Genomic DNA, 56937 nt, shown 5'->3' with positions numbered 1-56937 from the left:
CGGCCGCATCGCCTATCGCACCACCTATCCGGCCGCGATGTTGGGCGGCGCAGGGATCGACGACTGCACCAAATGGTGGGGCGAGGACCGCCACATCGTGATCTACTACGTCAAGCCGGACCGCAGCGAAGTCTATCTCGTCACCAGCCAGCCAGAGCCGGATTTCCGCATCGAGTCCTGGTCGGCGAAGGGCGACGTGCGCGACCTGCGCGCATCGTTCGAGGGCTTTCATCCGCAGGTCGGACGGGTGCTGGCGGCGTGCCCCGACGTGCACAAATGGGCGATCATGGACCGCGATGCGCTGGAGCGCTGGACCAACGGCAAGGTGACGCTGCTCGGCGATGCCTGCCACCCCATGACGCCCTACATGGCGCAACGCGCGGCCATGGCGATCGAGGACGCCGCCGTGCTGTCGCGCTGTCTCGACGGTGTCGATCGAGACGGGGTCGCGGATGCATTCCGCCGCTTCGAGGCGACGCGCAAGCAGCGCACGACGAAGGTGCAGGAGACCTCTCGCGCAAATATCTGGCTGAAGGAGCGGACCGATACCAGCTGGGTCTACGGCTACGACGCCTGGTCGGCGCCGCTGGCGGCCTGAGCGCCCTGGTCCCGCTTGCGCTCACGATCCTCGGCCTCGGCAAGCGCGCGTCGTGCGGCGGGTGGCAGCGGCTTCGGGTCCGGCGGAACCTCGACGATGTCAGGCTTGCCCAGCTGTCTCGTGCGATCGATCGTCTCGGAGAGATCGAATACGAAATCGACGAATTCGAAGACGGTGTTCAAGAGAGGGGCGGCCATGGCTCGTCCGGGGAATGTCCAGACCTGTGGTCGCTCCTGTCCCCGGTCCGGTTCAAGACGCCATGAACTTGGATGGCCGCCGTCGCGACCAAGGCCTATGAACCAGGTCATGACCGCGTCAACGCCCCTCAATTTCCGCAAGATCGCTGCACTCATCGCGGCAACCGGCACGCTGTTCTGGCTCTACACCTTCCATTACATCGCGAATGTCCCGCCCGGGGACGGCAGCGGCTTTCAATGGCTCGCGGTGTTTCCGTTGGGCATGGTCTTCGGGGCGTTCTTCCTGCCGGCCTGGCTGCTGGTTGGTATCGGCCGTTTGCCGCGCTTTACCACCGCTGTCGGCCTTTGCGGCCTGATCGCCTTCGCCATCATCTGGGCGCAGCTCCTCAACGAGTTTCCGAAATCGTAAAATCGCTAGGACTCATCGAGGGCCGCCAGCCGCTCGGCCTCGGCGACGTCCTCGACCGTGTTGGCATTGAAAAACGGATCGAGCGGCTCGGTCGGCCATGTCACCGTCGCGAGCGGATAGCGCGCGGTCCAGCGGTCGATCTTGCGGAGGTCCTCGACGACCAGCGCGTGGCGCAGCTCGTTGCGCAAGGCGACTTGCCACAGGCCGATAACCGGATGCGACTGATCGCCCGATGCAGCGACTGCGAGCTCCGCGTTCTCGCGCTCCCGTGCATCGTGCAGGCGAGCGACGAGATCGCGCGGCAGGAACGGGCAGTCGCCGGCGGCGCTGAGCACCCACGCGATCTCCGGCCGGTTCGCTGCAGTCCAGTCGAGCGCAGCCAAAATGCCGGCGAGCGGTCCGGGAAAGCCGGGCACGTCATCGGCGACGACCTGCAAGCCGAACGGGGCGAAACGTGCGGGATCGCCGTTGGCATTGAGGATCAGCCCGCTGCACTGGGGCGCAAGGCGCGCGATCACGCGCGCCAGGATGGTGCGACCGCCGATGGTGCGCATCGGCTTGTCGCCGCCGCCCATGCGCCGTGCGAGACCGCCGGCAAGCAGCACGCCAAGAGTCGACGGAACACTCGTTGCCGGAAAACTAGTCGTCACCACCTTCACCCTTGCGCTTGTGCTTGGCCGATTCCTCCTCGACGTAGGCGAGGTCCTGGTCGTAGACGATGCGCTCCTCGCCCGCGAGCGCGATGAAACGCTTGCCACGGGTGCGGCCGACCAGCGTCAGGCCAACCTGCCTTGCGAGATCGACGCCCCAGGCGGTGAAGCCGGAGCGCGACACCAGGATCGGAATGCCCATGCGCACGGTCTTGATCACCATCTCCGAGGTGAGGCGCCCCGTGGTGTAGAGGATCTTGTCGGAGGCATCGACGCCGTGGCGGTACATCCAGCCCGCGATCTTGTCGACGGCGTTGTGGCGGCCGACATCCTCGGTGTAGCACAGTGGGGCGCCCTCCTTGCACAGCACGCAGCCATGGATCGCGCCGGCCTCGAGATACAGCGAGGGCATGGTGTTGATGGTCTGCGTCATCTGGTAGAGCCAGGAGGTGCGCAGCTCCGCCTTCGGCAGCGCGACGCTCTCGACAGCCTCCAGCAGGTCGCCGAAGGCGGTGCCCTGCGCGCAGCCCGAGGTCTGCGTGCGCTTCTTCAGCTTGGCCTCGAAATTGGTGTGGTGCGAGGTGCGTACGACCACGACCTGGAGGTCGTCGTCGTATTCGACCTCGGTGACCACGTCATTATATTTCAGCATGTTCTGGTTCAGCAGATAGCCAAGTGCCAGATATTCCGGATAGTCGCCGATCGTCATCATGGTGACGATCTCCTGCGAATTCAGGTAGAGCGTCAGCGGCCGCTCCATCGGGACCTTGATCTCGACCCTGGCACCGGTCTGGTCGGTCCCGGCCACGCTCTGGGTCAGGCGCGGGTCGTCCGTGTCAGGGAGAATCAGGGGCGCCAAGGTTTTGTCGGTCTTCATCATGGCCGCGAGGTTAGCATGACATTCGGGTCAAGCCGATATAAGCATGGCGGGGAATGGGCAAAATGCCTCCGCTCGTCGTTGCGAGCGCAGCGAAGCAATCCAGAATCTTTCCGCGGAGACAGCCTGGATTGCTTCGCTGCGCTCGCAATGACGGGGACAGACCGGAGGTTCCATCGGCTGGCGAGCTGTTGGCGGAGATCGAACGGTTATGAAAGTCATCGGCCTTGCAGGCTGGAGCGGTGCGGGCAAGACCACGCTGTTGACGCGGCTGATCCCGCATTTCAACGCGCAGGGGCTGCGCGTCTCCGTCATCAAGCATGCGCATCACCGGTTCGACGTCGACGTGCCCGGCAAGGATTCCTGGCGGCATCGCGAGGCCGGCGCGGCCGAAGTGCTGATCTCCTCGGCGAACCGCTGGGCCCTGATGCATGAGCTGCGTGGCGCCGCGGAGCCGCGGTTGCCGGAACTCTTGAGCAAGCTGTCCGCGGTCGATCTCGTCGTGGTCGAGGGCTTCAAGCGCGAGCCGCACCGCAAGATCGAGGTGCATCGCGCCGCCAACGGCAAGCCGCTGCTGTTTCCCGACGATCCCGGAATTGCCGGCATTGCGGCCGACGTCGCGGTTGACACAAGGCTGCCGACTGTCCATCTCGACGATATCCCGGGCGCCGCGGCACTGTTGCTGCGCGAGGCGATGCCGGTCGAGGAAGCGGTGGCAAAAAGCGCTGCGCTGCGCTGACGAGGCACCATGGCGCAACTGTCGGACGATTGCTTTGCCTTCGGCGGCCCGATGATGTCGGTCGACGAGGCCGTTGGCCTGATCACGACGCGCGTCAACGCGATTGCGGATCTCGAAACGGTAGCGCTCGTCGATGCCGACGGCCGCGTGCTGGCGCGCAACGTTGCTGCGCCGCTGCCGCTGCCGCCGTTCACCAACTCCGCCGTCGATGGCTACGCCGTGCGCAACGCGGATCTTCCTGATAGGGCGGAGCAGGCGCTTCCGCTCGACGGCCGTATTCAGGCCGGTGGTCTCGCGCAGGCACCGATCAAGCCCGGCCACACCGCGCGCATCTTCACGGGCGCGCCGATGCCACCGGGCGCCGAAGCCGTCTTCATGCAGGAAGATGTCCGCATCGACGTATCAGGCAGAATCGTGCTGCCGCCGGGGCTGAAGCCGGGCGCCAATGTCCGCCCCGCAGGCGAGGACATTCCCGAAGGACATATCGTGTTGCGCGCCGGCCAGCGCTTGCTGCCGCAGCATGTCGCCCTTGCCGCAGCATTCGGCTTGACGCAGCTCGAAATGATCAGGCGCATCCGCGTCGCGGTGTTCTCGACCGGCGACGAACTGGCATCGCCCGGCGAGCCGCGCGCGGCCTCACAGCTGTTCGATTCCAACCGTTTCATGCTAATGGCGATGCTGCGCCGGCTCGGCTGCGAGGTCAGCGATCTCGGCATCTTGCGTGACGAGCGAACCTCGCTCGCCAATGGCTTGAAGCAGGTTGCAGGTCGCCATGATCTGATCCTCACCACCGGTGGTGTTTCGACCGGCGAGGAGGATCACGTCAAGGCGGCAGTCGAGAGCGTCGGCTCGCTGGTGTTGTGGCGGATGGCGATCAAGCCGGGGCGGCCGGTGGCGATGGGCATCATCGACGGCACGCCGCTGATCGGGTTGCCCGGCAATCCCGTCGCGAGCTTCGTCACTTTCGTCCATGTGGTGCGGCCGACGGTGCTGGCCCTGGCGGGTGCCCTGCCGGAGCCACTCTTGCCGATCCCTGTGCGCGCCGCGTTCACCTACAAGAAGAAGGCGGGCCGGCGCGAATATGTTCGCGTCTTCCTGCGCAAGGGGCAGGACGGTGGGCTCGAGGTAACCAAGTTTCCGCGCGAGGGCGCGGGGCTGTTGTCGTCCCTGGTCGAGACCTCCGGCCTGGTCGAGCTCGGAGAATCCATCACGGGAGTCGAGCCCGGGCAGAGCGTCGGCTTCCTGTCCTACGCCAGCCTGATCTGATGCCTCGTGCGTTGACGCCACCGCTCCGCCCCGCCATGGTGCGGCGATGACCAGGACGACACTCGATCTCACCGGGCTGAAGTGCCCGCTACCGGCGCTCAAGACGCGCAAGGCGCTTAAACCGCTCAGGGCGGGGGACCAGCTCGAAGTTCACTGCACCGATCCCCTCTCGGTGATCGATATCCCCAATCTGATCCGCGAAACCGGCGACAAGGTCGAGATCACCGAGCGCAACGATGCGCGCATCGTGTTCCTGGTCGAAAAGAGCGACGCCCCGTAGAAAGGCGAATATTCACGGCGGCGACGTTTGACTATGCTGCGCCTGTGTGGGAAGCGGCTGGAACTTCGCTGCAATGCGAAAAGCGCCGATTATTGCGGTGGATGATCTCAAACCTAAGACATCGGGGATGACTTTCTCAACATCGAGGGCAAGTGCAGCCGCAAGTCCCGCGGTGGGCCGCGAGCCTGCCGTCAAGCTCGGCAAGGCCACGGCGGGGCCCGAGTTCAGCGCGCTGGCGCAGGCCTCCATCCTCATCGTCGACGACGAGCCGGGCATGCGCAATTTCCTGGTGCGCACGCTTGCGCCGCGCTGCAAGCTGGTGGATGAGGCTGCCGATACCGACCAGGCCTCGCGCAAGCTCGATTCCAACCGCTACGACGTCGTCATTCTTGATAACATCATGCCGGGCAAGAATGGCGTCGATTGGCTCGCTGAGCAGCGCGCCGTCGGCTTTTTCGCCGACGCCATCCTGATCACCGCCTATGCCGATCTCGACACCGCGATCCAGGCCCTGCGCGCCGGCGCGGCCGATTTCGTGCTCAAGCCGTTTCGCTCCAACCAGATCCTCAACGCGGTGGCGCGATGCCTCGACCGCGTCCGCCTCCAGCGCGAGAATTATGTGCTGCGCTATGCTTTGCGTGCCTCGTCCGACCGCACCTTTCTGCGCGACAATCTGATCGGACAGTCGGCAGCGACGCTGCGCGTGCGCGAGACCATCGCGCGCGTTGCGGGTCTGCCGACGTCGGTCCTCCTCACCGGCGAGTCCGGCACCGGCAAGGAAGTGGCGGCGCGCTCGATCCACTCGCTGTCCGACCGTGCCGACAAGCCCTTCGTGCCCGTGAATTGCGCGGCGATCCCGCCCGAGATGATCGAGGCCGAGCTGTTCGGACACATCAAGGGCGCCTTCACCGGCGCCGATTCGGGGCGCGAGGGCTTATTCCTGTATGCGCATGGCGGCACGCTGTTCCTCGACGAGATCGGAGAGTTGCCGCTGCCGATGCAGAGCAAGCTGCTCCGCGTGCTCGAAGACCGTCGGGTCCGTCCGGTTGGCTCCGAGCGTGAAGTTCCGGTCGACCTGCGCTTCATCTTCGCAACCAATGCCGAGCTTCAGAAGGAGGTCGAGAGGGGGCGTTTCCGAGCTGATCTGTACTACCGGCTCAACGTGATGCAGATCCGCCTGCCGCTCCTGAAGGATCGCGGCGACGACGTGCAGGAGCTTGCCGCCATGTTCATGAGCAAGCTGTCGGTTCAGCTCGGCATGCCGCCGGTGCCGATCGACGCCTCGGTGCGGACGGCGCTCGCAAGCTATGACTGGCCGGGCAATGTGCGCGAGCTGCGCAATTTGATCGAGCGCACGCTGATCCTCGGTGCCTTCCCCGACGATTTCGCCGGTCCGCGCAACGACGGTCAGTCGGCGCCTGCCGACAGTCTCGCGGAGCTCGAGCGCCGTCACATTCTCGGTGTGCTGAAAGAGGTCAACGGTAATCGCGAGGAGGCGGCTCGACGCCTCGGTATCTCGCGCAAGACCATCGACCGCAAATGCGCGTTGTGGGATGTCTGATGCTGCCGGCCGCAGCGGCGAGTTCGTGCGGGGACGCTCTGTCCGCTTCCGGCTGCTCGCGATCGCGCTGCTGCCGATGCTGGTCATCCTGCCGCTGCTGCTCGGCGTTGCGATCTACCGCTGGAATGCGAAATTCGACGCAACGCTGATCTCCAAGGTCAACGGCGATCTCACCATCGCCCACCAATATCTCGCCCGCATCCTGGAGAAGACCGGCGTCCAGCTCCGGGCGCTCGGCCTGTCGGCGCGCTTCCAGGAGGTGCTGGCGCCGGATGCGCGCGACTCCTTACGGGATCTGCTCGAGGAGACCCGCAAGGAGATCGGTCTCGATTTCCTGTATCTGACCAACGGTCGCGGCGATGTCCTGGCCTCATCGCCGCCGCTGCAGCATCAACCGAGAAGCGACTGGCCGATCATCATGTCGGCGCTGTCGGGCCAGGTTCCTGCAACGGGCGTCGACATTTTCGGAAATGACGAGCTTGCCGCAATTTCGCCGGCGCTGGCCGAGCGCGCGCGACTGGACCTCGTGCCGACGCCGAACGCGGTGCCGACCGACCGCAGCACGGAGACGCGCGGCATGGTCGTGCATGCGGCGAGCCGGGCGATGCTGCCGGACGGTGGCGCGGCTGCGTTGGTCGGCGGCACGCTGCTCAACCAGAATCTCGAGTTCATCGACACGATCAACGATCTCGTCTATCGCGCGGCGAGCCTGCCGGAAGGCAGCCAGGGCACCGCGACGCTGTTCCTGGACGACGTGCGGATATCGACCAACGTCCGTCTGTTCGAGGGACGACGCGCGCTTGGCACGCGCGTGTCGGCGGCGGTGCGCTCGGCCGTGCTGGGCGAGGGGCGCACCTGGCTCGACAGCGCCTTCGTGGTCAATGATTGGTACATCTCCGCCTACGAACCGCTGGTCGACAGTTATGGCAAGCGGGTCGGCATGCTCTATGTCGGCTTTCTGGAGAAGCCGTTCAGCGAGGCCAAATACCAGACATTGGTGATCATCATCGCTGCGTTCATCGCGATCACGGCCGCGACCGTGCCGATCTTCTTGCGCTGGGCAAGCTCCATCTTCATGCCGCTGGAGCTTGTCACGGCGACGATCAGCGAGGTGGAGCGCGGGAATCTTTCCGCCCGCACCAAGATGCCGGTGTCGGGTGACGAGATCGGCCGCGTCGCGGTTCATCTCGACAGCCTGCTCGACCAGATCCAGGAACGCGACCGACAGCTCCGGGAATGGAACGAGGAACTGAACGTTCGCGTGCGGGAGCGCACCCGAGACCTCGAACACGCCAATCTCAAGCTCGAGGCAACCACCAAGCAGCTCATCATGTCCGAGAAGCTGGCCGCGATCGGCGAGATCACCGCCGGCGTTGCACACGAGATCAACAATCCGATCGCGGTGATGCAGGGCAATCTCGACGTCATCCGCAGCGTGTTCGGGGCCGATGCCGACAAGGCGAAGGTCGAGTTCCGCCTGCTTGACGAGCAGATCCACCGCATCAGCCAGATCGTGACCAAGCTGCTGCAGTTTGCACGGCCGGAGGAATATGCCGGCTATGTCGAGCGCCATGCGCCGACAAGCATCATCTCCGACTGTCTGCCGCTGGTGCAGCATCTCCTGAACAAGACCGAGATCGCCGTGGTCAGGGACGACCGCGCCAACCGGCTCGTGCTGATGAACCGCAATGAGCTTCACCAGGTCTTGGTCAATCTCATCGTCAACGCCATCCACGCCATGCCGGACGGCGGAACCCTGACGCTCCGCTCCTACGATGTCGAGCGCGACGGCCGGCAAGGCGTCGCCATCGAGGTCACTGATACCGGCATCGGCATGAGCGCCGAGGTGATCGAAAAGATATTCGACGCCTTCTACACCACGAAACGGCGGCAAGGCACCGGGTTGGGGCTCTCCATCAGCCAGACGCTGGTCAAGCGTCAGGGCGGGCAGATCACGGCCGAGAGCCGCGTCGGTTCGGGGAGTACATTCACGGTGTGGCTGCCGGAAGCAACCTGATTGGACATTTTGTCCGAGGATTTCAGGACATTCTGTCCGGTGCGGCGCATTGCACTGCGGGAAGTCGTTGAATCATCACGATGCGGCTTCTGGCACGCGCGTTGCTCATATCAAAACAGGGTGTTGAGGGGGGATGAGGGCGCGATAGCCGTCACTGCAACGCTGCTTGCGAGGTGAAGGGACATCACTCGCGATCAGCTGCTTGCTCGGCGCACATGACGCGATGCGCACCAGACCATTCCACTTCGACATGAAGTCCGGCCTGTCATGCGCGGCTGTCAAGCACGCACGACCGGTCTCAACCGATGTGCCGGCAAGGCCGCGCTTGGGAGGTAATGCTTATGTCGACTGCCGATACCGTTCTTGCACCGGTTGGTGCTTCCGGCTTTCTCGATCGTGAACGCACGATCGCGACGGCCGGTTTCAATCGCTGGCTGGTGCCGCCGGCGGCGCTGTGCATCCATCTGTGCATCGGCATGGCCTACGGCTTCTCGGTGTTCTGGCTGCCGTTGTCACGCGCGATCGGCATGTCCGCGCCGAAGGCCTGCCCGGACATGTCGCTGTGGCAGGAATTGTTCACGACCAGCTGCGACTGGAAGGTCGCCAGCATGGGATGGATGTACACCCTGTTCTTCGTGCTGCTCGGTATCGCGGCTGCGGTCTGGGGCGGCTGGCTGGAGCGCGTGGGACCGCGCAAGGCGGGCTTCGTCTCGGCGCTCTGCTGGTGCGGTGGTCTCTTCCTCGGCGCGATCGGAATCTACACCCATCAGCTCTGGCTGCTGTGGCTGGGTTCGGGCGTAATCGGCGGCATCGGCCTCGGCCTCGGCTACATCTCGCCGGTGTCGACGCTTGTGAAATGGTTCCCGGATCGTCGCGGCATGGCGACCGGCATGGCCATCATGGGCTTCGGCGGTGGCGCCATGATCGGCGCGCCGCTGGCGAACCTGTTGATGAACTACTTCAAGACCCCGACCTCGGTCGGCGTCTGGGAGACCTTCGTCGCGATGGGCGTCATCTACTTCGTGTTCATGATGATCGGTGCGTTCCGCTATCGCTTGCCGCCGCCCGGCTGGCAGCCGGAGGGTTGGACCCCGCCGTCCAAGGCCAACGCGATGATCTCGAAGAACAACGTCCATCTCAACGATGCGCACAAGACGCCGCAGTTCTGGCTGATCTGGTGGGTGCTGTGCCTGAACGTGTCGGCCGGCATCGGCGTGATCGGCATGGCCTCGCCCATGCTGCAGGAGATCTTCGCCGGCAAGCTGATCGGTCTGCCGGACGTCGGCTTCAACGCGCTCGATGCCGGGCAGAAGGCCCAGATCGCGGCGATCGCGGCCGGTTTTGCCGGATTGCTCTCGTTGTTCAACATCGGCGGCCGCTTCTTCTGGGCCTCGCTGTCGGACAAGATCGGACGCAAGAACACCTACTACACGTTCTTCATCCTCGGCATCGTGCTCTATGCGCTGGCGCCGACCTTCGCGGCGATGGGTTCGAAGCTGCTGTTCGTGGTCGGCTTCGGCATCATCCTGTCGATGTATGGCGGGGGCTTTGCGACCGTGCCGGCCTATCTCGCCGACATGTTCGGGACCCAGTTCGTCGGCGCCATCCACGGCCGGCTGCTGACGGCGTGGTCGACGGCGGGCATCATCGGCCCCGTCGTGGTCAACTACATCCGCGAGTTCCAGCTCGCGGCCGGCGTGCCGCGCGACCAGCTCTACAACACCACCATGTACATCCTGTGCGCGATGCTGATCGCGGGCCTGATCTGCAACTACCTGATCAAGCCGGTCGATTCGAAGTGGCACATGAAGGAGGCCGACGTCGCCAAGTTGCAGGCGGCCAGCGCCAGCGCTGCAGCCGCGGGACCGCACGGCTCCTACGGCATCGGCTTTGGCGGGCTTGACGCCAAGGCGGCAATGTTCTGGGCCTTCGTCGGCGTTCCCCTGCTCTGGGGTGTCTGGAAGACGCTGGAGAGCGCGGTCAAGATCTTCTGATCGCACATTCATCGCGAGCGGGAGCGCACCCAAGGGCGCGCTCCCGCCGCTCATTTCGATTGTTTCAAACTTACCCCTGGGGGATTCGATGGTTCGTAAACTCGTTTGTGCCGCCGCCATGCTGTTGGTCGCCGGCGCGCTGCAATCCGCGTCCGCACAGACCGCCGCGGCACCGGCCGTAAAACCGGCCGCTACAACCGAAGCCAAGCCCGGCAAGATCAAGCTGACCGCGCAGAAGCTCAAGGACATGAAGGCCAAGTGGAGCGCCAACAAGTCGAAGCTCAAGGACTGCCGCAAGGACGTGAAGGCCAGAGGTCTCGCGGGTGACGATCGCTGGTTCTATATCGAGGAGTGCATGGGCAAAAGCTGACCGGTCAGCGCTTGGGCATGGAAGGGCACCTGTAGCCTCGGAGCGGGAACGCGATACGATTTCGCTATCGCAGCATAGGAAGGCTTTATTGATCTCCAGGCCAATTCAGGCTTCGTTCTGTCAATTGGCGCGTTGGACGAACGCAAGGCAGTGTCCGGCAGTGATCCGGAGTTTGCCTTTGAGTCGCGCTTAACTGCTTCCGCAAGCTTGATAATTTACTTGGCATCTGGCATGCCAAAGGCTAGAACTGGAGCTGTTCTAAAAGACGAGATCGAGACGAATCGATGAGCGACGACGTGCACAAGGTCCGCCCGTTCGAGCACCCCGGTGAGGGACGCCGGCGCGCCAAGGCGACCCCCAAGGGCCGCCAGGTCGATCCCACCGCCGCGCATGAGATCGAGCTGTTGCTTGGCGACAGGCCGCGGCGGCGCGATCTCCTGATCGAATATCTGCACCTGATCCAGGACAAGTATCACCAGATCTCGGCCGCGCATCTGGCCGCGCTCGCCGACGAGATGAAGCTTGCCTTCGCCGAGGTGTTCGAGACCGCGACCTTCTATGCGCATTTCGACGTGGTGAAGGAAGGCGAGCCCGACATCGCACCGCTGACGATCCGCGTTTGCGATTCGCTGACCTGCGCGATGCTCGGCGGCGAGAAGCTGCTCGAGGATTTGCAGAGCGCGTCGGGTCCGGGCATCCGCGTCGTGCGCGCGCCCTGTGTCGGCCGTTGCGATACGGCGCCTGCTGCCGAGGTCGGCCACAACTTCGTCGACCACGCGACGGTTGCCAATGTCATGGCGGCGGCGAAGGCCGGCGACACCCACGCGCATCTGCCCGATTATATCGGCTACGACGCCTATGTCGCCGGCGGCGGCTACAAGCTGCTCAATCGCATCCGCTCGGGAGAACTCTCGAAGGACGATCTCTTGAAGGCGCTCGACGACGCCTCGCTGCGCGGTCTCGGCGGCGCCGGCTTCCCGACGGGGCGCAAATGGCGCGCGGTGCTCGGCGAACCCGGCCCGCGGCTGATGGCGATCAACGGCGACGAGGGCGAGCCCGGCACGTTCAAGGACCGCGTCTATCTCGAAAGCGATCCGCACCGATTCATCGAGGGCATGCTGATCGGCGCGCATGTGGTGCAGGCAAGTGACGTCTACATCTATCTGCGCGACGAATATCCGGCTTCGCGCGAGATTCTCGAGCGCGAGATCGCAAAGCTGCCGCCGGGCGGTCCGACGCTGCACATGCGCCGCGGCGCCGGCGCCTATATCTGCGGCGAGGAATCCTCGCTCCTGGAGAGCATCGAAGGCAAGCGCGGCCTGCCCAGGCACAAGCCGCCTTATCCGTTCCAGGTCGGCCTGTTCGGCCTGCCGACGCTGATCAACAACATCGAGACGCTGTGGTGGGTGCGCGACATCGTCGAGAAGGGTGCCGACTGGTGGAAGGGCAATGGCCGTCATGAGCGCCATGGCCTGCGCAGCTTCTCGGTCTCGGGCCGCGTGAAGAACCCCGGCATGAAGCTGGCGCCCGCGGGTATCACCGTACGCGAGCTGATCGACGAATATTGCGGCGGCATGGCCGACGGCCATCAGTTCTACGCGTACCTGCCGGGCGGCGCATCCGGCGGCATCCTGCCGGCGTCGATGGACGACATCCCGCTCGATTTCGGCACGCTGGAGAAGTATGGCTGCTTCATCGGCTCGGCCGCGATCGTGATCCTGTCGCAAAAGGACAGCGTGCGCGCCGCGGCGCTGAACCTGATGAAGTTCTTCGAGGACGAGAGCTGCGGCCAGTGTACGCCGTGCCGCGTCGGAACCCAAAAGGCGGCGCTGCTGATGCAGAAGCCGGTCTGGAACCGCGCCTTGCTGGAAGAATTGAGCCAGGCGATGCGCGATGCTTCGATCTGCGGGCTCGGACAGGCGGCATCGAATCCGTTGTCCTCCGTGATCAAATATTTCCCTGACGAGTTCAAGGAAGCGGCCGAATGACGAAGATTACGTTCGAGCTCGACGGCAAGCAGGTCGAGGCCAAACCCGGCGAGACGATCTGGCAGGTCGCGAAGCGTCAGGGCCGCGACATCCCGCATCTCTGCTATTCGCCGGCGCCGGATTATCGCCCCGACGGCAATTGCCGCGCCTGCATGGTCGAGATCGAGGGCGAGCGCGTGCTCGCGGCGTCCTGCAAACGCACGCCGTCGGTCGGCATGAAGGTGAAGACCGAGTCCGCGCGTGCGACTGCCGCGCAGAAAATGGTGATGGAGCTGCTCGTCGCCGACCAGCCGGCGCGGGAGACCTCGCACGATCCGGATTCGAAGTTCTGGCAATGGGCCGAAACGACAGGTGTCACCGAGAGCCGCTTCCCCGCTGCCGAGCGCTGGGCCACCGACGCCAGCCATCCGGCGATGCGCGTCAATCTCGATGCCTGCATCCAGTGCGGCCTCTGCGTGCGCGCCTGCCGTGAGGTCCAGGTCAACGACGTCATCGGCATGGCCTATCGCAGCCATGGCTCGAAGATCGTGTTCGATTTCGACGATCCCATGGGCGAGTCCACCTGCGTTGCCTGCGGCGAATGCGTTCAGGCCTGCCCGACTGGCGCGTTGATGCCGGCCGTGATGCTGGACGATCAGCAGACGCGCGTCACCTACGCGGACAAGAAGGTGGATTCGCTGTGCCCGTTCTGCGGTGTCGGCTGCCAGGTGACCTATGAGGTCAAGGACGAGAAGGTGATTTACGCCGAGGGCCGCGACGGCCCCGCCAATCACAATCGTCTCTGCGTCAAGGGCCGCTTCGGCTTCGACTACATCCACCATCCGCATCGCCTGACCAAGCCGCTGGTGCGGCTGCCGAACGCGAAGAAGGATGCCAACGACCAGGTCGACCCCGCCAATCCCTTCACCCATTTCCGTGAGGCGAGCTGGGAGGAGGCGCTCGACATCGCCGCCAAGGGCCTCGTCAAGATCCGCGACGAGAAGGGCGTGAAAGCGCTGGCGGGCTTCGGCTCGGCCAAGGGCTCGAACGAAGAGGCCTATCTGTTCCAGAAGCTGGTGCGCACCGGTTTTGGGTCCAACAATGTCGATCACTGCACCCGGCTGTGTCACGCCTCATCGGTGGCGGCGCTGTTCGAAGGCCTGAGCTCGGGCGCAGTGTCGGCGCCGTTCGCGGCCGCCATGGACGCCGAGGTCATCATCGTGATCGGTGCCAACCCGACCGTAAACCATCCGGTCGCCGCGACCTTTATCAAGAACGCGGTCAAGCAGAACGACGCCAAGCTGTTCGTCATGGATCCGCGCCGGCAGACGCTGTCGCGTCATGCGACCAAGCATCTGCAGTTCAAGCCGGGCTCCGACGTCGCCATGCTGAACGCGATGATCAACACGATCATTACCGAGGGCCTGACCGACGACCAGTACATCGCCGGCTACACCGAAGGCTTTGACGACCTCAAGGAGAAGATCAAGGAGTTCACGCCGGAGAAGATGGAGCCGATCTGCGGCATCCCGGCGCAGACCCTACGCGAGGTCGCCCGGACCTATGCGCGCGCAAAATCCTCGATCATCTTCTGGGGCATGGGCATCAGCCAGCATGTCCACGGCACCGACAATGCGCGCTGTCTGATCGCGCTGGCGCTGATCACCGGCCAGGTCGGCCGCCCCGGCACCGGCCTGCATCCGCTGCGCGGCCAGAACAACGTGCAGGGGGCCTCCGATGCCGGGCTGATCCCGATGTTCCTGCCGGACTATCAGCCGGTCAGCCGCGACGACATGCGCGGCGCTTTCGAGAAGCTCTGGCAGCAGGATCTCGATCCCGTCCGCGGCTTGACCGTGGTCGAGATCATGAACGCGATCCATGCCGGCGAGATCAAGGGCATGTATATCGAGGGCGAGAACCCCGCGATGTCCGACCCCGATCTCCAGCATGCGCGCCAGGCACTGGCGATGCTCGATCATCTCGTGGTGCAGGATCTCTTCGTCACCGAGACTGCGTTCCATGCCGACGTGATCCTGCCGGCTTCGGCCTTTGCCGAGAAGGACGGCTCCTTCACCAACACCGATCGCCGCGTGCAGCTCGCGCGCCAGGTGATCAAGCCGCCCGGGGATGCGCGGCAGGACCTCTGGATCATCCAGGAGATCGGCAAGCGTATGGGCCTGCCCTGGAATTATTCCGGCCCGGGCGACGTCTTCACCGAGATGGCAGAGCTGATGCCGTCGCTGAAGAACATCACCTGGGAGCGGCTGGTGCGCGAAGGCGCGGTGACCTATCCGGTCGACGATCCGAACAAGCCCGGCAACGAGATCATCTTCACCACGGGCTTCCCGACCGCGAGCGGCCGCGGCAAGATCGTGCCGGCCAAGGTCATCCCGCCGGACGAGATTCCCGACGACGAATATCCGATGGTGCTGTCGACCGGCCGCGTGCTGGAGCACTGGCACACCGGCTCGATGACACGCCGCGCGCAAGTGCTCGACCAGATCGAGCCCGAGGCGGTCGCGTTCATGTCGCCCAAGGACATGCGCAAGAAGAAGCTCGTACCCGGCGACTTCATCCGTCTGGAGACCCGCCGCGGCGCCGTCGAGGTCAAGGTCCGCTCCGACCGCGACGTGCCGGAGAACATGGTGTTCATGCCATTCTGCTACGCTGAGGCGGCGGCGAACTTGTTGACCAATCCCGCGCTCGATCCGTTCGGCAAGATCCCGGAATTCAAGTTCTGCGCGGCGCGAGCCGAACGGGCCGAGATGCGGGACGCGGCGGAGTAAGACTCCGCCGTCGTTGGGCGGCACGCTGCCGCCAACCCACTGCTGTGTCCCGGCGAACGCCGGGACCCACCGCGTGATTCATCGATTGCGGATGGTCGCAGTACCGAACGACTAGCTTCCGCCAAACTGCTCCCTGGGGTTATGGGTCCCTGCCTGCGCCGGGACGACACCGTGGGTGTGACGCTCATCTGCGCCCACACCGTCATTGCGAGCGAAGCGAAGCAATCCAGACCGCCTCCTCGGTGAAATTCTGGATTGCTTCGTCGCTTCGCTCCTCGCAATGACGGTGGTAGATTTGGCTCATGTCCAAAGCCACCCCAGCCACGCGCGCGCTTGAGACCGCCGGTGCTGCCTTCACCGTTCACGCCTACGACTACGATCCCGATGCGGAAAGCATCGGGCTGCAGGCCGCATCGGCGCTCGGGGAAGATCCCGCGCGTGTCTTGAAGACGCTGATGGCGCAGGTCGACGGCAAGCCGGTCTGTGTGATCGTCCCGTCCGATCAGGAGGTCTCGATGAAGAAGCTCGCCATCGCCGCGGGCGGCAAGTCGGCGCAGATGATGAAGCCGCCAGAGGCCGAACGCGTCACCGGCTACAAGGTCGGCGGCATCAGCCCGTTCGGGCAGCGCAAACAGGTGCGCACCGTGATCGAGCAGAGTGCGCTTGCGCATGACCAGGTCTTTCTCAACGGGGGTCAGCGCGGCTTGCAGGTGCGGCTGAGGCCTGCCGACGTGCGGGATGTCCTCAAGGCAGTTGTCGCCGATGTGCTGGCGTGACGGCAATGGGGTGGGATCATGAGGTGGCCGCGGCTGCTGTGGCTCGCGGCGCTGCTCGGCATCGGCCTTCCGGCTGAGGCGCATCAGGTCAACCTCGTCACCGCGCGCGTGGCGCTGGCCCCCGATCGCACGGTGAGCGTCGAGCTCGGAATGAAGGGCAGCGATATCGATCGCCTGATCGGCACGAGGATTCACGATGCGAGACAGGACGCGGTCGATCCCGCCGCGGTCGAAGCGGCCAGGCCCGCAATCCTCGCCTATGTGAGCACGCATTTGGCTGTCACAGGCGGTGGCAGGGCCTGTTTGGTCGGACATGCCGCGATCCTGGCCGACGGCGACGGCATCATCTACCGCAACAGCTTTGCCTGCGCCAACGCCGCCGGCGACATCATCTATCGCTCCACCGTGCTGACCGAGAAGGATCCGGCCGCGCGCCAGGTCGTGCTGATTGCGCAAGGCAAATCGGAGACGCAGGCCTTGCTCGATGCCGGCGATACCTCGGTCACGCTCTCGACCGCGCCGCCGCCGCTGTGGTCGACGATGCAGCGCTATCTGCTCACCGGCATCGAGCACATCTTCCTTGGCTACGATCACATTGCATTCCTGATTGCCGTGGTGCTGTGGGCGAGACGGCTCATTCCCGTCGTCAAGATCGTGACGGCCTTCACCGTCGCCCATTCGATCACCTTGTCGCTGGCCACGCTGAACGTCCTCGTCATCCCGAGCAGCATTGTGGAGCCGGCGATCGCGGCCTCGATCGTCTTCGTGGCCGTGGAGAATTTCTTTGCGCGCGATGTCGACAAGCGCTGGCGTATCGCCTTTTTGTTCGGACTGGTCCATGGTTTCGGCTTCGCCGGCGCGCTTCGCGATATCGGCCTGCCACCGAACGCAGTGGTGCCGGCGCTTGCCGCCTTCAACGTCGGCGTCGAGATCGGACAGGTTGCGGTCGTCGCGGTGGTGCTGCCGATCCTCGCACTTGCCGATAGATTGACTGCTCAGGATCGATCCGAGCCGGCGAGAGCGGCGGGGCTGGTCTATGCGGTGTCCGCGGTGATCGGTCTGCTCGGCGGCTACTGGTTGCTCGCGCGCGTCTTCGAAGCTTGAGCCAGCGGCCTACTGCTTCTGCAACAGCTTGAGCCGGCAGCGCAGCGCTTCGCGAATGTGCGCGCGCGCAAGCTGCTCGGCCTTGTCACCGTCGCGCGCGGCGATGGCGTCAATGATGGCCTGATGCTCATCGTGGCTGGTCGAGGGGCGGCCAGTCACCGTGAAGGTGGTCGGGCCGAGCAGGGCAATCCAGTCCTGCAATTCCCGCGACGCGTTGTCGAGATAGCGGTTGCGCGCGGCGCGGCAGATGGCCTCGTGGAAGGCGCGATTGAGCCTCGCCATCTCGGCCGCGTCGGTCTCCGACGCTTCGACGAAACCCTGCTCGATATCCCTGAGTGCGTCGATCTCGGGCCGCGAGGCGTGCTCGGCGGCGAGGCGCGCGGCGGCGCCTTCCATGATCTCGCGCATGGCGTAGAGCTCGAGCACCTCGGAGATGTCGAGGTTGCGCACGATCAGCCCGCGGCCGCCGGCGGGCTCGACGAAGCCGCGCGCTGCGAGGCGGCCCAGAGCTTCGCGAACCGGGGTGCGGCTGACCTTCAGCCGTTGCGCGACCTCTTCCTCGCGCAAGCGATCGCCGGCGCGGTAGCTGCCGGCCTGGAGCGCCTCGCAGAGCGAACGGAACACGGCTTCGCCCAACGCCACGCCGGCCCCGCGCGCAATCGTTCCACCTGCCTTTGCCGGGCGTCTGGCCATGCTTTCCTCGAAACAAGGCGCATCCTGCCCATGCAGAGATGCCGCTTGCGCCGCCAATGTATATCTTTGTATACAAAAGTACGCAATGATGGATCGGGTTCACCGCAGCCGTCGGCGGGCAGAATGTCTCTAACTTCGTCGCATCGGGCAGACGGCATGGGTAGCAAATACGACGTGCTGGTGATCGGCGGCGGCAACGCGGCCCTGTGCGCGGCAATCGCCGCCCGCCACGGCGGCGCGTCGGTGCTGGTGCTCGAAGGCGCACCAAAATTCTACCGCGGCGGCAACACCCGCCATACCCGCAACATGCGGTGCGCCCACGATGCGGCGACCGAAATCCTCACCGGTCCCTACACCGAGGAGGAGTTCTGGGAGGATCTGCTGCGCGTCACCGGCGGGCAGACCGACGAGGTGCTGGCCCGACACATGATCCGGGAGTCCAAGGACATCCTGAACTGGATCGTGGAGCAGGGCGTGCGCTGGCAGCCTTCGCTCGGCGGCACGCTCAGCCTCGGCCGCACGAACTCCTTCTTCCTCGGCGGCGGCCGCGCGATGCTGAACGCGCTGTACCTGACCGCCGAGCAGCTTGGCGTCGAGGTCGCATACGACGCCGAGGTCACCGACCTCGTGCTCGAGGACGGCATGTTCCTTGCCGCGCGCCTCAAGCGGCCGATCAACGGCGAGACCGAGATCCGCGCCACCGCGCTGGTCGCCGCCGCCGGCGGGTTCGAGGCCAACATCGAATGGCTCAAGCAATATTGGGGCGAGGCCGCCGACAATTTCCTGATCCGCGGCACGCCCTATAACCGGGGCTCGATCCTGAAGATGCTGCTCGAGAAGGGCGTGCAGGAGGTTGGCGATCCCACCCAGTGCCATGCGGTTGCGATCGATGCCCGCGCGCCGAAATTCGACGGCGGCATCATCACCCGCCACGACTCGGTGGTGTTCGGCATCGTCGTCAACAAGCATGCGCAGCGCTTCTACGACGAGGGCGAGGATATCTGGCCGAAGCGTTACGCGATCTGGGGCCGGCTGGTCGCGGCGCAGCCCGATCAGATCGCCTACATCATCTTCGATTCCACCGTGATCACGAGCTTCATGCCGACCCTGTTCCCGCCGATCGCCGGACAGACGGTGGCCGAGCTTGCCGGCAAGCTCGAACTCGATCCGGCTGCTTTGGAAAAGACCATCACGGAGTTCAACGCCGCGGTGCGGCCCGGGACGTTTGATCATACGATCCTGGACGATTGCGTGACCGAGGGCATCACGCCGCCCAAGACCCATTGGGCGCGCAAAATCGAGACGCCGCCTTATCTCGCTTATCCGGTGCGGCCCGGCATCACCTTCACCTATCTCGGCACGCGCGTGAACAAGGAAGCGCGGATGCTGATGGCGGACGGCAAGCCGTCGGCAAACATGTTCGCGGCCGGCGAGATCATGGCCGGCAACGTGCTCGGCAAGGGCTATGCCGCCGGCATGGGCATGACCATCGGCAGCGTGTTCGGGCGGATCGCAGGACGGGAAGCGGCGAAACATGCACGGAACTAGGATTCTGGACGAAGCCGACCGTCTGATGACGGTCTGCAATTCCTGCCGCTATTGCGAGGGCCTGTGCGCGGTGTTTCCGGCCATGGAGATGCGCCGCGCCTTCTCCGATGGCGATCTCAATTATCTCGCCAACCTCTGCCATTCCTGCGGCGCCTGTTATGTCGATTGCCAGTTCTCGCCGCCGCACGAGTTCAACGTCAACGTTCCCAAGACGCTGGCAATTGCGCGCGCCGAGTCCTATGCGGCCTATGCTTGGCCGCGGGCGTTGTCTGGCACGTTTGCGCGGAACGGGCTCGTGATCAGCATTGTCGCCGCGCTCAGCATGGCCGTCTTCATCCTCGGCTTCGCCGCCCTAAACGACCGCAGCGTACTGTTCGGCGTGCACACCGGCCCCGGCGCCTTCTACAAGCTGATGCCGCACAATGCGATGGCCGCCTTGTTCAGCGCCGCGTTCCTCTATGCCATTCTCGCGCTCGTCATGAGCGTCCGTGCGTTCTGGCGCGACATCGGTGGGCCGATCGGCGGCCGCGCCGACGGCGGCTCGATCTTCCAGGCGATCCGCGACGCCGGCGAACTGCGCTATCTCCACGGCGGTGGCGTCGGCTGCTATAATGAGGACGACAAGCCGACCGACCGGCGCAAGCCCTATCACCACCTGACCTTCTATGGCTTCCTGCTCTGCTTTGCCGCGACGTCGGTCGCCACGCTGTATCACTATCTCTGGGGACGCGAGGCGCCGTATCCGTGGTGGGACCTGCCCGTCGTGCTGGGCACGCTCGGCGGCATCGGTCTCATCGTCGGGCCGATCGGCTTGTTCATGGCCAAGATGCGGCGCGATCCCGCGCTGCTCGATGAGAGCAGCTACGGCATGGATGTCGGCTTCATCGCCATGCTGTTCCTGACCGGCCTCACGGGCATGGCTCTTCTGATCCTGCGCGAGACCTCTGCGATGGGGCCGCTGCTGGCGCTGCATCTCGGCGCAGTGTTCGCGCTGTTCGTCACTATGCCCTATGGCAAGTTCGTGCACGGCATCTATCGTTTCGCGGCGCTGGTGCGTTACGCGCAGGAGCGGCGCAGCGAAGCCGGCTCTTGAGGGGCGCGCGAGGCTGACGTATCCCTTGGGCCCGTTCGCAAGGGGTGCGAATCGCCTGGGGAGCCCGCGCTCATGTACATGTTTCTACCCTTTCTGCTGGCGCTCGCAGGCTGCGCCTGTGTCTGGCGTTCGCGGGCGGGACTGAGCTATGCGCTCTGGAGCGCAACAATCGTCGTCACTGTCGCATGGTTCTTCCACCATGCGACTGATCCGTTGAAATTCTCGTTCTGACGGCATCGAAAAGGGCGCCACGGAGATGAGCGGACAACGATCGGCCGGCGCGATCCTGAACATGCTGGGGCTGCTCGGAATCTCCTCGGTTCTGGCGGTCGCGTTCTATTATCAGCTCGCGCTCGGGGAATTGCCTTGCCCGCTTTGCCTGCTGCAAAGGGCAGGGTTCATCGCGATCGGCATCGGCTTTCTGTTCAATCTGCGCCTCGGTGAGCGCCCGTCGCACTACGCGATGATCCTCATCGCCAGCCTCGTCACCGGCTTCATTGCGATGCGGCAGGTGTCGCTGCATCTCGCGCCCGGCGATCCCGGATACGGCTCGACGCTGTTCGGCCTGCATTTCTACACTTGGGCGCTGATCGCGGCGGTCGGGGTCGTCTGCTACGTCGCGCTTGTCCTTGTCCTGAAGGATGTGGCTGGCAAACCAGTCGGAGACGTGCTGATGGGCGGGCAGGCGTCGAATGCGGTGTTCGCGATTTTCGCGTTGCTGGTCGCCGCAAATCTCCTGTCCACCGTGCTGGAGTGTGGCGCGGGTCAGTGCGACGACAACCCGGTCCGTTATCTCCTGCTCAGGTGATCGGCACAGAGCGGAAGCGGCCGTCGCGCAGGAAGGCGATCGTCTGCGCGATCGCGACGGCGTGGCGCGGAAGCCCGGTATGGGACGCCTTCACGACGACATGGTCGGCCATTCCGGTCAGCATTGTGCTTTGCACCGAGACCCGCCCGTCATTCGGCTTCGGCAGAACGAAGAAACCGGCGACCGGATCGATGAAGCGATTTCCTGCGATCACGCCGACGGGGTAGTCCAGGGCGAGCCGGGTGTTCGTTCGGGTTGCGGTCGTGAGTTCAAGCCCGGCGGGCCCGTAGACCGAGCGGTAGAGCCAAGTTCCGCGCAAGAGATCGGCGACCTCGCTGCCACCGTTCGGCGTGCCCAGCATCACCACGCCGGCAAGCCGTGGGGGCCGGTACTTCGCGATGTAAGCGCGTGCCACGAGGCCGCCCATGGAATGGGCGACGAAATGCAATGGAGCGTCACGCTCGGCGAAGCGGGCGACCTCTCGATGGATATCGTCCGCGAGCGCTGCGATCGGCTTGCTGCGGCTGGCATAGTCGATATTGAGCGTCGCGAACCCGGTCGCCTGGAGTGCTCGCTCAAATCTCTTCAGGGATGCCGAGGTGCGCGCGATGCCATGAAGCAGAACCACTCCCGGGCATTGCGCGCCGCCTTGCTCAGACGCCTCGTGCATCTCGTTTACGCCACCTCTCGCTCAGGCGATGACGCCTGCTCGCGAGCCATCGTCGTTGCCGTGACATAGTCGGTCTTGCCGGTGCCGAGCAGCGGCACCTTGTCGACCACCATGATCGCCGCGGGCACCGTCAGCTCGGACGCGCCGATCGCCTTGGCCTGGCCCTGCATCGCGCTGCGTTCGGCGTTCTTCTCCGTCGTCAGCAGCACGATGCGCTCGCCTTTGCGCTGATCGGGTATCGACACTGCGACCGACGCGGCCTGCGGCCACAGCGTCGTCGCGATGCTCTCGACCGCCGACAGCGAGACCATTTCACCCGCGATCTTGGCAAAGCGCTTGGCGCGGCCCTTGATGGTGATGAAGCCGGCGGCGTCGATCGCCACGATGTCGCCGGTGTCATGCCAGCCGTCGGCGAGCGGCTCGAGCACGCCGGGATTTTCGGCCCGCAAATATCCGAGCATCACGTTCGGTCCGCGCACCGAGAGGCGTCCACCTTCCTCGATGCCGGGGACCGGATCGAGGCGGCTTTCCATCAGCGGCGAGAGGCGGCCGACGGTGCCGGGACGGTTCGCCATCGGCGTGTTCATCGCCAGCACCGGCGCCGTCTCGGTGACGCCATAGCCTTCGAGGATGCGGATGCCGTAGCGCTCCATAAACACCTGGCGGGTGCGGTCCTTGACCGCTTCGGCGCCCGCGATCACGAGGCGCAGGGTGCGGAAGTCGTAGGCGTGCGCCGAGCGCGCATAGCCGGTGAGGAACGTGTCGGTGCCGAACAGGATCGTCGCGCCGGTCTGGTAGATCAGCTCGGGCACGATCCGGTAGTGCAGCGGCGAGGGGTACATGTAGATCGGAATGCCCGCCAGCAGCGGCATCATCATTCCGCCGGTCAGACCGAAGGAGTGGAACACCGGCAGCACGTTGAACACCTTGTCATTGGCGTTGGCGTCGACCCGTGCCAGCGCCTGCGCCGCGTTGGCGAGGATGTTGCGATGGGACAGCACCACGCCCTTGGGCGTACCTTCCGAGCCCGACGTGAACAGAACGACGGCCGGATCGTTGGCCTGGCGGGTGACGCGCGGCGCGGTGCCGGCGAGCAGGCCCTTGATCTTGTCGGCCACACTGATCGAGGCCCTGACATCTTCGAGATAGACCACACGGGCTTCTGCGGAGATCGCGGCCATCAGCTTGTCGAGCTTGCCCTTCTCGATGAAGGCCTTCGACGTCAGCACGGTCTTCACCTGCGCGGCCTTCATGGCGGCGAGGACGTTGACCGGGCCGGCCGAGAAGTTGAGCATCGCCGGCACCCGGCCGATGTTTTGCAGCGCCATGAAGACGACGGCGACGCCCGCCGAGTTTGGCAGCAGCACACCGACATTCTCGCCGGCCGCGGTTCCGGCCTCGAGCTTGCGGCTCAAGACCTGCGCGCCGAGGATCAGCTTGCGATAGGTCAGCTTGGTGCCGAGCGCGTCCTCGATGATGACCTTGCCGGTGTCGCGGTCGCGATAGGCGTGTCCGAGCGCCTCGAACAGCGTGTGATCGAGCATCGCGTTCTTGACCATCGCGTCGATCATCACGTCCTGGAGTGCGGCGCCGGCGGCATTGCGGCGCGCCTTGCCCTTCAGCTGCGGATCGACCGGCAGCTTGATTGGCGGCAGGATGGTCACCGTCACGCGCGGGAACCACGAGCGCTTGACCTGGCTAGAGTTGAGATAGCTGAGATGCGAGCGTTGCGCGCCTTCGATGCGGACAGGCACGACCACGGCGTCGGCCTTGTCCGCGATCATCGCGGTGCCGTCATAGACCTTCATCAGTGAGCCGGAGACCGTGATGCGTCCCTCCGGGAAGATGACGACGGGCTCGCCTGCGGCGACGAGCTTGATCAGGTCGCGTGCGGCCAGCGGCTTGGTCGGGTCCATGGTATAATGCTTGACGACGCGCAGGAACGGCTTGGCCCACCAGGCCTTGGAGATGCCGGTATCCACGGCGAAGCTCGCGTCGATCGGCAGCACGGCGTGCAGCAGCGGGCCATCGATCAGGCTGACATGGTTCGGCGCGATCAGCATGCGGGTGCCCGGAGGCGGCAGGTTCTCAAGGCCGCGAACCTCGGTGCGGAAGAGGGCGCGGAACAGCAAGCCGCCGAAGTCGCGCACGCCTTCCTTGCCCCATTTGGTCAGCACGAACCACACCGCACCGAAGCTTGCGACGGCGAGGCCGAAGAAGATCCAGCCGATATGGAGGCCGGCCGCCTGCAGCAGCGCGACAAACAGCGAGCCGGCCACCATGAAGGCGGCCTGCAGCACATTGCCGGCGGCGATGATGCGGGCGCGCTCGGACGGCACCGACCAGGCCTGAACAGCGGCAAAGGACGGAACGACGAACAAACCGCCGCCGAATGCAAAGGCGACGAAGTCGATCAGCATGCGCAGGCCGGCGAACGAGGTCGCGAAACTGGCCGCGGTGATGTCCTGACCCTTGGTGGTCGCGCCGATGGCCCAGGCGAGATCGAGGCCGGCACAGCCCATGATGATGGCACCGATCGGCACGAGAGCGAGGTTCGGTCGAACGTGGCTCAGGCTGGCGGCGAACAGCGAACCGATGGCGATGCCGATCGCGAAGATCGCAAGACACAGCGTCACCACGCCCTCGGTGCCACCGACGACGTCCTTGACCAGTGCCGGCAGCAGCGACAGCACGATCGCGCCGACCAGCCAGAACCAGGAGACGATCACGGTGCCGTCCCACAGCCGGCGGTCGGCGTGCAACGTCCTGAGTAGGCTGAGCGTCGAGGTCCAGGGATTGGCATCGACGGGCAGGTCGGGCGCGGAGGGCGTCGTCTGCGGAATGCGGGCGGCGAAGGCCCAGGACAACAGTGCGAGCGCGACCACGGCGGATGCGACCCAGCCCATATGTGCGGAGCCGGCCACGAACTGGCCGCCGGCGACGGTGCCGAGCAGGATGGCCATGAAAGTTGCGCCTTCGACCAGCGCGTTTCCGGTCGCGAGCTCGCCGAGCGCGAGCTGGTCCGGCAGCATGGAATATTTCACGGGCCCGAACAGGGCGGCGATGATGCCGAACAGCGCGAGCGCTGCGAACAAGAGCGGTACCGAATGCAGGAAGAAGCCGGCGGCGGCGAAGCACGCGGCGAAGATCTCGGCGAATTTGAGCCGCCTTGCGACAACGGATTTGATGTATTTGTCGGCGAGCTGGCCGCCGAGTCCGGACAGGATGAAATAGGGGAAGATGAAGACGGCGCCTGCGATCGTCACCAGGGCATCGCCGTGGCCGGTCGCGGCACTATAAAGAAGGATGATGACGAGTGCGTTCTTGAGCACGTTGTCATTGAGCGCCGAGAAGAATTGCGCCCAGAACAGCGGCGCGAAGCGGCGTGACGACATCAATTCCCTGATCATGACCAGTCCTGTTTTGAAAAGGCAGCCTGAGGTTCGTTACGTTGTCTGTGAAGCGTCACGACCAGAAGGGTATGGGACGAACGATTGCAAGGTGACGACGGTCGTCGGCCTGCTTTGTCCCCTCGATCCCTCCGATCCTGTTGGTCTCCAAGTGGTCTCGTTAGGTTCGCAAATATCTGGTCGCGGCCACTTTCCGGGCGGCAGGGCCGCGCCTAGTGGATATCGCGTGGGGCGATGAGGAAAAGCTGAACCGCATCGCCAAGGTTTGTCGAAACGGCTGCCAATGTCGGGACATGGTAATTCCTTCCTTGCAACCGGGTCTTGTATTCGAGCCGATCGGAACGTTCCGGCTGCGCACCTCAGGTGAGGTGGGCGAGGTGGCGAAAGGGCGAGAGGCGACCGAGCAGGCTGAACCGGCGGCCCTCCTGAGGGGCATGGGCACGGCGCGTCCGCCACATCCGGAAGGTCGCGCGCCGCTCAGCGAGCACGCCGGCGATGTCGCAGGCATTTGCGATGCGATCGACCGGGGCCATCACGAACTTGAGGACGGCCCGGCCGAGGCCGGTCACGAGAGCAGCGGCGTCATCGACGAAGGTGGAGGCGATATCAACAGCGAGGGTTTGCATTTTGCAGGTCTCCGGGTTAATTTGAACAATGTTCACATGAATAGCTTGAAAATGAACAATGTTCAAGAAGAATCGCTGCGGGAGCAGAAAAAAAATCGGCGACGGCTCCAGATCGTGGAGATCGCCCGCAGCATAATTTCAGCTAAGGGGCTGAGATCATTGAAGGTTCGGGACGTTGCGGAGGCTGTCGGCTGTTCGGTTGGCAGCGTCTACAACGAGTTTGGCGACTTCGACGGGGTGATCCTGACCGTCAATCGGGAGACCGTTCAGGCCCTCACGGCGCGACTCCGCGGCGTTCCTGCAGAGGATCCCGTTGGCCAGCTCCATGGGCTTGCCGCGACCTATCTCGACTTCTTTGCTGGGCACGCCAATCTGCTGCGCTCCCTGTTCGAGCATCGGATGGAGGACGATCGTCCTTATCCGGACGACATCCTTCAAATGGTGATGGACGCCTTCGCGCTGATGCATCCACCCCTGGTGCGGCTATTGCCTGACGCGGATGACGTGAAGATCGCGCTGCTGTCGCGTACGCTGTTTTCAGCGGTGCATGGCATCATCTCGCTCGGCCTCGAGGAACGCATGGTGGCCGTGCCGCCGCAGATGTTGCGCCAGCAGATCGAGCAGTTTGTTGACGCCCATCTCGCCGGCCTCGGCATTTTGCCGGTCGGCGCACGGCTAGCCTGATGAGGCGGCGCCGCTACCAGGCATATCGCAGGCTCGCGAGGCCGGAATAGGTGGTGCTGCGGGCCGCGATCTCGCCGTCGAACTTGGCCGACAGGGCAACACCGTTCGCAAACTTCAGCTCCGCGCCGGCCGATGCGAGCGCGGCATCTTTCGCCGGTGTCGCGCCATTGACGATGAAGCTCGCGCCGGGCAGCGCCTGGAATGCGGCAACGAGCGAGGGATCGCTGACCCAATCATGGGCCCAGGCCGCGCGACCGCGCAACATCAGGACCGCTTTCGGCGAGACCAGCGTCGCCCGATCGAAGCGCGCGCCGAGCTCGCCCCGTGTGTCGGAGGCCGTGCGTCCCCGATAGGTCAGGCCGAAGCCGCTGCCGGCCAGATCAGTCTCGGCATAGGTCGGTGTGCGGAAAACCTGTGCCTGGACCGCCACGTAGGGCGTGAAGCCGCCGAGCGGCGTGGCGAAGCGATAGCCACCCTCGATGCGGCCGCCGACGGTTTGAGCGTCGAACTTCGCGGTGAGCTGGTTGCCGAACGGTGCGAGTCGGTCCGTCGACACCCAATGATTGGCCACGGCGAGCGAGGCGGCGAAATAGCCGGGTCCCTTGCGGACCGCGGTGTAGACGCCGGCCTGTAACGCCTCGCTCTTGCCGCCACCGATCGCCTGCGCGAGGTCCCATTTGGTGCCGCCGCCGGAGAGCGCAAAGCCGACGATCGCGTCGTGGCTGAAATGATAATCGGCTCCGGCCGCAACGCCGCCGGCGCGCGCGCCGAGGTCGTGACTCCCGATCACGACAGGGTCGCCGCTGGTGCGGTTGGCGCCGCCGAACGCCGTGCCCCAGACCGACCAGCGGTCCGCAAAGGCCGGTGCCTTGGTGGCCGGTACGCCCAGGACCTTGTTGTAGGCGAGGGCGATATCATCCGGCAACGCAGCGCGTTCGGGGCTGAAGCCGAGCACCGCGTCGCCCATGCCGTTGCTTGCGCCCCCGCGGCCGCCGACGAACGGATCGAGCATGAGTCCGAGAAACTGGCCCGTGAACTGGAAGGCGCCGTGCTGGGCGCCCGTCGCGGCTTCCCCTGAAAGCTGGTCCAGACCGTAACGGAGCTGGGCGTCGCTCTGGCCTGCAAAGGATGCGAGGAAAGGCAGGTTGGGACCGAATGAACTCAGTGCGCCGGCCACGGCCTTCTGGTTTTGCGTCTGCGCGACGGCGGGGAACGCACTGTTGTTGTAGTTGAGCGTCAGGAAAACCGAAGACCCGTCAGAGCTGAGGGCGGAGGTGAAGAACTGCGGATTGTATCCGCTGAGCGTTACGCCGGAGAAAGTCCCGGTGAGGCCGCCGAGCGTGCTGAGGATGGTATATTGCGTCGACGGGGCGTAGGCGCCCGCAAGGGTGGTGACGGCGATGGTGCCGCCGTTCAGCGTGGCGGTCACGGCGGCAATCTTGTCGGATTGCCCGGCCGCGTTGACAGAGATCGCATAGGTCGATCCGGCGTTGAACGTCGCATTGCCGTTAACGACGAGCTGGCCGAGATTGCCGGGCGCGACCCTGCCGCCGGACAACACGGTGAGACCGCCGATCGCGCCGTTGCCGCCGAGCGTGCCGCCGCTGACGGTCGTCGCGATGTTGGCCATCAAACCGTCAACGATAAGCGTGCCCGCCTGGACGTTCATGGTGGCCGTTGCGTCCATCGTGATGCCGGTCAGCGTCCAGGTGGAGCTGCCGGTCTTTTCCAGGACCTCGAATTCCTGGAATTGGCTGGAGAAGCCAAAGGTGGCGAGGTCGAACGTACTGTTTGCTGTCCCGCCCAGGCGCAGCGTGTCATTGCCGTTGCCAGCTTTGACGAATCCCATGACGTTCGATCCCGCTCGGAGTTCGAGGACGTCGTCGCCGTCCTTGAGGTCGATCGCGGTGCTGGCGCTGGTCTGGATCGTGCCGGCGTTGATGACGGTGTCCTGATTGGTCGAACCGAGGATTGCGGAGCCTGAAGCACTCGAGACCGTGCCGGCGTTGTTGATGGTGTTCCCGTTGCCTGCGCCGCTGAGATCGATGGCCGAGCCACTTCCGGCCAAGACAAGGCCGCCCGACAGGATGTTCACCTGATTGCTCGCCGCCCCAGCTCCGATGCCGATCCCGCTGGTTAGAGGAGCGGCGCTTCCAACGGTGCCCCCGATGACGACGATGTTATTGCTGGAATTCGACAGGGCGAGTCCTACCGCGCCCACGGCCGATGACCAGACCGCGGCACCCGCATCGATCGTGACGGTGTTGTTGTTGCTGCCGTTCACCACTGCAATGCCGTCGCTGTTGGCGGACGTGATCGACGCGTTGCCGGAAACGTTGATAGCGCCATTGGATGCGGCTTCGAAGACGACGCCCGCAAAGGCGGGATCGTTCACGGACGTTGCGGTGCCGTCGCCAATGCTGACGGTGACATTGCCGACCGCAGGCGCCGTTCTGACGCGGGTATTGCCGGTTCCGATGCAGGTGATTGCATCGCCTGACTGGAGGGCCGTCTGCGTACCGCTTCCGGCAATCACACAGGCCGCCTCGGCTGACGTTGTGAGCCACGGCAGCGCGCCGCCCGTGGCAAGAGCGCCGATCGCAGCGCTCAAGAGAAGCGCATGCCGCGGGCATGTCCTTGTGCGACGAATATCCGGCGAGGCCAGCAAATCAGTCCAAAGCACCTGCAAACTCCTATTGCGACCCGATCGGATTCGGGAGGCAACGTTGACTGGTGCCATGCTTAGCGAGGGAGGTTCCGGCTATCGTGGACCATCGCGCAAGATAGTGTGGTGAAATGCGAAGACGTAGCCAATTTGGCTGCCATGTTGCTGCGACGTCACATGGCCGCGCGTCTCGAGACCCTTGGACGATGTCTGCAATCGGATGCCGCGGGTTGAGATGGTGCGGGCCGCTATCAGCCTCGCGCTGCGGCGGGTTCGCGCGGCCGTGCCGCAACGACGACGACGTCCGGTCTGCCGCCGTCGACCTGAACCCGGTTGCGTCCCTTTTCCTTCGCGCGGTAGCAGGCGGCATCCGCGCGCCGCATCGCATCCTCGATCGCGGTGTTGCGGTCGGCGATGCAGGCGACGCCAATGCTGGCGGTCACCGCAAAGCAACGATCGTCCCAGGCGAAATTGAACAGCTCGAGTGATCGGCGCAGCCGTTCGGCGATATCGGCGGCGTTTGAGGGCGGGCACTGCGGCAGGATCAGGCCGAATTCGTCGCCGCCGAGCCGGGCCACCAGATCATGCGCATGCCGGTTCTGTTGCAGGAGGCGCGAGACCTGGCAGAGCAGGCGGTCGCCGGCGAGGTGGCCGCAGGTGTCGTTGACACTCTTGAACTGGTCGAGGTCGAGCAAAATCAGTCCCAGCGGACCCGCCGCGGCATTGTCCAGCTCGCTTTGCAGGCGCGCCTCGAACGCGCGGCGGTTGGAGAGGCCGGTCAGCCAGTCGTGCGACGCCTGCCAGGCCAGGCGCTCCTTCTCGGCATGCAAGGCGTCTTCGAACGCCTGCCGTTGCAGCACCAGTCGCCGCGTATGCCAGATCAGGAGCAGGATCAGCGCCACGGCGGTGACGATGTTGATGCAAGTCAGCGTCACCTTGATCGCGCGGGAGCCTTCGCCGAGGACAGTGGAGAACCGGTTGGCATGCACCGTGAATTGGGCATTGAGCTCCGAGAGTCGCGACGACAGGTATTGCAGGCGATCGTCGTCTTGAATGGGGCCTTTCTTCAGCTCGGTCCGGATGACCTCGCCGAACACGCTGAGCTCCAGCAGCATGGGATCGGTGGCGGTCCACTCCCGGATCGCTTCCTGAAGGAAGCTGACGCGGTTGAAGTAGCGAAACAGCCAGATCAGTCCCGGTACGTCGTCGGGATGGTTGCCGCCTTGCAGGAAGCCGATGCGAGCGGCCTCGACGTCGACCGGATCGCGTTCGAGCGCCCACCGCGCGAACTCGTCGCCGATGGGAACGGCGAGCGAGGACTGATATTGCGCGAACTGGCTTGCCTCGCCCGAATGCAGATAGAGATTGAGGAAGTAGACGGCGTTCTTCTGCGAGCGCGACCACAACGCCTCGCCAGCGACATAGGCGCGGACCGAGGACATCACCTCGAGGCTGAATCCCGCGATGGCCGCCTGGAGCAGGACGACCAATACGAAAGGCGAGACGAGCTTGATGACATGAAGGAAACTGTGCCCCTTCGTCGACGTCGCTGTTCTGCGAAACACCCTGCGTCCCCAAATCGATCAACAACCCCAGCGGAGCGTTGCGCGTGCAACGCCAAGTAGAGGAGAAGGTTGCTTAACTCGGCTTGAACAGCGCGGGGGACTGCGCCGCAGGGTGAAGGCGCTGTGAAGTGGATGCGCGCAGATCGGTTCAAATGCCGGTCAATCGGAACTGGCGAGGTGCATCGGCGAACAAAGCCTTGTCATTGCGAGCGCAGCGAAGCAATCCAGACTGCCTCCGCGGAAACATCCTGGATTGCTTCGTCGCAAGTGCTCCTCGCAATGACGGCGTGGCGGTGGGTGCGCGCTACACGCTCTCCGTCGTCATGCCCGGGCTTGAGCCGGGCATCCACGCCTTTCTTCGCGACGACGCGCGGATCGCCGGACAAGCGCTGACCTGATCGAGAGTTTGGATTGCTGCTAGACCAGCACCGGCTTGCGCACGCGGCCGGCGTCGCCGAACACGCGCAGGTAACGCTCGATCTCCGAAGGCAGGCCGGTCGCCTTCTCCGGATTGTCGGAGAGCTTGACGGCCGGATGTCCGTCGACCGACGAGACCTTGCAGACCAGCGAGATCGGATCGAGATTGAACGAGCCGTCCGGCGTGCAGCCGACGAAGTCGTTGGTGAGGTTGGTGCCCCAGCCGAAGGAGAGCCGCACGCGGCCGGCGAAGTGGTGATACGTCTCCTCGATCGAGCCGACGTCCATCGCGTCGGAAAAGACGAGCAGCTTGTCCCTGGGGTTGCGGCCCTTCTTCTCCCACCAGGCGACGATCTCCTCGCCGGCCTGGATCGGCGGCGCGCTGTCGGGGCGAAAACCGGTCCAGTCGGCGACCCATTCCGGCGCGTCACGCAGGAAGGCTTTCGTGCCAAAGGCGTCGGGCAGCGCGATCAGGAGGTTGCCGCCATAGGTCTGGCGCCACTGGTCGAGGATGCGATAAGGCGCCCAGCGCAACTCCTCATCGTCCCTTGCGAGCGCGGCTGCGACCATCGGCAATTCATGCGCGTTGGTGCCGATGGCTTCGAGATCGTTGTCCATCGCGAGCAGCACGTTGGAGGTGCCGATGAAGGACGAGCCGAGGCCTTCCTTCACCGCCTCCACGCACCAGCGCTGCCAGAGGAAACCGTGACGGCGGCGGGTGCCGAAGTCGGACAGCCGCAAGTTCTCCAGCTTGCGCAGCCGCTCCACCTTGGTCCACAGCTTGGCCTTGGCGCGGGCGTAGAGCACGTCGAGCTCGAACTTGCCGCGCCCCTTGATCGCCGAGCGCGAGCGCAACTCGTTGAGGATCGCCAGCGCCGGAATTTCCCACATCGTGGTGTGGCTCCAGGGGCCGTGGAAATGCAGCTCGTACTGGCCTTCGACCTTGCGCAGCTCGTACTCGGGCAGGCGGAATTCGGCCAGCCAGCGGATGAAGTCGGCCGAGAACATATGTGTCTTGCCGTAGAAGGTATTACCGGCAAGCCAGATCAGCTCCTTCTTGGAGAAGCGGATGGTGCGGGCATGGTCGAGCTGGGCGCGCAGCTCGCCCTCGTCGATGATCTCGGCGAGACGCACATGGCGCGAGCGGTTGATGACCGAGAAAGTCACCTTCTGATTCGGGTAGTCTTCCCGAATCATTTGCAACATCAATAGCTTGTAGAAATCGGTATCAAGCAGGCTGCGGATGATGGGATCCAGCCGCCAGCTGTGATTGTAGGTTCGGCTCGCAATGTCGGTCACTGTCATGGGGGGATTTTAGCGTGGCGGCCCTCGCGCAACCAGTGGGTTTGACGAGGGGGCTGGCCATCGCGCGGCACCCGGTGGGGCCAGCGGCGACGCCCGGAGGTCAGCGGCGGTGAAACAACCGCCTGGTCCAGCGCAATGGCGTGGTCAGCCGCCAGGACGTGGAGCTTCGGACCGCCGCCAGTTGCGCCCTTGCATCGTCCCGTTCCGCCAGAAATCCGCGCCGCTCGGCCGCGACGGCATGGAGCTCGGCAAGGGCGGAATCCCGTTCCGCCGTAACCCAGTCGCGCATCGCTGCGTCCTCACGCCACAAGCCAAACTGACGGGCGAATGCTCGGCGCAAATCGGCGTTGAGCCTTTCGCGCATGGATGCTGTCAGGGCGTCCGCTTCCAGCATCTTGAGCCGTGTCGACGGATTGCCGATCCCGGCATAGTGGTGGACGATCGGGTCCGGTGCCGTGGCAATGCCAGGAATCGAATTCCAGGCCGTGTCGAGACGCGCAAGGCGCGATCGGTTCGGTTCGTTGCAGCGATTTGGTCCAAGTCCCAGGCATTCATCATAGCCGAGGACGTGGAGTATGGTCGCCTGGTCGAACCACGGATGCGGCAATTGGCCGACGTTCCAGACCTGTTTGAAGAACGCGCGCGACCAGTCGTTCACGCGGATCAGCATCACGCCCGAATTGAAGTGCGGGACGAAATCCGCGGCCATGATCTCGGACGTGTCCGGACCGTGCCAGGCCATATGCAGATCGGCCCCACCCACCGCATCCGTCCTGACATCGACTTCGCTGCGAAGGATGACGGCGTCAATGTCCATCCACAACACGAAGTCGAAATCATCCTCGAGTGCGGCGCGAATCACTTCGATCTTCAGCCATCCGCGCGGACGTCTCCAATCGTTGCCACGGATGAAGCGAAGCTCGTAGCCATGTGTCGCGGCGAAGGTCCTCATTCGGGGGATTGTGAGCTCTGCGAGTGGCTCCTGAGCGGAATCGCAGGCTGTCAGAAGGCACACGCTGGACGTCACAACACCTCTCCGGACGCTGTTGACTGCGTTCCTTCACGGCAGGCGAGGTTCTAGCGTGATCCTCATGATGCAGCCAATGGACGTGGCGTGAACGGTCGTTCGCAAACTCAAATGCTGGCGGCCGCGGCGACGGACTCAAGCTGTGTCCGGATCCAGCGATGGGCCGGGTCTTTCTGGTAACGCTGGTGCCAGACCATGAACATCGGCAACTCGGCCAGCGTTCGCGTGCGCGAGGCCAATGGAATCCGTGTCTGCGCGAATCCGCGCATCACGCCGGGTGCGAGCAGGCTCGGCATGCTCGCGAGCATCTGCGAGCCGCGCAGAAAGGACGGCACGCCGGAGAAGCTCGGCACCGAGATCGCGATGTCGCGGTGGAAGCCGTTGGCCGCCAGCCGGCGATCGAAGTCGAGCCGCTCATTGTCGGTGTAGACCACGGTGATGTGGCGCGCCGCGAGATAAGCGCCGCGGCCGGCCGGAGCGTTGCGCGCCTTGGCGTCGTAGTAACAGACGTAATGGTCCTGGAGCAGCCGCTTCTGCACGATGTCTATGCCGGAGGGCGGCAGCGGCGTGATCAGGAGATCGCAGCGGTTCTCGCGTAGCATCGCGGGCGAGGGCGACTGCGAGGGGATCACGCGCAGGTTCAGGCTCCTCACTTGCGCGGCGACATGATCGAAGAATCGCGGCAGCAGCAGGTCGCGCTGGAAGTCGTTGGCGGCGATGGTCAGCGAAAGCTGCGCGTGGGGCGGCTCGAACGTGACGCCGCCGGCAAAGCTTCGCATCTCGTCGATCAACGCGCGTGCCTTGCCGGCCAACGCCTGGGCATGGGCCGTCGCAACGATGCCGCGGCCGGACTTGGCGAACAGCGGATCGCCCACGATTCGCCGCAGCTTGTTCAGGGCGTGGCTGACCGCGGATTGGGTCAGGCCGAGCCGCGTGGCCGCCGCCGTCACCGAACCTTCCTCCAGCACGGCGAGGAACAGTTCGAGAGCATGGCCGTCGAGGGCCAAATGATCGATTTCCTTCATGTAATTGATTATAATCGATCTATTTATCTTGAGAATAGATCGTCAGATGATCTCCCGACAGCCGTGCGCCGGGCTCGGCGCCAGAGGGAGAGACAACGCCGATGAACGCCCAGGCGCCAGCCTTGCAGGATCCCCGCCTCAACCGCCCCGAACCGTTCACACCGCGCGATGGCGGCTTCTTCCAGCGCGACCGTTCGATCCATCCGCCGGCGCATGCGCCCGGCTACAAGTCCTCGGTGCTGCGCTCGCCGCGCCAGCCGCTGCTGTCGCTGGAGAACTCGGTCTCGGAGATCACCGGACCGGTGTTCGGCCACAACGACCTCGGCCCGCTCGACAACGATATGATCCACAACTACGCCAAGGACGGGGATCCCGTCGGCGAGCGTATCATCGTCCATGGCCGCGTGCTGGATGAGACCGGCCGCGGCGTGCCGAATACGCTGGTCGAGTTCTGGCAGGCCAATGCCGGCGGCCGTTACCGGCACAAGAAGGACACGTATCTGGCGCCGATCGATCCCAATTTCGGCGGCTGCGGCCGCGCGCTCACCGACGCCACGGGCTACTATTACTTCCGCACCGTGAAGCCGGGCCCCTATCCCTGGCGCAACTTCGTCAATAGCTGGCGGCCCGCCCACATCCATTTCTCGGTATTCGGCTCGGGCTTCGCGCAGCGGTTGATCACGCAGATGTATTTCGAGGGTGATCCCTTGATCCCGGTCTGTCCGATCCTGACGACGATTCCGGACAAGGACGCGCTCGACCGCCTCGTGGCGCCGCTCGATCTCAATGCCTCGACGCCCTTCGACTCGCTTGCCTACCGCTTCGACATCGTGCTGCGCGGCCAGCGCTCCACCTATTTCGAAAACCGCCCGGAAGGAAACTGAGCAATGCCGCAGCCGCTCAACTACCTCAAGGAAACCGCCTCGCAGACCGCCGGGCCCTACGTCCATATCGGTCTGATCCCGGCGATGGCCGGCTTCGACATCTTCGAGAAGAACTTTTCCAACGTCCTGGTGACCCCGAACACCAAGGGCGAACGCATCACGCTGGAAGGCAAGGTGCTCGACGGCGGCGCCACCGTGCTGCGCGACGTGCTGCTGGAGATCTGGCAGGCCAATGCGAGCGGCCGCTACAACCATCCGGCCGATCGCTCGGCGGGTGCGCTGGACGAGGGGTTTCGTGGCTGGGGTCGCGCCGGATCCGACTTCGACAGCGGTCTCGTCACCTTCGAGACCATCAAGCCCGGCGCGATCACCGACAAATCGGGCCGCAAATGCGCGCCGCATATCAATGTCTGGATCGTCGCGCGCGGTATCAACATCGGCCTGAACACACGGCTCTATTTCTCCGATGAGGAGGCCGCCAACGTCGCCGACCCCGTGCTCAACCTGGTCGAGCCGCCGGTGCGCCGCAAGACGCTGGTTGCCACGCGCAGCGAACGCGCCGGAAAGGTGGTGTATTCCTTCACGATCAACCTTCAGGGGCCGGACGAGACGGTGTTCTTCGATGTTTGAGGGGCGGCTGCCGTCCCAGGATCATTCCACCCGGTCGTCGCGATTGATCGCTCCGCGCGTAAGGAACTGCGGTGACTGACGCATCTCGCGCGATCCCAGCCGCTCGGCCGGATCGCGGCCCAGTTGCGGCTTCAGTTCTGCCAGATCAATGAAGACGTCCGCTTGTCGGCGCAGGTCGTCGGCGATCATGGGTGGCTGGGTGGAGAGTGTGGAGACGACCGTCACGCGGATACCGCGGCGCTGCAACGCTTCCGCGAGCGAACGAAAATCCCCGTCGCCCGAGAACAGCACGATCTGATCGACATGCCCGGCGAGTTCCATCGCACTGACGGCGAGGTCGACATTTATGTTGCCCTTCAGTTTGCGGCGGCCGGTGGTGGTGTCGACGTATTCTTTGGTGAGCTTGGTGACGACAGTGTATCCATTGTAGTCGAGCCAATCGATCAGGGGGCGGATTGACGAATACTCCTGATCCTCGATGACGGTCGTGTAGTAGAAGGCTCGCAACAGCGAGCCGCGGTTCCGGAATTCACCGAGCAGACGCCTGTAATCGATGTCGAAGCCGAGCGCCTTGGAGGTGGCATAGAGATTGGAGCCATCGATAAAGAGTGCGATCTTCCCGATCGAGGACATTATGCGCAAATCCCCAGTTCCGCTCGAAAACCGGCCGGTTCAGCCGCCAGCGTGCGGTATGTCGGCCGCAAAACGCTAAAGCCGCCGATGGCTTGCTGAAAAAACAGCGCAGACGACCGGACAGGTATGGCCGTCTTGCGCCAAGGTTAGGGAGGTCCCGTGCCACCAGCGCCAGGGCGCCGAATGCCGCCACGCTAAGGCGTACGCATTCCTCGCTCAATTGTACGGAGGTAAGGGGACGTTATCCAAAGGATGGGACCCCATATACGAAGGTAAGTAGCGACGAGGTCTATCGTGGTTTCGCAGTGTGGCTTCGACCATGGGCGGTCCTTCAGCCCTCGTCGCCATGGAGCTGCGCGCGAAAGGCGCGCGGCGATACGCCCGTGGCGGCGGCGTAGACGCGGCTGAAATAAGCAGGATCATCGAAGCCGAGCGCATAGGCGATCGTCGAAACCGGCAGGTTGGTGTAGACGAGGTTTCGCCGCGCCTCGCGAATCAGCCGGTTGAGGATCAAATGCGAGGCAGTGTCGCCGGTCGCCGCCCGCGTGATCCGGTTGAGATGGGTCGGCGTGACTGACAGCGCCTTGGCATAGTCGGCGACGCTCCAGCGCTCCAGATGATGCTGCTCCAGCAGCGCCTCGAAGCGGCGGAACAATCCGCTTTCCGCCGTGCCATTGCCGCCGCTCTCGCTCGTGAGGGCGCGTGCCACGAGCCCGATCATGGCCGACGACAATGCGCGCAGCACATGCGCGCGGCCGAAATCGCGCGCCGCGTGCTCGGCGAAGATCTGCTTCATGGTGGCGCGGATCTGCGGCGTGCCGCGCACCACGTTCGACCGCGACAATGCGCCGCGCAAGCCCTCCGCGGCGAGCAGCGCCTCGTCGAGAATCTCCGCGGCGATGGTCAGCACCCATCCCTGAGTGTCAGGCACGAAGCGGAAGCCATGGACATGGCCGACTGGCACGTTGACGATCTGCATCGGCCGGAGCGGCACCACGCGCCCGTCGAGCGTCGCCTCGCCGCCGCCGCGCTCGATCAGCAGTACCTGGTGCAGCCGGGCATGGCGGTGCACGGCCAGCGTCCAGTCGTGCAGCACCGAGCGGGACGCAATCGTCTCGCAATGCACGACATCGGGCAGGTCGCCGGACTCGCCGAACAGATTGTAGACCCGGATCGCCGGGGCAGGGGCGACGCTTCTCATGTTCGAATAGTACAAGACAAAGGCGAAACCCTCCATCGGTTTGCAGCATCGAATCTGCAAAAAAGTGCCGACGGGAGGACGCAAAAATGAAAGTTCAGGTCTGTATCATCGGCGGTGGACCGTCCGGGCTGCTGTTGTCCCAGCTCCTGCATCTGAGGGGCATCGATACGGTCGTGCTGGAGAAATACAGCCGCGACCATGTGCTCGCCCGCATCCGTGCCGGCGTGCTCGAGCAGGGCTTTGCGAAGCTGATGCGCGAGGCGCAATGCGGCGAGCGGATGGACCGCGAGGGCGAGATCCACCGGGGGTTCGAGATCGCCCATGACGGCGTGCTCTCCCAGATCGACCTGCACAAGCATTCCGGCGGCAAGTCGGTGCTGGTCTACGGCCAGACCGAGCTGACGCGCGACCTCTACGAGGCGCGCGATCGGCTCGGCGGCAAGGTCGTGCACAAAGCCGAGGATGTGACGCCGCACGATCTGACGTCGGACCGTCCCTACGTCACCTATCGCTCGAACGGTGAGGTGATCCGCGTCGATTGCGACTACATCGTCGGCGCCGACGGCTTTCACGGCGTCAGCCGCAAGTCGATCCCCAAGGACGTGCTGCGTGAATATGAGAAGGTCTATCCGTTCGGCTGGCTCGGGGTGCTGTCGCGCACGAAACCGGTGTCGCCCGAGCTGATCTACGTGAAGCACGAGCGCGGCTTTGCGCTCTGTTCCTTGCGCTCGCAAGTGTTGAGCCGCTACTACGTCCAGGTGCCATTGACGGACAAGGTGGAGGACTGGAGCGATGACGCGTTCTGGGCCGAGCTGAAGCGCCGCCTGCCCGAGGACGTCGCCGGCCGCCTGATCACGGGTCCATCGATCGAGAAGAGCATCGCGCCCTTGCGCAGCTTCGTCGCCGAGCCGATGAGCTATGGCCGCCTGTTTCTCGCCGGCGACGCCGCGCACATCGTGCCGCCGACCGGCGCGCGCGGGCTCAACAGTGCCGGTTCCGACATCTACTACCTCTATCACGCCCTGCTCGCCCACTATCAGAGCGGTGATGATTCCGGTCTTGCGGGTTACTCCGCCAAGGCGCTCGCCCGCATCTGGAAGGCGCAGCGTTTTTCGTGGTGGATGACGATGCTGCTGCACCGCTTCCCCGACCGGCTCGAGTACGAAGATCGGCTGCAGCAGACCGAGCTGGAATATCTGCTGTCGTCCGAGACCGCGCAGCGCCTGCTCGCGGAGAACTATGTGGGGCTGCCGTTTTAGACGATGAAGTATTGTGGAGGGCGGCGCGGATGTTGACGCTTCCCTTCCCCACAAGGGGACAGGGGAAGAGAGCGCGCTTGGCCGCCGTAGCTACTTTCCTTCGAGCGTATTGACCGGCGTCCACTCAGGCGGAGGTGGACTTGCAGCAAACGCCTCCGCACGTTTCGCGAACAGCGCTGACGCTGGATCGGACCCTGCCAGCTGCCCGAAGGCATCCGCCGCCTTCGCGAACTCCCTTGCGCGCCAGCAGGCCAGCCCTTCCGCATACGCCGTCACCACCTTCGCCTGCGCGTCGCTCTCGGCCCCTCTCTCCGCCAGCGGCTCGAACACCCGGATCGCTTCGCCACGCCCCTGCACCCTGATTGCATCGAGCTCGCGCCAGGCCAATGTGTCGCCGGTCTGCGCCATCGTGGTTTCCGATGCCATGATCGCGGTGCCGTAATATTTGTTGGCGCCCTCGAGCCGCGAGGCGACGTTCACGGTGTCGCTCATCACGGTGTAGTTGAAGCGGCGGCGCGAGCCGATATTGCCCACCACGGCTTCGCCGCTGTTGAGGCCGATACGATGCGACAGGCCGTGGCCGGCGAAGGCGGGATTGTTGGCGTTGAGCTCTGCGAGCTTCTCGTGGCATTTCAGTGCGGCACGCACCGCATTGCCCGCATGAGCGGGATCGTCGGCCGGCGCGCCGAACATGGCGACGATGGAATCGCCGATGTATTTGTCGACATAGCCGCCATGGGCTTCGATGATGTCGGTCATGGCGGAAAGATATTCGTTCATCAATGTCACCAGCTCGCCCGGCGTCATCGTCTCGGCAATCGAGGAGAAACCGCTGAGGTCGGAGAAGAACATGGTGACGTTGCGCATCTCGCCGCCGAGCGCCGGCATCTTGCCGGACGCAACCATAGTGTCGATCACTTCAGGGGCGAGATAGAAGGCAAAGCTCTTGCGCAGGAAGCGCTCGTCGCGATCGGCCAGCACGAAGCGGTAGCCGATCATCGTCGCGAGCGCGGCGAGGCTCGCGAGCGCAGGCTCGGTCAGCGGCAGCGCCAGCGCGTGGACGAACGCGCCGACGGCCACGGCGGCATAAACGGCGGTGAGGCCGAACCAGGCGATCGCCGCGCCGCCAGGCGCGAGCATGCAGGCCGCGCAGGCGATGATTGCTGCGAACACGATCGTGAGAACGGTGCGCATGGGAAAGCCGAGTTCGGTGACGGCGTCGTGCTCGATCAGGTTTCGCACGACCGTGGCGTGCACGAAGACACCGGCGATGTCGCTGCGGGCCTTCTGCGCGCCGCTTGCAGGGATGGGCAGGGCGCATCGTGCGGCCGGCGTTCCGTCATGCCCGCCGGACAGCCGCATCGAGGTCAGCTTGCGGTCATCGAAATTGAGGACGGTGCCGAGCAGAACGACCTTGCCCGCGAAGGCGCGATGAAAGAAGTCGCGGTCGCCCTTCTCGACGCAGGCGCGCAGATCGGCGAAGGAGAAAGTCGGAACGTCACGGCCCAGCCCTCGAAAGTTGAGCGTCAGTGTGTTGGGCACCGCGCTCGGGATCGCATAGCCGGACAATTCGGTCGCGCCGGACGGCACGATCCCGGGCTTTCCGCCGAGCGCGCGGGCGGCGAGCTCGACGGCCATGGCGGGCACCGGCTTGCCGTCGATGGCAAAGCTCAGCGGCATGCGGCGGATGACATCGTCTGCATCGGTGTGGACGTTGAGGGCGCGGATGTTGGTTCGTACCGCCAATTGCTGCGCGCGGTCAGGCCGCTCCGGATGGTCGTTGCTCAGGATCTCGCCGAGCACCAGCTTGCCGTTGTCCGAGAGTTGTCGGAGCGCGATCAGGTAGTCCCGGTCAAATCCCCTGATCCGGCTGCCAAGCGAGGTATCGCCGAAGGGAATCTCCGATTGCTCGATCGAGCTCTTGAAGATGACGTCGAAGCCGATCACCTTGGCGCCGCCCTCGGTGATGCTGGTGAGCACCCGGCCGATCTCGCGTGTCCAGGTCTGCGTCGGCGATCCCTTGAACGGCGGGGTGTCGTAGGTCTCCCCATCGATCGCCACCACGACGACCGGCGACGTCGCGGGATCACGGCGCTCGCCGACCAGCTTGCCGCGCATCGCCGTGAGGATGTCGAGCGACAGACCTTGCAGCGCCTGTAGCGGTGGGGACGTGAAGATCGCGCCCGCGAGGAACGCAATCAGGATCGCCGCAACGAAGTCCCGTCCCCCGATCCGCCGCATCGCGCCGTCGCCGGCCGTCTATTCGAGACGCAGCAGTCGGCCGATAATCGGGGTCGGCGACGAGGTGGCGCTGGCGTCGACCTGGAAGGTGTAGCGCTTGGCACCGAGAATCGCGAGATAGCTGCCGCCCGGGGTCAGTGACTTCCCGGCCTTGGCAAAATCATAGAACTTGCCGCCGATCATGGCATCGCCCTTGAGCGGCACGCTGATCGTGGGCTCCTTGCCGTCGGTGCGCTCGATCACCAGCGTGCTGCCGCCCTTGGCTTGCACCAGCGGGGAGACGCCGTAGAGCGTTGGCAGCTTGGCCGGAGCACCTTTCGCGTCCGATCGCATGGTGCGGAACGTCGTCGCGGCGCTCTGGTTCGCCTCGCGCTCCGATAGTCTGGCCGCATTGGTATCGCAGGGCACCTTTTCCCGTTTGACCTCGCCCAGCTGCACGGTGCTCTCCTCGGCGCCAACAAGGACGACGCCTTCGCTGATCGTCTCGCGCTGGCAGGATTTGAGGTAGCTGAGCGTGATGCTGGCCTTGGGCCCGAGCTTGATGATCTTGCCCGGCGCCACATAGTCCATGAACGCGATGCCATCGACCTTGCCTTGGACGTCCTCGACGATCGCAGCAGGTGTCTCCGCCACAGCGGGCGCCGCAAGACAGAACGCGCCGACAAAGGCGCCGATCAGGCTTCTCATGGGTATTCTCACTCAGTTCGACCGATGCTTTGCCAGTCCCCGTCCCGGTCCGATGCTTAGCAGCGGGGCGCCCAGGCAAGTGTGACCAGAATCACTCTTTGATATTGGTGCACTTTATCAGGAACAGGTTCAAATCGGCGACCCGGGGTCAGGCCGCGGGCACGATCGCGGGCGGTCGGTCCTGATCGGGATGGCTGCCGGGCGCCCGCTCTATTCCCTCCGCGACGGGCGCGAGCGCCGCCTCAGCCTTGAGAAACGGCGTCCGCCGCTGACCGGCGGCGATCTCGACCACTTCGTCCCAGCGCGACAGGAAGGCTTCGACGCAGGCCGGATCGAACTGCCGGCCCTTGTTCTCGACCAGGTAACTGCGCGCCACCTCGAGCGGCATTGGCTCCTTATAGGGCCGCCGGGTCGTCAGGGCGTCGAAGACATCTGCGACTGCGACCACGCGCGCGGCGACCGGAATCGCGTCCGCCCTGAGCCCGTTTGGATAGCCCGCGCCGTCCCAGCGCTCGTGATGGCCTGCGGCAATTTGCGCACCGAGCTGGATCAGCTCGCAGCCGGAGTCCGCCAGGATCCGCTCGCCGATCGCGGCGTGCGTCCTGATCACTGCCATCTCCTCGTCGGTGAGCTTGCCGGGCTTGAGCAGGATATTGTCGGGAATGGCGACCTTGCCGACGTCGTGCAAAGGCGCGGCGAGATAGATGTCGCGGCAGAGCCGGGCCGGCAGGCCGAGCCGCTCGGCGATGATGCGGCTATAGCGGGCGACCCTCAGGGTGTGCTCGCCGGTGTCGTTGTCGCGGTATTCGACTGCGAGCGCGAGCCGCAGGATGATCTCCTCCTCGCGCTCGCCGAGCTTTCGTGTTGCTGCAGCGACCTCGCTGGCCAGATGAGCGGCACGATCGCTGAGCTTGCGCACGGCTGCACCAAGCTGAATCAAATTCCGCAGGCGCACCGTCATCTCGACGCTTTGCGGCTGCTTGGGCAGGAAATCGGTTGCGCCGGCCTGCAGCGCTTCCATTTTGATGTCGTCGGTCTGTCGCGAGGTGATCATCGCGATCGGGATGTCGGCGCAGCCGGGCAGGGTCCGGAAGACACGGATGAAGCTGATGCCGTCCATGTGCGGCATCTCGTAGTCGACCAGCACGAGGTCGAAGACGCGCTCTCGCGCGCAAGCCAGCGCTTCCACGGGATCGAGGAAGGTGGTGGCCTCGACCAGACCTTCGGCCTCGATATGACGTTTCAGGAAGTTGAGGACGGAGCGGCTGTCGTCAACCAGGAGCGCTTGGGTCAGCATCGGCGGCCGGACTCGTTCGGATGGCGAGGCAGGACCTCCACGCATAGCCTTTGCGATTTAACGCGGAGCAAACATCCAGGCTGCGACGAACTGACTCACGACTGCGCACAGCGCATGAGAAATGAGCGAACCATGCACGTTTGCATGCATACGCGAAGTTCTAGGGTTTGTGACCCGTAGTTGTACGGTGATGCCCATTAGGGCTTTGCACACTCTCCCACGCGAATAGTCGCAGTGCAGGATTCGCGTCATGCGTGCAGCGAGTCCCGAGGAAATTTGGGGGACGAATGTCGTCTGATGTCACCGAGCCGAAGTGGTCCCTACGGCTGCCTGCCGATTGCAGCATTGCTGCGATCCGCAATGTCTATGATCTGATCCGCGAAGCTTTCGGCCGGCAGGACCGGCTCGAGATCGATTGTTCGAGCGTCGACAAGGCCGACGTGACCTCGATCCAGCTTCTGCTCTCGACCGCCAAGACCGGCGAGGCTCAGGGCCGCCCGGTGGTGCTCACATCATTCTCCCAGTCTCTGCGCAACACCCTTCGCCGCGCCGGCTTTTCCAGCGAGGCGATGATCGATCAGCATTTCCCGCAAAAGAAAGATGGCACCTGATGGCCACGATTCTCACGGTCGACGATTCCCCCAGCATCCGGCAGATGATCAAGGTTGTGCTTGAGCCGGCCGGTCACAACGTGATCGAAGCCGGCGACGGCGCGCAAGGACTCGCCAAGGCCCAGGCCGGCAAGCTCGACCTCGTCATCACCGACCTCAACATGCCGGTCATGAACGGGCTGGAGCTGATCCGCGCACTGCGCAAGCTGCCGAGCGCCGTCGGAATGCCCATCGTGTTCCTGACCACCGAATCCAACGACACGGTGAAGCAGGAAGCCAAGAGCGCGGGCGCCACCGGCTGGATCACCAAGCCCTTCAAGCCCGAGCAGTTGCTCGCCGTCGTCGGCAAGCTGGTGCGTGCATGAGCGCAATGGACCCGACCGAGGTCTTTCGTCAGGAAGCCAGCGAACTCTTTGAAGTTCTGGAAGGGGCTCTGCTCGATCTCGGCCAGCGTCCCGACGATCGCGAACTGGTCGATTCCGCCTTCCGCGCCCTACATACGATCAAGGGTTCGGGCGCCATGTTCGGCTTCGACAAGGTCGCCTCCTTCACCCACGAGTTCGAGACTGCCTTCGACCGGGTCCGCAAGGGCGAGATCAGGCCGACGCAGGAGCTGATTTCGGTCGCGCTCGCCGCCAAGGATTACATCCGTGCGCTGATCGAGGACCCCCAGTCGACCGACGACATCATCGGCGAAGCCATTCTCGACGACCTCAAGCGCTTCGTTTCGTCCGACCAGCGTGCCGCCCCTGTTGCCGAGATCATAGAGGCGCCGCCGCTGGCCCCCGGCGCGAGCAAGCAGGCCGGCTGGCATCTGTATCTCGAATTCGAGTCGCACATTTTGCGCAACGGCTCGAATCCGCTCGACTTGCTAGAAGATCTCTGCAAGCTCGGCCCCTGCTTCGTCGTCCCGATCACGGACGGCATCCCGTTCCTCGACGAGATGGAGCCGGAAGACTGCTATCTGAAGTGGGACGTCAAGCTGCACGCGGCCTGCGACAAGGACGCGATCGACGACGTCTTCATGTTCGTCTCGGACGAGATGAAGCTGACGCTCTCGCCGTTGGAGCATGTCGAAGCGCCCGCGCCGATGCCGCTGTTCAATCTCCTCGACGAGGAGTCGGTCCCGACGGCCGAGATGCCTGCGCCCGTGATCGAGGTGGCTGCCGCGCCCGCCGCCGAGCAGCCCGTCGCAAAGGCTGAACCGAAATCCGAATCAAGGCCGGAGCCGAGGCCCGAGGCCAAGCGTGAAGAGCGCGGCATCGCCACCGTCCGCGTCCAGGCCGAGCGCCTCGACGAACTGATGGACCGCGTCGGCGAGCTCGTCATTGCCCAGGCGCGGCTGACCCAGCTCGCCGCCTCCGGCTCCGACCTCTCGATCAAGATGATCGCCGAGGAAATCGAGCGCCTTGCCTCGTCCTTGCGCGATACCACGATGGGCGCGCGCATGGTGCCGATCGGCTCGTTGTTCGGTCGCTTCCGTCGCCTGGTGCACGATTTGTCGCGGGATCTGTCGAAGCCGGTCGAATTCGTCACCACGGGTGAAGACACCGAGCTCGACAAGACCATGATCGAGTGCCTGGCCGATCCGCTGGTGCATCTGATCCGCAACGCCATTGATCACGGCATCGAGGACACTTCGACCCGCACCGCAAACGGCAAGACCGAACAGGGCCGGATCGAGCTCGCCGCCGTCCATTCCGGCGCGCAGGTGCTCGTCACCGTGAAGGACAATGGCGGCGGCCTCAACACCGCGCGCATCCGCGCGAAAGCAGAAGAGCAGGGGCTGATCGCGGCCGGAGCCGTGCTCACCGATCACGAGATCCATCAATTCCTGTTCCACCCGGGCTTCTCGACCGCGCAGACCATCTCGGCGCTCTCAGGCCGCGGCGTCGGCATGGACGTGGTCAAGCGCACCATCGAGAACATGCGCGGCACGATCGACCTGTCGACCAGGCCGGGCCAGGGCACCACCGTGACGCTCCGTCTGCCCCTCACGCTCGCGATCATCGAGGGCCTTCTGATCCGCGTCGGCGAAGGCCGCTACATCATCCCGCTGTCGGCCGTGGAGGAGTGCGTCGAGTTGACCGCCGATGACGAGCGCTCGCGCGGCCGCAATTTCCTCAATGTGCGCGGCGGCCTCGTGCCGTTCCTGCGCCTGCGTGAGATCATGTCGTCGCAGGGTTCGCCCGACCGGCACCAGAAGACGATCATCATCTCGACCGGTGAGACCCGGGTGGGCCTCGTCGCCGACCAGATCATCGGCAACCACCAGACCGTGATCAAGTCGCTCTCCAAGCTGCATTCCGACGTCACGATCTTCTCCGGCGCGACGATCCTGGGTGACGGCACGGCGGCGCTGATCCTCGACGTCGCGCAGCTCGTCACGCTGGCGCAGTCGAAGGTCGAGAAGCAGCACATCAGCGAGGCGGCGTGATGAAGGAAGGTTTGGCTGGCGAACGTCGGGCCGATGCGATGCAGGTCGTGATGATCGGCCTCGGCGAGGAGAAGTTCGCGCTGGATGCCGGCCTCGTGCGCGAGATCATCGATCCCGTGCCCGTGACCAAGGTGGCGGGTGCGCGCGCCTTCGTTCCCAGCGTGATCAATGTGCGCGGCAACGTCATTCCGCTCGCGGATCTGCGCATCCGTTTCGGCATGCCGCAGCCCGAGAATTCGGCCGACACGCGCATCGTCGTCATCGAGCTGGAGCTGGACGGCGAGCCGGTTCTGGTCGGTGTTACCGCCGATAAGGTCTACGAGGTCACGGAGATATCGCAGACCGACGTGCAGCAGACGCCGCGCGTCGGCATGCACTGGAAGCCGGAGTTCATTCGTTTCATTGCGAAATGGCGTGAAGAGTTTGTCATCGTTCCGAACATGGAACGCATCCTGCATTGAGAAGAAGTCTCGGGCGAGACTGGGGGTAGGGGCTGGAAATGAGATTTACCGTCAAGGCAAAACTTGCCAGTGCATTCGGCGTGGTCCTGTTGCTCTCGATGGCCGCGGGCGGCCTTGCTTACGTGAAGCTGAGCGAGATGATCGACACCGCCGACAGCCTGGTGTCGCGCGCCGTCCGGATTGACCGTGCGGCGGAAATCGAGAAGGGAATTCTGTCCCAGGTTCGGGCCGAGAAGAACCTGCTTCTCGCGCCGGATAGTGAGGCCGATCGCTTCATCGCCGAGATCGCCAAGCAGCGCGAGACGCTGCTGAAGCTGAAAGAGGAGATCCATGCCGCGGCCTCTGCCGAGGGCAAGAAGCTGATTGAGAATTTCGGCGCGGCCTACGTCCGGATGAATGCCGTCCAGGACGACGTCTTCAAGACTGCCAGGACCGACAGGACGAAGGCCGTCGAGCGCTCGTCGATTGAGGCTCGCAAGGCGGTCGGCGAAGCAATGGAAGCCGCCGGCGTCTACGTCACCAACGTCAAGAAGAACATGGCCGCCCAGGCGGCCCAGGCTCATGAGGACGGCAACCGCGCTCAGTTCCTTCTGATTTCGGCCGTGCTTGCATCGCTAGCGATCGGTCTGATTGCTGCGATCTGGATTTCCATCAGCATCGCCCGCGGCCTCGGTCGTGCGGTCGGGCTCGCCGGCGCTGTTGCCGATGGCGACCTCAGCCAGATGATCAAGGTGTCCAGCAATGACGAGATCGGCGACCTCACCAAGTCGCTGAATGTCATGGTCGAGAAACTCAAACAGATCGTCGAGGAAGCCCTGACCGCGGCGCAGAACGTTTCGGCCGGCAGCCAGGAATTGTCCGCCAGCGCCGAGCAGCTGTCGCAGGGCGCGACCGAGCAGGCCTCCTCCGCGGAGGAAGCTTCGTCCTCGATGGAGGAGATGGCCTCCAACGTGAAGCAGAACGCCGACAACGCCAACCAGACCGAGAAGATCGCGGCGCAATCGGCCAGGGATGCGGAGGCCAGCGGTGTCGCCGTGGGCCGTGCCGTCGAAGCGATGCGGACCATCGCCGAGAAGATCACGATCGTGCAGGAGATCGCCCGCCAGACCGACCTGCTCGCGCTCAACGCGGCGGTCGAAGCCGCACGCGCCGGCGAGCACGGCAAGGGTTTTGCGGTGGTCGCCTCAGAAGTGCGCAAGCTTGCCGAACGCAGCCAGGCGGCTGCGGCGGACATCGGCACGCTGTCGACCGAAAGCGTGAAGGTGGCGCAGGAGGCCGGCGTCATGCTGTCCAAGCTGGTGCCCGATATCAAGAAGACCGCCGAGCTGGTGCAGGAGATCACCGCGGCTTGCCGCGAGCAGGACGTCGGTTCGGCCCAGATCAACCAGGCGATCCAGCAGCTCGACAAGGTCGGCCAGCAGAACGCCAGCGCCTCCGAGCAGGTGTCCTCGACCTCGGAGGAGCTTGCCTCGCAGGCCGAGCAGCTCCAGTCGACCATCTCGTTCTTCCGCATCGAGCATGGCGGACGCGACGAGAAAGCATCGGCGCCGATCGACCGCGCCGTCACCCAGCTTCGCACGAAGGCGGCGCACATGGCAGCAGCGGACCGCGGTGCGAAGAGGTCCGCGCCCGCCCGCAAGCCGGCTCGGGCGATGAAAGTCGCCGGCGGCGGTGGCTTCGCTTTCGACATGCATGACGGCGAAGACGATCGCGACGCCGAGTTCCAGCGCTGAACAACCGGTCCGGCTGCGTGCCGGACCGTGCTCATTCCCAAACCTTCGGACCCCTGGACTGCATCATGGCCGCAACCTCGCAATATCTGACGCTCGGGCTCGCCGGCGAGACGTTCGGCATCAGCATCCGCAATGTCCGTGAAATTCTCGACATGCGGCCGATCTCGCGGCTGCCGCACGCGCCAAACTTCTTGCTCGGCATGATCGACGTGCGCGGCAGCGGCTATCCAATCGTTGATCTCCGCACCAAGCTCGGCCTGCCGAGCGTCGCCGCCACCGAGGCGACCCGTATCATCATCCTCGACGTGCCGATGAAGGACCGCCTAGTCGGCGTCGGCTTCGTCGCCGATTGCGTGTTCGAGGTGACCGACATCGACGAGCAGGCGATCGAGCCGATCCCCGAGGTCGGCGGCAAGTGGCAGTCCGATTACGCCGCCGGCATCGGCCGCAAGGGCGAGAAATTCGTCGTGATCTTCGATCTCGCCAAGCTGATGGCGAACGACGAGATCCCGGAAGGACGTAACGCGGCCGCGGATTCATCCCGCGCCGCCTGAGTTTGCACGTGCGTGGTCAAGCGTAGCACCCCAATTCGAAACAACGAGACTGACATGAGATTCACCGTCAAAGCCAAGCTTGCCAGCGCCTTCGGCGTCGTCATCCTGCTGTCCATGATCGCCGGTGCGGTCGGTTACATGAAGCTGGCCGATATGGTCGGCACCACCGAGCTTCTGGTCGGCCGTGCAGGCCGCATGGAGAAGGCCGCCGAGTTGAAGGAAGGCATTCTGTTCCTGGTGCGCGCCGAGAAGAACTCGATCCTCGCGGCGTCCGACGCAGAGCACGAGCAGTTCCGACTCGACCTCATCAAGAGCCGCGAGGCGGTCGCTAAGTCCAAGGACGAGATCTACGCGGCGGCTACCGAAGGCGGCAAGAAGCTGATGGACGTCTTCAACGTCGCCTTTAACAAGCTGAACGCGTATCAGGACGAGACGGTCCTGCTTGCGAAGACCGACAAGCCGAAGGCGCTGGACCGCTCCATGCATGACGGCCGCAAGGTCGTCGCGGATGCGATCGAAGCGGCCGATGGCTACATCAGGAACGTCAAGAAGAACATGTCCGAGCAGGCCGAGCAGGCCAAGCAGGATGGCGCCCGCGCCGAACTGATACTGATGAGCCTGGTCATTGCCTCGCTCCTCATCGCCGCGGTCGCCGCGACCTGGATCGCGATGAGCATCAGCCGGGCGCTGGCGCAGGCCGTCGGCCTCGCCGACGCGGTGGCGATCGGTGATCTCAGCCACAAGATCGAATCATCCAGCAATGACGAGATCGGCGATCTCATCAAGTCACTGAACGCGATGACCGTGAACTTGAATGCCACCGCGGCGGTCGCCAACGAGATCGCGCAGGGCAATCTGATGGTCGAAGCCAAGCCGCTGTCCGAGAAGGACACGCTCGGCCTTGCGCTCGAACGCATGGTGGACAAGCTTCGGCAAATCGTCTCGGAGACGTTCACCGCGGCGCAGAACGTCTCGGCCGGCAGCCAGGAGCTCTCGGCCAGCGCCGAACAGCTCTCGCAGGGCGCGACCGAGCAGGCCTCGTCCGCGGAGGAGGCCTCTTCTTCAATGGAGGAGATGGCCTCCAACGTGAAGCAGAACGCCGACAACGCCAACCAGACCGAAAAGATCGCAGCGCAGTCCGCCAAGGACGCGGAGGCCAGTGGGGCCGCGGTCGGCCGCGCCGTCAACGCGATGCAGACCATCGCCGAAAAGATCACGATCGTGCAGGAGATCGCGCGCCAGACCGATTTGCTCGCGCTCAACGCCGCGGTCGAGGCCGCCCGCGCCGGCGAGCACGGCAAGGGCTTCGCGGTGGTGGCGTCCGAAGTGCGCAAGCTCGCCGAACGCAGCCAGGCCGCCGCCGCCGAGATCGGCACGCTCTCGGTCGACACCGTCAAGGTGGCACAGGAGGCCGGCATCATGCTTTCCAAGCTCGTTCCGGACATCAAGAAGACGGCCGAGCTCGTCGAGGAGATCACGGCGGCCTGCCGCGAGCAGGACGTCGGCTCGGCGCAGATCAACCAGGCGATTCAGCAGCTCGACAAGGTCGGCCAGCAGAACGCCAGCGCCTCCGAGCAGGTGTCCTCGACCTCGGAGGAACTCGCCTCGCAGGCCGAGCAGCTTCAATCCACGATCGCCTATTTCCGCATCGAACAGGGGGCGAGAGGACCGGCGGCCGCGCCGATCGACCGCGCGGTCAACCAGTTGCGCGCCAAGGCCGCGCACATGGCGGCCGCCGAGCGTCCGGCCAAGAAGCCGCAAGGCAAGCCGGTGCGCGCCATGAAGGCCGCCGGTGGCGGCGGCTTCGCGTTCGACATGAACGACAGCGGCGACGACCGGGACGCCGATTTCCAACGCTAGGACCCGCAAGGGTGCCTGCGGACCGGCCCGCTCGATGGGACCGGTCCGCTTTCAGCGGTTACGTGAACGCGTAGGACTCATGATGGCCCCTATGGCCCGACATTCAGTGCAGGCGGCCATCCCCGACCGGGGGCAGGAAGCCATGATGCCCGCCGTGCAGGATACGGCCGTGCATCTGTCGGACCGTCACTTCCGGACCATCGCCCAATTGATCGAGGGCCAGGTCGGCATCAAGCTGCCGCCGGGCAAGCGGCTGATGCTGGAGGGGCGGCTGCACAAGCGCGTGCGCGCGCTGAACTTCTCCGACCTCAACGAATACGTCGAGAACCTGTTCGAGGCCGATCATTTCGACACCGAGCTCACGCATCTCATCGATGTGGTGACGACCAACAAGACGGACTTCTTCCGGGAGCCGCAGCACTTCACCTTCCTGCGGGACGTCGCGATTCCCGCGCTGCTCAAATCGCATGGACGCAGGAATGCGAACGTCAAGGTCTGGAGCTCGGCAAGCTCCACCGGCATGGAAGCCTATACGACTGCGATGGTGCTGGACGACATGACGCGGAACGGCTCGCGGTTTCAGTACCGCATCCTCGGGACCGACATCTCGACCGCCGTGCTGCGCCTCGCCAAGACTGCGATCTATACCCGCGACGTGCTTGCGCCGGTGCCTGAGAATTTTGTGAAGCGATATTTCCTGTCGTCGCGCGACAGGTCGCGCGGTGAGGTGCGGGTGGTGCCGGAATTGCGGGGCATGACGCATTTCATGAGGATGAACCTCATGGACGCGTCCTATCCGGTCGACCGCGACGTCGACATCATCTTTTGCCGCAACGTCCTGATCTATTTCGAGCGCGAGACGCAGCGCAAGGTGATCGAGCAGCTGTGCAGCCATTTGCGGCCGGGCGGCTATCTGCTGGTCGGACATTCGGAATCGATGATCCACAGTGCCGTGCCGGGCTTGAAGCAAGTTCAGCCAACCATTTTCCAGGTCTGATCGGAGCGCCGCCTAAAATGCCGAGGGAGAAAGTTCGCGTGCTGATCGTGGACGATTCGGCGTCGGTGCGCCAAATCCTGCAAACGATCCTCAACGAAGATCCCGATATCGAGGTGATGGGGACGGCTTCGGATCCGTTCGCGGCGGCCCGCCGCCTGCAGAACGAAATCCCCGACGTCATCATCCTCGACATCGAGATGCCGCGCATGGACGGCATGACGTTCCTGCGCAAGATCATGGCGCAACGTCCGATTCCGGTGATCATCTGCTCTTCGCTGACCGAGGAGGGCTCGAACGTGATGTTCGAGGCGTTCGAAGCCGGTGCGGTCGACATCGTGCCGAAGCCGAAGATCGACACGCGGCAGGCGCTGCTCGAATGCTCCACGCGGCTGCGCGAGGCCGTGAAGTCGGCGGCCCGCGCCCGGGTGCGCCCGCGCGCGGAGCGCCGCGTGGTCGAGAAGAAGCTGACGGCCGACGCCATCATCCCGCCGCCGGTGCAGGGCAAGACCCGGCCGACGACGGAGCGCATCGTGTGCATCGGTGCCTCGACGGGCGGCACCGAAGCGCTCAACGACGTCCTCGAGATGTTGCCGCCGCATTGCCCGCCCATCGTCATCGTTCAGCACATGCCGGCGGGCTTCACCGCCGCCTTTGCGAAACGCCTCGACAGCGTGTGCCAGATCCGGGTCAAGGAGGCCGAGGATGGCGAGCCGGTGCTGCCGGGCTGCGCCTATATCGCGCCTGGTGCCCGTCACATGCTGCTTCAACGCATCGGCCTGCGCTACCAGATCGCGATCAAGGACGGCCCGCCGGTGTCACGGCATCGCCCCTCCGTCGACGTGCTGTTTCGCTCCGCGGCCCAGCATGCGGGCGCCAACGCGCTCGGCGTGATCATGACCGGCATGGGCGACGACGGCGCGCGCGGAATGCTGGAAATGCGCAAGCTCGGTGCCTCGACGCGGGCGCAGGACGAAGAGAGCTGCGTGGTGTTCGGCATGCCCAAGGAAGCCATCGCCCATGGCGGCGTCGAGAAGGTCGTATCGCTGCACCATATTCCGCGCGAGATCATGCTCTGGTACCAGGCCGGGCACGCTGCGGTGGCAGGTTGATCGCAATGTCCGCCATTCCGGCCAGCACGCTCAATGAGGCGATCGCCGCGATCGAGGACGTCTCCTCGCGGATCGAGGACGTGTTCGCCCGCGTCGGTCACGAGCTTGGACGCGGTCATCTGATCTTCAAGGAGCTGAACCAGGGCCTCGCAACGCTTTCCTCGGAGCTCGCCGGTGCGGAGATCGAGGGTGCCGCGACTGCGTTGCAGGAGATCGCCGCGCGGCTCAGCGAGCTGGCGCAGGCGCTTCCGGCCGAGACGGCCCTGCTGGAGACGATCGGCAAAAGCACGGCGGAGGCATCTGCCTTGCTCAAGCCGCTGTTCAAGCACATCCAGATGATCACCATCATTGCCCGCAGCGCGCGGATCGAGGCAGCCTCGCTCGACGGTGACCGCGAGGGCTTTCTCGCCTTCACGCAGGAGGCCTACGATCTCGGCAAGGCCGTGCAGGGCTCGATCGAGGGCTGCGCGCGGGATCAGCAGCGTCTGTCCGAGGCCGTCGCCACCGCATTCGGCCGGCAAAAGGAATTCGAGGGCCGCTACCGGAATCAGCTGGCGGCGGAGAGCGTCGAGCTCGGTGCGGCCCATTCCGGATTGCGCGACCAGCGCAGCAACAGCAGCCATCTCACCGACCTCACGAGTTCCAGCACCAGGAAGATCGCCGAGGCGGTGGGCAGCGCGATCATCTCCTTGCAGGCCGGCGACAGCACGCGTCAGCGTCTCGAGCATGTCTCTCACGGTCTCGGCCTCGCCTCGGGATCCACCCCGAGCCTCGTTCCCGAACCGGTCGCGAGCGACGACGGCGCGCGCGCAATTTGCCAGTTGCAGGCGGCCCAGCTCAGGGATGCCCAGCGCGAGTTCAGCGGCGACATTGGTCAGATCGTTCGCGCGCTGACCGCCATCCTGCGCGATGCCGGCAGTGTCGTCGGCCACGGCCGCACGCTGTTCGGCGGCGAGGACGGCGGCGCGTCATCGTTCCTGTCGCGCATCAAGCAGACGCTGGCTCACGCCTCGACCCTGATTGTCACCTGCGAGGGTGCGGGCCGCTCGGTGGACGAGGCGCTTGCGATCGTCGAGGACACGCTGACGAAGTTTCGTCACGCGATCGCCGGGCTTGCCGAGGCGACCGTCGACATCACGCTGATCGGGATGAACGCCGGTCTCAAGGCAAGTCATCTCGGCAGCCGCGGCAGCGCCTTCGTCGTCATCGCCAACGAGCTCAAGGCGACCGCCGACCAGGTCTCGGCGGGGGCGGGGCGCTTGAGGCCCGTACTCGACGGCATCGAGCGCTCGGCCAGAGAGCTGAAGCAACTCCGCGTGCAGGGCGATCCCACGCAGCTCGCCAAGCTCGAGCCGCAGATCCTTCAAGCACTGCGCGAGGTCGAGGCCGGCAACGAACGGCTCGGCAAGCTGATGGGCCGGCTCGTCGATGAAGGCGCGGAATTCGAGCGTCTGATGAATTCGGCGCAGGGCCTGATGACCGCGCTCGGCGATGGCTCCGCGACATTGCCCGCGGTCGCCGCGCGCCTCGAAACCACGAGCGTTGGCGTGCAAAGGCCGCAGCCGCAAGACGAGGCCGTGCTCGACGGGCTCTTCGCACGCTACACGATGGAGCGCGAGCGGGACGTCCACCGGGTGTTCCTGCAAACTCTCGGACTGGCATCGATCGCCGCTACGCGCCGGGTCGAGGCGGTCGCGGCAGCCGATGACGGCATAGAATTGTTTTGAGGGCGCAGCCGGCTTCGCTTCGGGCGTCGGCAGCAATTTGACGAGTTGATTTTGCCGGGCGTTAACCGTGGCGGCATGCCCGCTGCATCGGTCATTGTCGCGCCCCACAGTTGGTTGCAAATACCGGTGAATTTCACGACGGATGTTTTCAATGCTGAGAGAAGGCAAATACGCTGCCTGGTTCAGGACGCCGCGTGGCCAGGGCACCGGTGTCGTCCATTTGGCCGAGGGGCGGATTTCGGGCAGCGACTGCTTCTTCACCTATGGCGGCTCGTATCGGGTCGATGAGCAGCGCTTCACGGCAATTCTGACCACACGGCGATATGCCGAGGGACCGCCGACGGTGTTCGGGCCCGACGAGGTCGAGGTCGAGCTCTCGGGCGTGTGCAGCGGTGCGATGGCGACCTGTTCGGGAACGGCGCGCGAAGCGCCGGACGTGATGTTCGAAGCCACACTGATCTACAGTCAGGAAGATACGCCGGCTGCCGATGCCAAACGCGCGGTCGTGAAGCTCAATGCCGACAAGCTGCCCAAGGGGCTCGACGGCCGTTCTCGGCCGCGGCATCCGCCAACGGCGGGCCCGCCCAGGTGAAGGCCAAATCGACAATGATCCGCGCGGCTCCACGCGCGTTCGCGCCCATTGCCATGATTAGCGTTGCATTGACACTGTTGTCTCGAAATCACGCCGCAGCGCGCTGCAGCAACTCTGCCTTTAGAAGCGAGAGCTAGTCTGCGGCCGATCAAGTGTGGTGGAAGAACATGCCTCAAATCTGGATGACATACGATGAACTCGGCGCGCTTTGCGGCTGCGGCGCAATGGAGGCCAGGGACCGCGCCATCCAGTTGTCGCTCGATCGTCGCAGGAGTCGCGACGGGGCGACGCGCGTCAAACTCGACCTGGCACTGACGGCCAAGTTCTTTGCATCCGTTCGTGACGCGGATTTCGATCTCGATTGCGCCATCGAGGCGCTGCACGATACCCATCGGCAGATGGCCGAGCTGTTGGCTCCCACCGAGTTCCACAACAGGCGTGGGGTGGCCTGAGCCGCCGCATGTTCCGGCCCGTGACCGACTGCGAAGGCTAATTCCCGCGGTCGTTGTCCCGAATCAGCATAAGCTCAGCGATGGAATTTCCGGCTATTGTCGGTGTTCAATCGCGATGGGGCGCGGAGTCCGCAGGAGGAGTGCATGATCAAAGCCGTGTGTCGGCCGTCGGTGGCACTGTTGGGGACGCTTGCGCTCGTCGGAAGCGTCATTGCGACGAGCGCAACGGCAGGTGCGGAGGTCGTGAAGCTGAAAGCCGAGCTCAAGGGAAGCAACGAAGTGCCTCCGAACAGCTCGCCCGGATCAGGCAAGGCCGAGGCAAGCTACGACACTGAGACGAAGGTCCTGACTTACATCGTCACCTATGCCGGGCTTACGGGACCGGCGATGGGGGCGCATTTCCATGGCCCCAGCGATGCCGGCAAGAACGCCGGCATCGCCCTGC

52 protein-coding genes (2 of these 52 only partly in view) are annotated in these 56937 nt (G+C 64.6%); 35 read left to right on the top strand and 17 right to left on the bottom strand.

Going from position 1 to position 56937, the window contains the following annotated elements:
* Positions 1-598, top strand: partial view of an FAD-dependent monooxygenase gene (locus NLM27_RS24030; RefSeq protein WP_254145690.1) — the 3' portion only. It extends 533 nt beyond the left edge of the window; only the last 598 of its 1131 coding nucleotides appear in the window; its start codon lies beyond the left edge, outside the window; the stop codon is at positions 596-598.
* Here NLM27_RS24030 and NLM27_RS24025 read toward each other — a convergent pair.
* On the bottom strand, positions 565-795 hold the full coding sequence (locus NLM27_RS24025; protein WP_254145689.1) for a hypothetical protein: 231 nt from the start codon (positions 793-795) through the stop codon (positions 565-567). The two genes, NLM27_RS24030 and NLM27_RS24025, sit on opposite strands and share 34 nt — an antisense overlap.
* A gap of 109 nt (positions 796-904) precedes the next feature.
* Here NLM27_RS24025 and NLM27_RS24020 point away from each other — a divergent pair, with 109 nt between their 5' ends.
* Positions 905-1204, top strand: coding sequence for a hypothetical protein (locus tag NLM27_RS24020; RefSeq protein ID WP_254145688.1), 300 nt, complete (start codon positions 905-907; stop codon positions 1202-1204).
* 5 nt (positions 1205-1209) lie between these two features.
* Here the strand turns inward: NLM27_RS24020 and mobA are convergent, their stop codons facing one another.
* Together mobA and NLM27_RS24010 are read right to left on the bottom strand one after the other, a co-directional pair.
* Positions 1210-1857, bottom strand: a complete 648-nt coding sequence (mobA, locus tag NLM27_RS24015; RefSeq protein WP_254145687.1) for a molybdenum cofactor guanylyltransferase MobA — start codon at positions 1855-1857, stop codon at positions 1210-1212.
* Positions 1844-2734 carry a formate dehydrogenase accessory sulfurtransferase FdhD gene (locus tag NLM27_RS24010; RefSeq protein WP_254145686.1) on the bottom strand — a complete coding sequence of 297 codons (891 nt, stop codon included), beginning with the start codon at positions 2732-2734 and terminating at the stop codon, positions 1844-1846. Before NLM27_RS24010 ends, mobA begins: the two co-directional genes overlap by 14 nt.
* 208 nt (positions 2735-2942) lie before the next feature.
* On the opposite strand from NLM27_RS24010, the gene mobB reads away from it, so the two are divergent.
* The 11 genes from mobB (at position 2943) to NLM27_RS23955 (ending at position 17591) form a co-directional block, all read left to right on the top strand.
* On the top strand, positions 2943-3470 hold the full coding sequence (gene mobB / locus NLM27_RS24005) for a molybdopterin-guanine dinucleotide biosynthesis protein B (RefSeq protein WP_254145685.1): 528 nt from the start codon (positions 2943-2945) through the stop codon (positions 3468-3470).
* Between the two features lie 9 nt (positions 3471-3479).
* On the top strand, positions 3480-4736 hold the full coding sequence (glp, locus tag NLM27_RS24000; RefSeq protein ID WP_254145684.1) for a gephyrin-like molybdotransferase Glp: 1257 nt from the start codon (positions 3480-3482) through the stop codon (positions 4734-4736).
* Positions 4737-4782: 46 nt separating this feature from the next.
* On the top strand, positions 4783-5016 hold the full coding sequence (locus tag NLM27_RS23995) for a sulfurtransferase TusA family protein (RefSeq protein ID WP_254145683.1): 234 nt from the start codon (positions 4783-4785) through the stop codon (positions 5014-5016).
* A 127-nt stretch (positions 5017-5143) separates the two neighbouring features.
* Positions 5144-6577 carry a sigma-54 dependent transcriptional regulator gene (locus NLM27_RS23990; RefSeq protein ID WP_254145682.1) on the top strand — a complete coding sequence of 478 codons (1434 nt, stop codon included), beginning with the start codon at positions 5144-5146 and terminating at the stop codon, positions 6575-6577.
* Positions 6570-8594, top strand: a complete 2025-nt coding sequence (locus tag NLM27_RS23985) for a cache domain-containing protein (RefSeq protein WP_254145681.1) — start codon at positions 6570-6572, stop codon at positions 8592-8594. The genes NLM27_RS23990 and NLM27_RS23985 overlap by 8 nt, the downstream gene beginning before the upstream one ends.
* Positions 8595-8935: 341 nt before the next feature.
* Positions 8936-10588 (top strand): OFA family MFS transporter, encoded by a 1653-nt coding sequence (locus NLM27_RS23980; RefSeq protein ID WP_254145680.1) that lies wholly within the window; start codon positions 8936-8938, stop codon positions 10586-10588.
* A gap of 88 nt (positions 10589-10676) precedes the next feature.
* The gene (locus tag NLM27_RS23975) at positions 10677-10958 is read left to right on the top strand and encodes a hypothetical protein (RefSeq protein ID WP_254145679.1); all 282 of its coding nucleotides are present in this window, start codon (positions 10677-10679) and stop codon (positions 10956-10958) included.
* A 284-nt stretch (positions 10959-11242) separates the two neighbouring features.
* Complete coding sequence (locus tag NLM27_RS23970; protein WP_254145678.1) at positions 11243-12946, top strand: NADH-ubiquinone oxidoreductase-F iron-sulfur binding region domain-containing protein; 1704 nt, start codon at positions 11243-11245, stop codon at positions 12944-12946.
* Positions 12943-15711 (top strand): formate dehydrogenase subunit alpha, encoded by a 2769-nt coding sequence (gene fdhF / locus NLM27_RS23965; RefSeq protein WP_254145677.1) that lies wholly within the window; start codon positions 12943-12945, stop codon positions 15709-15711. The genes NLM27_RS23970 and fdhF overlap by 4 nt, the downstream gene beginning before the upstream one ends.
* 302 nt (positions 15712-16013) lie before the next feature.
* A complete protein-coding gene (gene ybaK, locus NLM27_RS23960) occupies positions 16014-16487 on the top strand; it encodes a Cys-tRNA(Pro) deacylase (protein WP_254145676.1) in 474 nt (157 codons plus the stop codon).
* A gap of 18 nt (positions 16488-16505) precedes the next feature.
* Positions 16506-17591: a HupE/UreJ family protein gene (locus NLM27_RS23955; protein WP_254145675.1), complete on the top strand. Its 1086-nt coding sequence runs from the start codon at positions 16506-16508 to the stop codon at positions 17589-17591.
* A 9-nt stretch (positions 17592-17600) separates the two neighbouring features.
* On the opposite strand, the gene NLM27_RS23950 is transcribed toward NLM27_RS23955, so the two are convergent.
* On the bottom strand, positions 17601-18284 hold the full coding sequence (locus NLM27_RS23950) for a GntR family transcriptional regulator (RefSeq protein WP_254145674.1): 684 nt from the start codon (positions 18282-18284) through the stop codon (positions 17601-17603).
* 156 nt (positions 18285-18440) lie between these two features.
* On the opposite strand from NLM27_RS23950, the gene tcuA reads away from it, so the two are divergent.
* The 4 genes from tcuA (at position 18441) to NLM27_RS23930 (ending at position 21733) form a co-directional block, all read left to right on the top strand.
* Positions 18441-19832 carry an FAD-dependent tricarballylate dehydrogenase TcuA gene (gene tcuA / locus NLM27_RS23945; protein WP_254145673.1) on the top strand — a complete coding sequence of 464 codons (1392 nt, stop codon included), beginning with the start codon at positions 18441-18443 and terminating at the stop codon, positions 19830-19832.
* Complete coding sequence (gene tcuB / locus NLM27_RS23940; RefSeq protein WP_254145672.1) at positions 19819-20925, top strand: tricarballylate utilization 4Fe-4S protein TcuB; 1107 nt, start codon at positions 19819-19821, stop codon at positions 20923-20925. The genes tcuA and tcuB overlap by 14 nt, the downstream gene beginning before the upstream one ends.
* Positions 20926-20997: 72 nt before the next feature.
* Positions 20998-21156 carry a DUF5993 family protein gene (locus NLM27_RS23935; RefSeq protein ID WP_254145671.1) on the top strand — a complete coding sequence of 53 codons (159 nt, stop codon included), beginning with the start codon at positions 20998-21000 and terminating at the stop codon, positions 21154-21156.
* A gap of 25 nt (positions 21157-21181) precedes the next feature.
* Positions 21182-21733: a disulfide bond formation protein B gene (locus NLM27_RS23930; protein ID WP_254145670.1), complete on the top strand. Its 552-nt coding sequence runs from the start codon at positions 21182-21184 to the stop codon at positions 21731-21733.
* On the opposite strand, the gene NLM27_RS23925 is transcribed toward NLM27_RS23930, so the two are convergent.
* From NLM27_RS23925 to NLM27_RS43805, 3 genes are all read right to left on the bottom strand, one after another.
* The gene (locus tag NLM27_RS23925) at positions 21726-22403 is read right to left on the bottom strand and encodes a triacylglycerol lipase (protein ID WP_254145669.1); all 678 of its coding nucleotides are present in this window, start codon (positions 22401-22403) and stop codon (positions 21726-21728) included. The genes NLM27_RS23930 and NLM27_RS23925 overlap by 8 nt on opposite strands.
* A gap of 5 nt (positions 22404-22408) precedes the next feature.
* A complete protein-coding gene (locus tag NLM27_RS23920) occupies positions 22409-25813 on the bottom strand; it encodes an acyl-[ACP]--phospholipid O-acyltransferase (protein ID WP_254145668.1) in 3405 nt (1134 codons plus the stop codon).
* A 359-nt stretch (positions 25814-26172) separates the two neighbouring features.
* Positions 26173-26439, bottom strand: a complete 267-nt coding sequence (locus NLM27_RS43805) for a hypothetical protein (RefSeq protein ID WP_309144756.1) — start codon at positions 26437-26439, stop codon at positions 26173-26175.
* A 51-nt stretch (positions 26440-26490) separates the two neighbouring features.
* Between NLM27_RS43805 and NLM27_RS23915 the strand changes: the two genes are divergently transcribed.
* Positions 26491-27123 (top strand): TetR/AcrR family transcriptional regulator, encoded by a 633-nt coding sequence (locus tag NLM27_RS23915; protein ID WP_254148907.1) that lies wholly within the window; start codon positions 26491-26493, stop codon positions 27121-27123.
* A gap of 13 nt (positions 27124-27136) precedes the next feature.
* On the opposite strand, the gene NLM27_RS23910 is transcribed toward NLM27_RS23915, so the two are convergent.
* On the bottom strand, positions 27137-29734 hold the full coding sequence (locus tag NLM27_RS23910) for an autotransporter domain-containing protein (RefSeq protein ID WP_254145667.1): 2598 nt from the start codon (positions 29732-29734) through the stop codon (positions 27137-27139).
* A gap of 305 nt (positions 29735-30039) precedes the next feature.
* On the bottom strand, positions 30040-31353 hold the full coding sequence (locus NLM27_RS23905; protein WP_254145666.1) for a GGDEF domain-containing protein: 1314 nt from the start codon (positions 31351-31353) through the stop codon (positions 30040-30042).
* A gap of 152 nt (positions 31354-31505) precedes the next feature.
* On the opposite strand from NLM27_RS23905, the gene NLM27_RS23900 reads away from it, so the two are divergent.
* Complete coding sequence (locus NLM27_RS23900; protein ID WP_254145665.1) at positions 31506-31751, top strand: hypothetical protein; 246 nt, start codon at positions 31506-31508, stop codon at positions 31749-31751.
* A gap of 19 nt (positions 31752-31770) precedes the next feature.
* On the opposite strand, the gene pncB is transcribed toward NLM27_RS23900, so the two are convergent.
* The 3 genes from pncB to NLM27_RS23885 form a co-directional block, all read right to left on the bottom strand.
* Positions 31771-33075, bottom strand: coding sequence for a nicotinate phosphoribosyltransferase (gene pncB / locus NLM27_RS23895; protein WP_254145664.1), 1305 nt, complete (start codon positions 33073-33075; stop codon positions 31771-31773).
* A gap of 100 nt (positions 33076-33175) precedes the next feature.
* Positions 33176-33784 carry a hypothetical protein gene (locus NLM27_RS23890; protein ID WP_375142264.1) on the bottom strand — a complete coding sequence of 203 codons (609 nt, stop codon included), beginning with the start codon at positions 33782-33784 and terminating at the stop codon, positions 33176-33178.
* Positions 33785-34209: 425 nt separating this feature from the next.
* On the bottom strand, positions 34210-35127 hold the full coding sequence (locus NLM27_RS23885) for a LysR family transcriptional regulator (RefSeq protein WP_254145662.1): 918 nt from the start codon (positions 35125-35127) through the stop codon (positions 34210-34212).
* A gap of 101 nt (positions 35128-35228) precedes the next feature.
* Here NLM27_RS23885 and pcaH point away from each other — a divergent pair, with 101 nt between their 5' ends.
* Together pcaH and pcaG are read left to right on the top strand one after the other, a co-directional pair.
* Entirely contained in the window at positions 35229-36011 is a 783-nt protein-coding gene (pcaH, locus tag NLM27_RS23880; protein ID WP_254145661.1) for a protocatechuate 3,4-dioxygenase subunit beta, read from the top strand.
* A 3-nt stretch (positions 36012-36014) separates the two neighbouring features.
* Complete coding sequence (gene pcaG, locus NLM27_RS23875; protein ID WP_254145660.1) at positions 36015-36641, top strand: protocatechuate 3,4-dioxygenase subunit alpha; 627 nt, start codon at positions 36015-36017, stop codon at positions 36639-36641.
* A 21-nt stretch (positions 36642-36662) separates the two neighbouring features.
* Here the strand turns inward: pcaG and NLM27_RS23870 are convergent, their stop codons facing one another.
* Both NLM27_RS23870 and NLM27_RS23865 read right to left on the bottom strand, forming a co-directional pair.
* On the bottom strand, positions 36663-37274 hold the full coding sequence (locus NLM27_RS23870) for an NYN domain-containing protein (RefSeq protein WP_254145659.1): 612 nt from the start codon (positions 37272-37274) through the stop codon (positions 36663-36665).
* A 331-nt stretch (positions 37275-37605) separates the two neighbouring features.
* A complete protein-coding gene (locus tag NLM27_RS23865; protein WP_254145658.1) occupies positions 37606-38511 on the bottom strand; it encodes a helix-turn-helix domain-containing protein in 906 nt (301 codons plus the stop codon).
* Positions 38512-38561: 50 nt separating this feature from the next.
* On the opposite strand from NLM27_RS23865, the gene pobA reads away from it, so the two are divergent.
* Positions 38562-39734 (top strand): 4-hydroxybenzoate 3-monooxygenase, encoded by a 1173-nt coding sequence (gene pobA, locus NLM27_RS23860; protein WP_254145657.1) that lies wholly within the window; start codon positions 38562-38564, stop codon positions 39732-39734.
* A gap of 90 nt (positions 39735-39824) precedes the next feature.
* Here pobA and NLM27_RS23855 read toward each other — a convergent pair whose 3' ends face one another.
* From NLM27_RS23855 to NLM27_RS23845, 3 genes are all read right to left on the bottom strand, one after another.
* Positions 39825-41975: an adenylate/guanylate cyclase domain-containing protein gene (locus NLM27_RS23855; RefSeq protein WP_254145656.1), complete on the bottom strand. Its 2151-nt coding sequence runs from the start codon at positions 41973-41975 to the stop codon at positions 39825-39827.
* Between the two features lie 18 nt (positions 41976-41993).
* The gene (locus NLM27_RS23850) at positions 41994-42662 is read right to left on the bottom strand and encodes a hypothetical protein (protein ID WP_254145655.1); all 669 of its coding nucleotides are present in this window, start codon (positions 42660-42662) and stop codon (positions 41994-41996) included.
* Between the two features lie 148 nt (positions 42663-42810).
* The gene (locus NLM27_RS23845) at positions 42811-43959 is read right to left on the bottom strand and encodes an HD domain-containing phosphohydrolase (RefSeq protein WP_254145654.1); all 1149 of its coding nucleotides are present in this window, start codon (positions 43957-43959) and stop codon (positions 42811-42813) included.
* A gap of 287 nt (positions 43960-44246) precedes the next feature.
* On the opposite strand from NLM27_RS23845, the gene NLM27_RS23840 reads away from it, so the two are divergent.
* From NLM27_RS23840 to NLM27_RS23780, 13 genes are all read left to right on the top strand, one after another.
* On the top strand, positions 44247-44570 hold the full coding sequence (locus NLM27_RS23840; RefSeq protein WP_200495836.1) for a lipid asymmetry maintenance protein MlaB: 324 nt from the start codon (positions 44247-44249) through the stop codon (positions 44568-44570).
* Entirely contained in the window at positions 44570-44935 is a 366-nt protein-coding gene (locus tag NLM27_RS23835; protein ID WP_008142319.1) for a response regulator, read from the top strand. The genes NLM27_RS23840 and NLM27_RS23835 overlap by 1 nt, the downstream gene beginning before the upstream one ends.
* Positions 44932-47007 (top strand): chemotaxis protein CheA, encoded by a 2076-nt coding sequence (locus NLM27_RS23830; RefSeq protein ID WP_254145653.1) that lies wholly within the window; start codon positions 44932-44934, stop codon positions 47005-47007. The genes NLM27_RS23835 and NLM27_RS23830 overlap by 4 nt, the downstream gene beginning before the upstream one ends.
* Complete coding sequence (locus NLM27_RS23825; RefSeq protein ID WP_254145652.1) at positions 47007-47468, top strand: chemotaxis protein CheW; 462 nt, start codon at positions 47007-47009, stop codon at positions 47466-47468. Before NLM27_RS23830 ends, NLM27_RS23825 begins: the two co-directional genes overlap by 1 nt.
* A gap of 38 nt (positions 47469-47506) precedes the next feature.
* Positions 47507-49201, top strand: coding sequence for a methyl-accepting chemotaxis protein (locus tag NLM27_RS23820; protein ID WP_254145651.1), 1695 nt, complete (start codon positions 47507-47509; stop codon positions 49199-49201).
* A 65-nt stretch (positions 49202-49266) separates the two neighbouring features.
* Positions 49267-49755 carry a chemotaxis protein CheW gene (locus tag NLM27_RS23815; protein WP_254145650.1) on the top strand — a complete coding sequence of 163 codons (489 nt, stop codon included), beginning with the start codon at positions 49267-49269 and terminating at the stop codon, positions 49753-49755.
* Positions 49756-49809: 54 nt separating this feature from the next.
* On the top strand, positions 49810-51615 hold the full coding sequence (locus NLM27_RS23810; RefSeq protein WP_254145649.1) for a methyl-accepting chemotaxis protein: 1806 nt from the start codon (positions 49810-49812) through the stop codon (positions 51613-51615).
* Positions 51616-51757: 142 nt separating this feature from the next.
* A complete protein-coding gene (locus NLM27_RS23805) occupies positions 51758-52612 on the top strand; it encodes a protein-glutamate O-methyltransferase CheR (RefSeq protein WP_254148906.1) in 855 nt (284 codons plus the stop codon).
* A 17-nt stretch (positions 52613-52629) separates the two neighbouring features.
* Positions 52630-53721, top strand: a complete 1092-nt coding sequence (locus NLM27_RS23800) for a chemotaxis response regulator protein-glutamate methylesterase (protein WP_254145648.1) — start codon at positions 52630-52632, stop codon at positions 53719-53721.
* Positions 53722-53726: 5 nt separating this feature from the next.
* The gene (locus NLM27_RS23795; RefSeq protein ID WP_254145647.1) at positions 53727-55448 is read left to right on the top strand and encodes a chemotaxis protein; all 1722 of its coding nucleotides are present in this window, start codon (positions 53727-53729) and stop codon (positions 55446-55448) included.
* 151 nt (positions 55449-55599) lie between these two features.
* Positions 55600-56040, top strand: coding sequence for a hypothetical protein (locus NLM27_RS23790; protein WP_254145646.1), 441 nt, complete (start codon positions 55600-55602; stop codon positions 56038-56040).
* A gap of 167 nt (positions 56041-56207) precedes the next feature.
* Positions 56208-56492 (top strand): hypothetical protein, encoded by a 285-nt coding sequence (locus tag NLM27_RS23785; RefSeq protein WP_256570318.1) that lies wholly within the window; start codon positions 56208-56210, stop codon positions 56490-56492.
* 144 nt (positions 56493-56636) lie between these two features.
* Positions 56637-56937 carry the 5' portion of a CHRD domain-containing protein gene (locus NLM27_RS23780; protein ID WP_254145644.1) on the top strand. It continues 146 nt past the right edge of the window, so the window shows 301 of its 447 coding nt (coding positions 1-301); it begins with the start codon at positions 56637-56639; its stop codon lies beyond the right edge, outside the window.

The organism is Bradyrhizobium sp. CCGB12 (assembly GCF_024199845.1).
In the GTDB taxonomy this organism is placed as follows: domain Bacteria; phylum Pseudomonadota; class Alphaproteobacteria; order Rhizobiales; family Xanthobacteraceae; genus Bradyrhizobium.
The sequence above is the reverse complement of the archived record's forward strand: the minus strand, read 5'-3'. Positions and strand labels throughout refer to the sequence as shown.

Coding starts and splice junctions, on each gene's coding strand:
- NLM27_RS23985 (WP_254145681.1), top strand. CDS start 6,570: ATGTCTGATGCTGCCGGCCGCAGCGGCGAGTTCGTGCGGGGACGCTCT.
- NLM27_RS43805 (WP_309144756.1), bottom strand. CDS start 26,439: ATGCAAACCCTCGCTGTTGATATCGCCTCCACCTTCGTCGATGACGCC.
- NLM27_RS23890 (WP_375142264.1), bottom strand. CDS start 33,784: ATGGCCGCGGATTTCGTCCCGCACTTCAATTCGGGCGTGATGCTGATC.
- NLM27_RS23975 (WP_254145679.1), top strand. CDS start 10,677: ATGGTTCGTAAACTCGTTTGTGCCGCCGCCATGCTGTTGGTCGCCGGC.
- NLM27_RS23950 (WP_254145674.1), bottom strand. CDS start 18,284: ATGGCCAGACGCCCGGCAAAGGCAGGTGGAACGATTGCGCGCGGGGCC.
- NLM27_RS23955 (WP_254145675.1), top strand. CDS start 16,506: ATGAGGTGGCCGCGGCTGCTGTGGCTCGCGGCGCTGCTCGGCATCGGC.
- NLM27_RS24010 (WP_254145686.1), bottom strand. CDS start 2,734: ATGATGAAGACCGACAAAACCTTGGCGCCCCTGATTCTCCCTGACACG.
- pobA (WP_254145657.1), top strand. CDS start 38,562: ATGAAAGTTCAGGTCTGTATCATCGGCGGTGGACCGTCCGGGCTGCTG.
- NLM27_RS23870 (WP_254145659.1), bottom strand. CDS start 37,274: ATGTCCTCGATCGGGAAGATCGCACTCTTTATCGATGGCTCCAATCTC.
- NLM27_RS23805 (WP_254148906.1), top strand. CDS start 51,758: ATGATGCCCGCCGTGCAGGATACGGCCGTGCATCTGTCGGACCGTCAC.
- NLM27_RS23855 (WP_254145656.1), bottom strand. CDS start 41,975: ATGCGGCGGATCGGGGGACGGGACTTCGTTGCGGCGATCCTGATTGCG.
- NLM27_RS23810 (WP_254145649.1), top strand. CDS start 49,810: ATGAGATTCACCGTCAAAGCCAAGCTTGCCAGCGCCTTCGGCGTCGTC.
- tcuB (WP_254145672.1), top strand. CDS start 19,819: ATGCACGGAACTAGGATTCTGGACGAAGCCGACCGTCTGATGACGGTC.
- NLM27_RS23935 (WP_254145671.1), top strand. CDS start 20,998: ATGTACATGTTTCTACCCTTTCTGCTGGCGCTCGCAGGCTGCGCCTGT.
- pcaG (WP_254145660.1), top strand. CDS start 36,015: ATGCCGCAGCCGCTCAACTACCTCAAGGAAACCGCCTCGCAGACCGCC.
- NLM27_RS23915 (WP_254148907.1), top strand. CDS start 26,491: ATGAACAATGTTCAAGAAGAATCGCTGCGGGAGCAGAAAAAAAATCGG.
- NLM27_RS23970 (WP_254145678.1), top strand. CDS start 11,243: ATGAGCGACGACGTGCACAAGGTCCGCCCGTTCGAGCACCCCGGTGAG.
- NLM27_RS23920 (WP_254145668.1), bottom strand. CDS start 25,813: ATGATCAGGGAATTGATGTCGTCACGCCGCTTCGCGCCGCTGTTCTGG.
- NLM27_RS24020 (WP_254145688.1), top strand. CDS start 905: ATGACCGCGTCAACGCCCCTCAATTTCCGCAAGATCGCTGCACTCATC.
- NLM27_RS23980 (WP_254145680.1), top strand. CDS start 8,936: ATGTCGACTGCCGATACCGTTCTTGCACCGGTTGGTGCTTCCGGCTTT.
- ybaK (WP_254145676.1), top strand. CDS start 16,014: ATGTCCAAAGCCACCCCAGCCACGCGCGCGCTTGAGACCGCCGGTGCT.
- pcaH (WP_254145661.1), top strand. CDS start 35,229: ATGAACGCCCAGGCGCCAGCCTTGCAGGATCCCCGCCTCAACCGCCCC.
- NLM27_RS23790 (WP_254145646.1), top strand. CDS start 55,600: ATGCTGAGAGAAGGCAAATACGCTGCCTGGTTCAGGACGCCGCGTGGC.
- tcuA (WP_254145673.1), top strand. CDS start 18,441: ATGGGTAGCAAATACGACGTGCTGGTGATCGGCGGCGGCAACGCGGCC.
- NLM27_RS23825 (WP_254145652.1), top strand. CDS start 47,007: ATGAAGGAAGGTTTGGCTGGCGAACGTCGGGCCGATGCGATGCAGGTC.
- NLM27_RS23865 (WP_254145658.1), bottom strand. CDS start 38,511: ATGGAGGGTTTCGCCTTTGTCTTGTACTATTCGAACATGAGAAGCGTC.
- fdhF (WP_254145677.1), top strand. CDS start 12,943: ATGACGAAGATTACGTTCGAGCTCGACGGCAAGCAGGTCGAGGCCAAA.
- NLM27_RS23885 (WP_254145662.1), bottom strand. CDS start 35,127: ATGAAGGAAATCGATCATTTGGCCCTCGACGGCCATGCTCTCGAACTG.
- NLM27_RS23830 (WP_254145653.1), top strand. CDS start 44,932: ATGAGCGCAATGGACCCGACCGAGGTCTTTCGTCAGGAAGCCAGCGAA.
- NLM27_RS23990 (WP_254145682.1), top strand. CDS start 5,144: ATGACTTTCTCAACATCGAGGGCAAGTGCAGCCGCAAGTCCCGCGGTG.
- NLM27_RS23850 (WP_254145655.1), bottom strand. CDS start 42,662: ATGAGAAGCCTGATCGGCGCCTTTGTCGGCGCGTTCTGTCTTGCGGCG.
- NLM27_RS23785 (WP_256570318.1), top strand. CDS start 56,208: ATGCCTCAAATCTGGATGACATACGATGAACTCGGCGCGCTTTGCGGC.
- NLM27_RS23840 (WP_200495836.1), top strand. CDS start 44,247: ATGTCGTCTGATGTCACCGAGCCGAAGTGGTCCCTACGGCTGCCTGCC.
- NLM27_RS23800 (WP_254145648.1), top strand. CDS start 52,630: ATGCCGAGGGAGAAAGTTCGCGTGCTGATCGTGGACGATTCGGCGTCG.
- NLM27_RS23995 (WP_254145683.1), top strand. CDS start 4,783: ATGACCAGGACGACACTCGATCTCACCGGGCTGAAGTGCCCGCTACCG.
- pncB (WP_254145664.1), bottom strand. CDS start 33,075: ATGACAGTGACCGACATTGCGAGCCGAACCTACAATCACAGCTGGCGG.
- NLM27_RS23845 (WP_254145654.1), bottom strand. CDS start 43,959: ATGCTGACCCAAGCGCTCCTGGTTGACGACAGCCGCTCCGTCCTCAAC.
- NLM27_RS23835 (WP_008142319.1), top strand. CDS start 44,570: ATGGCCACGATTCTCACGGTCGACGATTCCCCCAGCATCCGGCAGATG.
- NLM27_RS24025 (WP_254145689.1), bottom strand. CDS start 795: ATGGCCGCCCCTCTCTTGAACACCGTCTTCGAATTCGTCGATTTCGTA.
- NLM27_RS23925 (WP_254145669.1), bottom strand. CDS start 22,403: ATGCACGAGGCGTCTGAGCAAGGCGGCGCGCAATGCCCGGGAGTGGTT.
- NLM27_RS23900 (WP_254145665.1), top strand. CDS start 31,506: ATGCCGGTCAATCGGAACTGGCGAGGTGCATCGGCGAACAAAGCCTTG.
- glp (WP_254145684.1), top strand. CDS start 3,480: ATGGCGCAACTGTCGGACGATTGCTTTGCCTTCGGCGGCCCGATGATG.
- NLM27_RS23815 (WP_254145650.1), top strand. CDS start 49,267: ATGGCCGCAACCTCGCAATATCTGACGCTCGGGCTCGCCGGCGAGACG.
- mobB (WP_254145685.1), top strand. CDS start 2,943: ATGAAAGTCATCGGCCTTGCAGGCTGGAGCGGTGCGGGCAAGACCACG.
- NLM27_RS23820 (WP_254145651.1), top strand. CDS start 47,507: ATGAGATTTACCGTCAAGGCAAAACTTGCCAGTGCATTCGGCGTGGTC.
- NLM27_RS23795 (WP_254145647.1), top strand. CDS start 53,727: ATGTCCGCCATTCCGGCCAGCACGCTCAATGAGGCGATCGCCGCGATC.
- NLM27_RS23930 (WP_254145670.1), top strand. CDS start 21,182: ATGAGCGGACAACGATCGGCCGGCGCGATCCTGAACATGCTGGGGCTG.